56 protein-coding genes, 1 pseudogene and 1 riboswitch (1 of these 58 running past the window's edge) are annotated in these 54,263 nt (G+C 73.0%); of the genes and pseudogenes, 29 read left to right on the forward strand and 28 right to left on the reverse strand.

All coding sequences use genetic code 11. The features are described from left to right. Nucleotides 1–180 precede the first annotated feature (180 nt). The 3 genes from ACWEOZ_RS16340 to ACWEOZ_RS16350 are packed head-to-tail and all read right to left on the reverse strand — an operon-like array spanning nucleotide 181 to nucleotide 2,860. Nucleotides 181–960 carry an ABC transporter ATP-binding protein gene (locus tag ACWEOZ_RS16340; protein ID WP_451911497.1) on the reverse strand — a complete coding sequence of 260 codons (780 nt, stop codon included), beginning with the start codon at nucleotides 958–960 and terminating at the stop codon, nucleotides 181–183. Further along, the gene (locus ACWEOZ_RS16345) at nucleotides 947–1,975 is read right to left on the reverse strand and encodes a taurine ABC transporter substrate-binding protein (protein ID WP_451911498.1); all 1,029 of its coding nucleotides are present in this window, start codon (nucleotides 1,973–1,975) and stop codon (nucleotides 947–949) included. The genes ACWEOZ_RS16340 and ACWEOZ_RS16345 overlap by 14 nt, the downstream gene beginning before the upstream one ends. 9 nt (nucleotides 1,976–1,984) lie before the next feature. Next, a complete protein-coding gene (locus ACWEOZ_RS16350; protein WP_451911499.1) occupies nucleotides 1,985–2,860 on the reverse strand; it encodes an ABC transporter permease in 876 nt (291 codons plus the stop codon). 137 nt (nucleotides 2,861–2,997) lie between these two features. Between ACWEOZ_RS16350 and ACWEOZ_RS16355 the strand changes: the two are divergent. Next, nucleotides 2,998–4,449, forward strand: a pseudogene (locus ACWEOZ_RS16355) (MFS transporter). Between the two features lie 113 nt (nucleotides 4,450–4,562). On the opposite strand, the gene ACWEOZ_RS16360 reads toward ACWEOZ_RS16355, so the two are convergent. Further along, entirely contained in the window at nucleotides 4,563–5,645 is a 1,083-nt protein-coding gene (locus ACWEOZ_RS16360) for an aldo/keto reductase (RefSeq protein WP_451911500.1), read from the reverse strand. Nucleotides 5,646–5,749: 104 nt separating this feature from the next. On the opposite strand from ACWEOZ_RS16360, the gene ACWEOZ_RS16365 reads away from it, so the two are divergent. Continuing rightward, complete coding sequence (locus tag ACWEOZ_RS16365) at nucleotides 5,750–6,160, forward strand: MerR family transcriptional regulator (RefSeq protein WP_451911501.1); 411 nt, start codon at nucleotides 5,750–5,752, stop codon at nucleotides 6,158–6,160. Continuing rightward, nucleotides 6,151–7,260 carry a DUF4241 domain-containing protein gene (locus ACWEOZ_RS16370; RefSeq protein ID WP_451911502.1) on the forward strand — a complete coding sequence of 370 codons (1,110 nt, stop codon included), beginning with the start codon at nucleotides 6,151–6,153 and terminating at the stop codon, nucleotides 7,258–7,260. The genes ACWEOZ_RS16365 and ACWEOZ_RS16370 overlap by 10 nt, the downstream gene beginning before the upstream one ends. 580 nt (nucleotides 7,261–7,840) lie before the next feature. Here ACWEOZ_RS16370 and ACWEOZ_RS16375 read toward each other — a convergent pair. The 3 genes from ACWEOZ_RS16375 to ACWEOZ_RS16385 form a co-directional block, all read right to left on the reverse strand. After that, entirely contained in the window at nucleotides 7,841–8,248 is a 408-nt protein-coding gene (locus ACWEOZ_RS16375; RefSeq protein WP_451911503.1) for a hypothetical protein, read from the reverse strand. 337 nt (nucleotides 8,249–8,585) lie between these two features. Further along, nucleotides 8,586–9,212, reverse strand: a complete 627-nt coding sequence (locus ACWEOZ_RS16380) for a redoxin domain-containing protein (RefSeq protein WP_451911504.1) — start codon at nucleotides 9,210–9,212, stop codon at nucleotides 8,586–8,588. Between the two features lie 55 nt (nucleotides 9,213–9,267). Beyond that, nucleotides 9,268–10,200, reverse strand: a complete 933-nt coding sequence (locus ACWEOZ_RS16385) for an NADP-dependent oxidoreductase (RefSeq protein WP_451911505.1) — start codon at nucleotides 10,198–10,200, stop codon at nucleotides 9,268–9,270. A gap of 81 nt (nucleotides 10,201–10,281) precedes the next feature. On the opposite strand from ACWEOZ_RS16385, the gene ACWEOZ_RS16390 reads away from it, so the two are divergent. Then, nucleotides 10,282–10,683 carry a winged helix-turn-helix transcriptional regulator gene (locus ACWEOZ_RS16390; RefSeq protein ID WP_451911506.1) on the forward strand — a complete coding sequence of 134 codons (402 nt, stop codon included), beginning with the start codon at nucleotides 10,282–10,284 and terminating at the stop codon, nucleotides 10,681–10,683. 50 nt (nucleotides 10,684–10,733) lie between these two features. Continuing rightward, a complete protein-coding gene (locus ACWEOZ_RS16395; RefSeq protein ID WP_451911507.1) occupies nucleotides 10,734–11,189 on the forward strand; it encodes a GNAT family N-acetyltransferase in 456 nt (151 codons plus the stop codon). Between the two features lie 8 nt (nucleotides 11,190–11,197). Here the strand turns inward: ACWEOZ_RS16395 and ACWEOZ_RS16400 are convergent, their stop codons facing one another. Next, nucleotides 11,198–12,178, reverse strand: coding sequence for a DMT family transporter (locus ACWEOZ_RS16400; protein WP_451911508.1), 981 nt, complete (start codon nucleotides 12,176–12,178; stop codon nucleotides 11,198–11,200). Nucleotides 12,179–12,248: 70 nt separating this feature from the next. Further along, nucleotides 12,249–12,365: riboswitch (SAM riboswitch) on the forward strand. A gap of 36 nt (nucleotides 12,366–12,401) precedes the next feature. Here ACWEOZ_RS16400 and ACWEOZ_RS16405 point away from each other — a divergent pair. The 3 genes from ACWEOZ_RS16405 (at nucleotide 12,402) to ACWEOZ_RS16415 (ending at nucleotide 16,929) form a co-directional block, all read left to right on the forward strand. Next, the gene (locus ACWEOZ_RS16405; RefSeq protein WP_451911509.1) at nucleotides 12,402–13,682 is read left to right on the forward strand and encodes an aminotransferase class V-fold PLP-dependent enzyme; all 1,281 of its coding nucleotides are present in this window, start codon (nucleotides 12,402–12,404) and stop codon (nucleotides 13,680–13,682) included. Nucleotides 13,683–13,911: 229 nt separating this feature from the next. After that, nucleotides 13,912–14,715, forward strand: coding sequence for an alpha/beta fold hydrolase (locus ACWEOZ_RS16410; RefSeq protein WP_451911510.1), 804 nt, complete (start codon nucleotides 13,912–13,914; stop codon nucleotides 14,713–14,715). An 87-nt stretch (nucleotides 14,716–14,802) separates the two neighbouring features. After that, nucleotides 14,803–16,929, forward strand: coding sequence for a catalase (locus ACWEOZ_RS16415; protein WP_451911511.1), 2,127 nt, complete (start codon nucleotides 14,803–14,805; stop codon nucleotides 16,927–16,929). A gap of 33 nt (nucleotides 16,930–16,962) precedes the next feature. Here ACWEOZ_RS16415 and ACWEOZ_RS16420 read toward each other — a convergent pair whose 3' ends face one another. Together ACWEOZ_RS16420 and ACWEOZ_RS16425 are read right to left on the reverse strand one after the other, a co-directional pair. Continuing rightward, nucleotides 16,963–17,766, reverse strand: a complete 804-nt coding sequence (locus tag ACWEOZ_RS16420) for an MBL fold metallo-hydrolase (RefSeq protein ID WP_451911512.1) — start codon at nucleotides 17,764–17,766, stop codon at nucleotides 16,963–16,965. A 40-nt stretch (nucleotides 17,767–17,806) separates the two neighbouring features. Then, the gene (locus ACWEOZ_RS16425) at nucleotides 17,807–19,753 is read right to left on the reverse strand and encodes a putative bifunctional diguanylate cyclase/phosphodiesterase (protein WP_451911513.1); all 1,947 of its coding nucleotides are present in this window, start codon (nucleotides 19,751–19,753) and stop codon (nucleotides 17,807–17,809) included. Between the two features lie 138 nt (nucleotides 19,754–19,891). On the opposite strand from ACWEOZ_RS16425, the gene ACWEOZ_RS16430 reads away from it, so the two are divergent. Beyond that, nucleotides 19,892–21,052, forward strand: coding sequence for a branched-chain amino acid ABC transporter substrate-binding protein (locus ACWEOZ_RS16430; protein WP_451911514.1), 1,161 nt, complete (start codon nucleotides 19,892–19,894; stop codon nucleotides 21,050–21,052). Nucleotides 21,053–21,070: 18 nt separating this feature from the next. On the opposite strand, the gene ACWEOZ_RS16435 is transcribed toward ACWEOZ_RS16430, so the two are convergent. Next, nucleotides 21,071–22,693, reverse strand: a complete 1,623-nt coding sequence (locus ACWEOZ_RS16435) for an ArnT family glycosyltransferase (protein ID WP_451911515.1) — start codon at nucleotides 22,691–22,693, stop codon at nucleotides 21,071–21,073. 77 nt (nucleotides 22,694–22,770) lie between these two features. On the opposite strand from ACWEOZ_RS16435, the gene ACWEOZ_RS16440 reads away from it, so the two are divergent. From ACWEOZ_RS16440 to ACWEOZ_RS16455, 4 genes are all read left to right on the forward strand, one after another. Continuing rightward, nucleotides 22,771–23,997 carry a sensor histidine kinase gene (locus ACWEOZ_RS16440; protein ID WP_451911516.1) on the forward strand — a complete coding sequence of 409 codons (1,227 nt, stop codon included), beginning with the start codon at nucleotides 22,771–22,773 and terminating at the stop codon, nucleotides 23,995–23,997. Continuing rightward, complete coding sequence (locus ACWEOZ_RS16445; protein ID WP_451911517.1) at nucleotides 23,994–24,644, forward strand: response regulator; 651 nt, start codon at nucleotides 23,994–23,996, stop codon at nucleotides 24,642–24,644. Before ACWEOZ_RS16440 ends, ACWEOZ_RS16445 begins: the two co-directional genes overlap by 4 nt. A 95-nt stretch (nucleotides 24,645–24,739) precedes the next feature. Continuing rightward, nucleotides 24,740–25,243: a hypothetical protein gene (locus ACWEOZ_RS16450; RefSeq protein WP_451911518.1), complete on the forward strand. Its 504-nt coding sequence runs from the start codon at nucleotides 24,740–24,742 to the stop codon at nucleotides 25,241–25,243. A 27-nt stretch (nucleotides 25,244–25,270) separates the two neighbouring features. Further along, nucleotides 25,271–25,540, forward strand: a complete 270-nt coding sequence (locus ACWEOZ_RS16455; protein ID WP_451911519.1) for a DUF2277 domain-containing protein — start codon at nucleotides 25,271–25,273, stop codon at nucleotides 25,538–25,540. Here ACWEOZ_RS16455 and ACWEOZ_RS16460 read toward each other — a convergent pair. Then, entirely contained in the window at nucleotides 25,521–26,276 is a 756-nt protein-coding gene (locus ACWEOZ_RS16460; RefSeq protein ID WP_451911520.1) for a hypothetical protein, read from the reverse strand. The two genes, ACWEOZ_RS16455 and ACWEOZ_RS16460, sit on opposite strands and share 20 nt — an antisense overlap. A 72-nt stretch (nucleotides 26,277–26,348) precedes the next feature. Here ACWEOZ_RS16460 and ACWEOZ_RS16465 point away from each other — a divergent pair, with 72 nt between their 5' ends. Then, nucleotides 26,349–26,708, forward strand: a complete 360-nt coding sequence (locus ACWEOZ_RS16465; RefSeq protein WP_451911521.1) for an ArsR/SmtB family transcription factor — start codon at nucleotides 26,349–26,351, stop codon at nucleotides 26,706–26,708. Next, entirely contained in the window at nucleotides 26,705–27,337 is a 633-nt protein-coding gene (locus ACWEOZ_RS16470) for an SRPBCC family protein (protein ID WP_451911522.1), read from the forward strand. Before ACWEOZ_RS16465 ends, ACWEOZ_RS16470 begins: the two co-directional genes overlap by 4 nt. Nucleotides 27,338–27,345: 8 nt before the next feature. Here ACWEOZ_RS16470 and ACWEOZ_RS16475 read toward each other — a convergent pair whose 3' ends face one another. From ACWEOZ_RS16475 to ACWEOZ_RS16485, 3 genes are all read right to left on the reverse strand, one after another. Beyond that, a complete protein-coding gene (locus ACWEOZ_RS16475) occupies nucleotides 27,346–27,921 on the reverse strand; it encodes a sigma-70 family RNA polymerase sigma factor (RefSeq protein ID WP_451911523.1) in 576 nt (191 codons plus the stop codon). After that, nucleotides 27,918–28,634 carry a YcnI family copper-binding membrane protein gene (locus tag ACWEOZ_RS16480; RefSeq protein WP_451911524.1) on the reverse strand — a complete coding sequence of 239 codons (717 nt, stop codon included), beginning with the start codon at nucleotides 28,632–28,634 and terminating at the stop codon, nucleotides 27,918–27,920. The genes ACWEOZ_RS16475 and ACWEOZ_RS16480 overlap by 4 nt, the downstream gene beginning before the upstream one ends. Before the next feature lie 179 nt (nucleotides 28,635–28,813). After that, nucleotides 28,814–29,431 (reverse strand): TetR/AcrR family transcriptional regulator, encoded by a 618-nt coding sequence (locus tag ACWEOZ_RS16485; RefSeq protein ID WP_451911525.1) that lies wholly within the window; start codon nucleotides 29,429–29,431, stop codon nucleotides 28,814–28,816. A gap of 145 nt (nucleotides 29,432–29,576) precedes the next feature. Between ACWEOZ_RS16485 and ACWEOZ_RS16490 the strand changes: the two genes are divergently transcribed. Continuing rightward, a complete protein-coding gene (locus tag ACWEOZ_RS16490) occupies nucleotides 29,577–29,891 on the forward strand; it encodes a putative quinol monooxygenase (protein WP_451911526.1) in 315 nt (104 codons plus the stop codon). A 37-nt stretch (nucleotides 29,892–29,928) separates the two neighbouring features. On the opposite strand, the gene ACWEOZ_RS16495 is transcribed toward ACWEOZ_RS16490, so the two are convergent. Continuing rightward, complete coding sequence (locus ACWEOZ_RS16495) at nucleotides 29,929–31,287, reverse strand: HAMP domain-containing sensor histidine kinase (protein ID WP_451911527.1); 1,359 nt, start codon at nucleotides 31,285–31,287, stop codon at nucleotides 29,929–29,931. Nucleotides 31,288–31,289: 2 nt separating this feature from the next. Next, the gene (locus ACWEOZ_RS16500; protein ID WP_212989447.1) at nucleotides 31,290–31,958 is read right to left on the reverse strand and encodes a response regulator transcription factor; all 669 of its coding nucleotides are present in this window, start codon (nucleotides 31,956–31,958) and stop codon (nucleotides 31,290–31,292) included. Between the two features lie 102 nt (nucleotides 31,959–32,060). On the opposite strand from ACWEOZ_RS16500, the gene ACWEOZ_RS16505 reads away from it, so the two are divergent. From ACWEOZ_RS16505 to ACWEOZ_RS16515, 3 genes are read left to right on the forward strand one after another with little or no spacing between them, the layout of a single operon-like run. After that, nucleotides 32,061–33,203 carry a LolA family protein gene (locus ACWEOZ_RS16505; RefSeq protein ID WP_451911528.1) on the forward strand — a complete coding sequence of 381 codons (1,143 nt, stop codon included), beginning with the start codon at nucleotides 32,061–32,063 and terminating at the stop codon, nucleotides 33,201–33,203. Then, complete coding sequence (locus ACWEOZ_RS16510) at nucleotides 33,200–34,132, forward strand: ATP-binding cassette domain-containing protein (RefSeq protein WP_451911529.1); 933 nt, start codon at nucleotides 33,200–33,202, stop codon at nucleotides 34,130–34,132. Before ACWEOZ_RS16505 ends, ACWEOZ_RS16510 begins: the two co-directional genes overlap by 4 nt. Next, complete coding sequence (locus ACWEOZ_RS16515) at nucleotides 34,119–34,988, forward strand: ABC transporter permease (protein WP_451911530.1); 870 nt, start codon at nucleotides 34,119–34,121, stop codon at nucleotides 34,986–34,988. Before ACWEOZ_RS16510 ends, ACWEOZ_RS16515 begins: the two co-directional genes overlap by 14 nt. Before the next feature lies 1 nt (nucleotide 34,989). Here ACWEOZ_RS16515 and ACWEOZ_RS16520 read toward each other — a convergent pair whose 3' ends face one another. Continuing rightward, on the reverse strand, nucleotides 34,990–35,700 hold the full coding sequence (locus ACWEOZ_RS16520; protein WP_451911531.1) for a PASTA domain-containing protein: 711 nt from the start codon (nucleotides 35,698–35,700) through the stop codon (nucleotides 34,990–34,992). A 127-nt stretch (nucleotides 35,701–35,827) separates the two neighbouring features. Beyond that, nucleotides 35,828–36,331 carry a winged helix-turn-helix transcriptional regulator gene (locus ACWEOZ_RS16525; protein ID WP_451911532.1) on the reverse strand — a complete coding sequence of 168 codons (504 nt, stop codon included), beginning with the start codon at nucleotides 36,329–36,331 and terminating at the stop codon, nucleotides 35,828–35,830. Between the two features lie 126 nt (nucleotides 36,332–36,457). On the opposite strand from ACWEOZ_RS16525, the gene ACWEOZ_RS16530 reads away from it, so the two are divergent. After that, nucleotides 36,458–37,057, forward strand: coding sequence for a dihydrofolate reductase family protein (locus ACWEOZ_RS16530; RefSeq protein WP_451911533.1), 600 nt, complete (start codon nucleotides 36,458–36,460; stop codon nucleotides 37,055–37,057). Here ACWEOZ_RS16530 and ACWEOZ_RS16535 read toward each other — a convergent pair. Beyond that, nucleotides 37,033–38,445, reverse strand: a complete 1,413-nt coding sequence (locus tag ACWEOZ_RS16535) for an alpha/beta fold hydrolase (RefSeq protein ID WP_451911534.1) — start codon at nucleotides 38,443–38,445, stop codon at nucleotides 37,033–37,035. The genes ACWEOZ_RS16530 and ACWEOZ_RS16535 overlap by 25 nt on opposite strands. A 131-nt stretch (nucleotides 38,446–38,576) precedes the next feature. On the opposite strand from ACWEOZ_RS16535, the gene ACWEOZ_RS16540 reads away from it, so the two are divergent. Both ACWEOZ_RS16540 and ACWEOZ_RS16545 read left to right on the forward strand, forming a co-directional pair. After that, entirely contained in the window at nucleotides 38,577–39,755 is a 1,179-nt protein-coding gene (locus ACWEOZ_RS16540) for a sensor histidine kinase (RefSeq protein ID WP_451911535.1), read from the forward strand. A gap of 118 nt (nucleotides 39,756–39,873) precedes the next feature. After that, nucleotides 39,874–40,551, forward strand: a complete 678-nt coding sequence (locus tag ACWEOZ_RS16545; protein WP_451911536.1) for a response regulator transcription factor — start codon at nucleotides 39,874–39,876, stop codon at nucleotides 40,549–40,551. On the opposite strand, the gene ACWEOZ_RS16550 is transcribed toward ACWEOZ_RS16545, so the two are convergent. Further along, nucleotides 40,548–41,270 (reverse strand): Stf0 family sulfotransferase, encoded by a 723-nt coding sequence (locus ACWEOZ_RS16550; protein WP_451911537.1) that lies wholly within the window; start codon nucleotides 41,268–41,270, stop codon nucleotides 40,548–40,550. The two genes, ACWEOZ_RS16545 and ACWEOZ_RS16550, sit on opposite strands and share 4 nt — an antisense overlap. A 123-nt stretch (nucleotides 41,271–41,393) precedes the next feature. On the opposite strand from ACWEOZ_RS16550, the gene trpB reads away from it, so the two are divergent. Genes trpB through ACWEOZ_RS16565 form a run of 3 tightly spaced genes read left to right on the forward strand, consistent with a single transcriptional unit; the run spans nucleotide 41,394 to nucleotide 44,051 of the window. Further along, the gene (gene trpB, locus ACWEOZ_RS16555; protein ID WP_451911646.1) at nucleotides 41,394–42,554 is read left to right on the forward strand and encodes a tryptophan synthase subunit beta; all 1,161 of its coding nucleotides are present in this window, start codon (nucleotides 41,394–41,396) and stop codon (nucleotides 42,552–42,554) included. After that, nucleotides 42,551–43,354 (forward strand): tryptophan synthase subunit alpha, encoded by an 804-nt coding sequence (gene trpA, locus ACWEOZ_RS16560; RefSeq protein WP_451911538.1) that lies wholly within the window; start codon nucleotides 42,551–42,553, stop codon nucleotides 43,352–43,354. Before trpB ends, trpA begins: the two co-directional genes overlap by 4 nt. Nucleotides 43,355–43,382: 28 nt before the next feature. Then, nucleotides 43,383–44,051 (forward strand): GntR family transcriptional regulator, encoded by a 669-nt coding sequence (locus ACWEOZ_RS16565; protein ID WP_451911647.1) that lies wholly within the window; start codon nucleotides 43,383–43,385, stop codon nucleotides 44,049–44,051. Between the two features lie 5 nt (nucleotides 44,052–44,056). Here ACWEOZ_RS16565 and ACWEOZ_RS16570 read toward each other — a convergent pair whose 3' ends face one another. Further along, a complete protein-coding gene (locus ACWEOZ_RS16570) occupies nucleotides 44,057–45,301 on the reverse strand; it encodes a tyrosine-protein phosphatase (protein ID WP_451911539.1) in 1,245 nt (414 codons plus the stop codon). 192 nt (nucleotides 45,302–45,493) lie between these two features. Between ACWEOZ_RS16570 and ACWEOZ_RS16575 the strand changes: the two genes are divergently transcribed. Further along, entirely contained in the window at nucleotides 45,494–45,886 is a 393-nt protein-coding gene (locus ACWEOZ_RS16575; RefSeq protein WP_451911540.1) for an SCO5389 family protein, read from the forward strand. 41 nt (nucleotides 45,887–45,927) lie between these two features. On the opposite strand, the gene ACWEOZ_RS16580 is transcribed toward ACWEOZ_RS16575, so the two are convergent. The 4 genes from ACWEOZ_RS16580 to ACWEOZ_RS16595 are packed head-to-tail and all read right to left on the reverse strand — an operon-like array spanning nucleotide 45,928 to nucleotide 50,255. After that, on the reverse strand, nucleotides 45,928–47,115 hold the full coding sequence (locus tag ACWEOZ_RS16580) for a YibE/F family protein (protein WP_451911541.1): 1,188 nt from the start codon (nucleotides 47,113–47,115) through the stop codon (nucleotides 45,928–45,930). Beyond that, nucleotides 47,112–48,293: a tetratricopeptide repeat protein gene (locus ACWEOZ_RS16585; protein WP_451911542.1), complete on the reverse strand. Its 1,182-nt coding sequence runs from the start codon at nucleotides 48,291–48,293 to the stop codon at nucleotides 47,112–47,114. The genes ACWEOZ_RS16580 and ACWEOZ_RS16585 overlap by 4 nt, the downstream gene beginning before the upstream one ends. Beyond that, nucleotides 48,290–49,474, reverse strand: coding sequence for an AAA family ATPase (locus ACWEOZ_RS16590; RefSeq protein ID WP_451911543.1), 1,185 nt, complete (start codon nucleotides 49,472–49,474; stop codon nucleotides 48,290–48,292). Before ACWEOZ_RS16590 ends, ACWEOZ_RS16585 begins: the two co-directional genes overlap by 4 nt. 37 nt (nucleotides 49,475–49,511) lie before the next feature. Further along, nucleotides 49,512–50,255 (reverse strand): TetR/AcrR family transcriptional regulator C-terminal domain-containing protein, encoded by a 744-nt coding sequence (locus tag ACWEOZ_RS16595; protein WP_451911544.1) that lies wholly within the window; start codon nucleotides 50,253–50,255, stop codon nucleotides 49,512–49,514. A gap of 75 nt (nucleotides 50,256–50,330) precedes the next feature. Here ACWEOZ_RS16595 and ACWEOZ_RS16600 point away from each other — a divergent pair, with 75 nt between their 5' ends. Together ACWEOZ_RS16600 and ACWEOZ_RS16605 are read left to right on the forward strand one after the other, a co-directional pair. Further along, nucleotides 50,331–51,278 carry an ATP-binding cassette domain-containing protein gene (locus tag ACWEOZ_RS16600; RefSeq protein WP_451911545.1) on the forward strand — a complete coding sequence of 316 codons (948 nt, stop codon included), beginning with the start codon at nucleotides 50,331–50,333 and terminating at the stop codon, nucleotides 51,276–51,278. Next, a complete protein-coding gene (locus tag ACWEOZ_RS16605) occupies nucleotides 51,275–52,054 on the forward strand; it encodes an ABC transporter permease (RefSeq protein ID WP_451911546.1) in 780 nt (259 codons plus the stop codon). Before ACWEOZ_RS16600 ends, ACWEOZ_RS16605 begins: the two co-directional genes overlap by 4 nt. A 53-nt stretch (nucleotides 52,055–52,107) precedes the next feature. Here ACWEOZ_RS16605 and ACWEOZ_RS16610 read toward each other — a convergent pair whose 3' ends face one another. Both ACWEOZ_RS16610 and ACWEOZ_RS16615 read right to left on the reverse strand, forming a co-directional pair. Further along, the gene (locus ACWEOZ_RS16610) at nucleotides 52,108–52,884 is read right to left on the reverse strand and encodes an SDR family NAD(P)-dependent oxidoreductase (RefSeq protein ID WP_451911547.1); all 777 of its coding nucleotides are present in this window, start codon (nucleotides 52,882–52,884) and stop codon (nucleotides 52,108–52,110) included. A gap of 44 nt (nucleotides 52,885–52,928) precedes the next feature. Beyond that, the gene (locus ACWEOZ_RS16615; protein WP_451911648.1) at nucleotides 52,929–54,008 is read right to left on the reverse strand and encodes an epoxide hydrolase family protein; all 1,080 of its coding nucleotides are present in this window, start codon (nucleotides 54,006–54,008) and stop codon (nucleotides 52,929–52,931) included. A gap of 62 nt (nucleotides 54,009–54,070) precedes the next feature. Between ACWEOZ_RS16615 and ACWEOZ_RS16620 the strand changes: the two genes are divergently transcribed. Further along, nucleotides 54,071–54,263: the start of a MarR family winged helix-turn-helix transcriptional regulator gene (locus tag ACWEOZ_RS16620; RefSeq protein ID WP_451911548.1), read on the forward strand. It continues 221 nt past the right edge of the window; the window shows 193 of its 414 coding nt (coding positions 1–193); the start codon lies at nucleotides 54,071–54,073; its stop codon lies off the right edge, out of view.

The raw sequence follows: 54,263 nt of genomic DNA on the forward strand, positions 1-54,263 counted from the left end.
GGTCATGCTGCGTTCTCCTCTCGCATGCCCTTCTGGCCCTCGCGCGCCGTGCCGTCGTTCGGTGCGGCTGAGTGCCGCTCGGTGCAGGCGGTCATGCTGCGTTCTCCTCTCGCATGCCCTTCTGGCCCTCGCGCGCCGTGCCGTCGTTCGGTGCGGCTGAGTGCCGCTCGGTGCAGGCGGTCATGCGGACACTCCTTCTCCTACGGTGGCCGCCGCGCGGACGGCGTGACCGATCTCCGAGCGCAGGGCGGCGTACGCGGGCAGCCCGCGCAGCTCGTCCGGCGCGATGCCGGTGCGGGGCAGGTCGATCGGCAGGTCCAGGGCGACCCGGCCCGGCCGCGCGCTGAGCACCACGACCCGGCTGCCCAGGAACACGGCCTCGTCGACGCTGTGGGTGACGAAGACACACGTACGGCCGGTGTCGGCACTGACCCGGCGCAGGTCCTCCTGCAGCCGCTCGCGGGTCAGCGCGTCCAGCGCCGCGAACGGCTCGTCGAGCAGCAGCAACGGGTTCGGCACGGCCAGCGCCCGGGCGATGGCGACGCGCTGCTGCTGGCCGCCGGAGATCTGCCAGGTCCGCCGGTGAGCCACGTCGTGCAGCCCGACGCCGGCCAGCAGTTCGGCCACCCGTTCGCCGCGGTCGGCGATGCCGGCGTAGCGCAGGGCGAGCTCGACGTTGCCGCCCACGGTCTTCCAGGGGAACAGCCGCGGTTGCTGGAAGACCAGGCCCGCACCACGGCCCGGCACGGGCGCCGCCCCGCCGGTGCGGACCGACCCGAGGGTCGGCTGCTCGAAGCCGGCGATGAGCCGCAGCAGCGTGCTCTTGCCGCAGCCGGACGCGCCGACCAGCACCAGGAACTCCCCGGCGGGCACGGTCAGGCTGACCGGCCCGACCGCTGTGACGTCGCCGTAGGAGTGCTCGACGCCGTCGAGCTCGACCGCGGCCTCAGCTGAGGACATCGGGCAGTCCCTTGACGTAGACGGACTTCCGCACGGTGGCCAGGTCCGGCACGGCGTCGATCTTCTGCTGGCTCTTGAGGAACTCCGAGGCGCTGACCAGGTTGTCGGCGAGCTTGCCGGGCTGGGCCTCGGTGCCCAGCCACTCCGGCGAGGCGAGGTCCGCCGGCTTGAGGAACACGCCCTGGCTGAGCTGCTTCTGCGCGTCGGCCGGGCTGAGGTTCAGCTCCTGGCCGACCGCCTTGGCCGCCGCGGCCGGGTCGTTCGCGATGACGTCGAGGGCCTGCGCCTCGACCTTGCGCCAGGCGTCGACCGCCTCCGGGTGGGCCTGGATGAACGCGGTGCCGACCACGCCCAGGTCCAGGGTGGGCTTGCCGGCGGTGGCCAGCTCCTTGCTGCTGATCAGGACCTTGCCGTTCTTCTTCAGCTCGTCCAGCGACGGCAGCCAGGAGTACGCGGCGTCCAGGTCCCCGCGGGTCCAGGCGGCCAGGATGTCCTGCGGCTCGAGGTCCACGATGGTCACCTCGGACTCCTTGACCCCGGCCTTGTTCAGCGCGGCGAGCAGGCTGTAGTGCGCGGTGGAGGCGAACGGCGTGGCCACCTTCTTGCCGCGCAGCCCGGCCACGTCGGTGACCCCGCTGCCGTTGCGCGCGACCAGCGCCTCGTTGTCACCGGCCACGTCCAGCACGAACGCGACCTGGTACGGGATGTTCAGCGGCGCGGACAGCCCGCGGGCCACCGGGCTCGACCCGATCGCCGCGATGTCGATGCTGCGGCCCAGGAACGCGGTGTTGATGCTGGCGCCGGAGTCGAACTTGGTCCAGGTGATCTTGTAGTCCGGCAGCGCCTTCTCCAGCAGCCCCTGGTTCTTCACGATCAGGTCCCCGCTCGGGAACGCCTGGTACGCGAGCCGGATGGTCTTGTCCGCCGCCCCGGGACCACCGCCGGCGGCGCCGTCGCCGCAGGCGGCCGTCGCGAGCAGCGAAACGGCGGCGAGAACGGAAAGGAGTTTCTTCACGGGGGTTCCTTAACTACGGCCGCGCCACGGGATCAGCCGGTCCTCGGCTGTCCGCAGCAGGGCGTCGATGAGCAGGCCGGAGAGGCCGATGGCGAACAGGCCGAGCACGACCACGTCGGTCTGGGAGTAGCGCTGGGCGTCGCGGATCAGCCCGCCGATCCCGGGGACGCCGTTGATGGTCTCGGCCGCGACGACCGAGGAGTATGCGACGCCGACGGCGAGCCGCGCGCCGGTGAAGATCTCGGGCAACGCGTTCGGCAGCACCACGTCGCGGGTGGTCTGCCAGTGTCCGGCCCCCAGCGCCCGGGCCGCCTCGACCAGCCCGGCCGGCGCCGAGTGGACGGCCGCGGCGGTGGCCACGGCGACCGGCGGCAGCGCGGCGATGGACAGCAGCCACAGCTTGGGCGTCTCGTCGATGCCGAACCAGATGATGAACAGGCTGAAGTAGGCCAGCGGCGGCAGCGCGCGCACGAACGTGACGACGGGCTCGGCGACGACCCGCAACCAGCCGACCGTACCCAGCAGGATGCCGAGCACCAGGCCGCCGCCGATGCCGATGACCGAGCCGATGAGGATGCGCCGCAGGCTGACCCCGAGATGCTCGATGAGCAGGTGCCCGCTGTAGCCACGGATGCCGTCGTGGGTCGACGACGTGACGATCAGTTGGTGCCAGACGGCCGCCGGGGCCGGGATGAAGGTGGGGTTGCGCACCAGCCGGGCCGCGACCTCCCAGAGCAGGTAGAGCACGACGAGCGAGACGAGCCGCAACACCAGGCGACGCCGGCGCCCGCCACGCACGGCCGGGGCGGGACGGACAGCGGTGGGCGCCCCCAGGCCCGGATCGGCACCGGCGGGAGCCGGCGGAACGGACACGGAGGTACTCACGGACGACTCCAGCGGGACGGCGGATACGGCCCGCTATTCCTATAGCCTTACTAGGGTTTTGGGCAAGCCCCCGTCCCGCCTGCTGGAAGTGACCTGCGTCCTGACCGCTCGGCGCGGCACTCCCCTACGGTCGGGGCGTGCCGAACCGCCGTACCGTCTCGCTGGCGATCTGCCTGTGCGCCGCCTTCACCACCCTGCTCGACCAGTCCAGCCTCAACACGGCGATCCCGTCGCTGCGCACGGCCCTGGACGCCGGGCCCGCCACCCTGCAGTGGATCGTCGCGGGCTACTCGCTGACGTTCGGGCTGGCCCTCGTGCCGGCGGGCCGGCTCGGCGACGCGCACGGCCGCACATGGCTGTTCGTCGGCGGGCTGAGCCTGTTCACCGCGGCGAGCGTGATCGGCGGCACGGCGGAATCGGCGTGAGTGGTCGCGCTGGCCCGGCTGCTGCAAGGTGTCGGCGCGGGCACGGTCAACCCGCAGATCTTCGGCATCATCCAGGAGCTGTTCACCGGCCGCGCACGGACCCGCGCCCTCGCGGCGTACGCGACAGTGGGCGGGATCTCCGGAGTGATCGGGCCCCTGGTCGGCGGCACGGTCATCGGGGCGCTCGGCGAGCAGCACGGCTGGCGCTGGGTGATGCTGCTCAACGTGCCGTTCGGGCTGATCACCGTACCGCTGGCCCTGAAGTGGCTGCCCGCGACGGCCCGGCGGCCCGGCACCCGCCCGGCCCTGGACCTGGCCGGGCTGGCCCTTTTGGCCACGGCGACGCTCGCCGTGCTGCTGCCCTTCGTCCTGCCGGACGGCCGCCCGCCGCGGTTCTGGTGGCCGGTGGTCGCGGCAGCGGCGCTGGTCACCCTGATCGCCTGGGAGCGACGGTACGCCCGCAGCGGCCGCACCCCGATCCTGCTCCCGGCCCTGCTGGGCTCCCGCGGTTTCAGCCTCGGCGCCCTGACCGCGATGTTCCAGTTCGGCGCGACCATGTCGGCCTCGCTGTCCCTGACCCTGTTCCTGCAGGACGGGCTCGGCTGGTCACCGCTGCACGCGGCTTCGACGATCCTGCCCAGCTCCCTCGGCTTCGCGATCGCGTCGTCGCAGAGCTGGCGCCTGGTCAGCCGGTACGGCCGGATCAGCGTGGTGTGGGCCCTGACCGGATCCTTCGTGACCCTGGCGGTGACGGCGGCGGTGATCGGGTGGGTGCCGGCGGGACAGATCGGCATCGCTCTGACGGTGACCCAGCTGGCGATGGGCGTCTCCGGCGGCCTGATCATCTCACCGAACCAGGCGCTGACACTGGCGCACGCGCCGGCCGCGGCGGCGGGGCTGGCAGGGGGATTCCTGCAGGTGTCGCAGCGCATCTCGGCGACGATCGCGACGGCGGCGGTGGCCGGGGTGGTGCTGGCGGGCATCACGGCGGGGGTGGCGCGGGAGGCGGTGGCGCACGGGCTGCTCATCTGCGTGCTCATGCTGGCGCTGGCGACTGCCTGCGCGGCCCTGGATGTGCGGCGGCCTCGGGCCGCCGCGGAGCCCGGAGGGCGGGAGGCACCACATACGCCACCGATCGCCTCTGGTGCCGGTCCGGCCGGGTGAGGTCTGGACCAATGCCCGGTACGCCGTACCAGCACGTCCTCGTCCAGTGCGAGACAGCCAACGTGTTCCTGGTGCTCGGTGCTGAACCTCGACGAGCACGCCGTCACCGGGCATCATCTGCTCGACCTCAACCAGGTGTACGGCCTCGCCTGAGCACGGATGACCGGTGGCCGCTCCGGAAACCGGGCGAACAGCGAATGCGGCGTCATGACCGGTTCCGCATGGCTCTCGGCGTCGAGAGTGGTCAGGTGCTCGGCGGACAGGTCGATGTCGAGGGCATCGAGGTTCGCATCGAGTTGTTCCACGGTCGTGGCACCGACGAGGGTGCCGACCACTCCTGGTCGGCCGGTGACCCAGTTGAGCGCCACCTGCGCGGGCGTGCGGCCGATCTCCTCAGCTATCCCTTTCAGCGCCTCCAGGATGCGCCAGTGGCGGTCGGTCAGCGTGACGGCGACGGGCCACCGGTGGTCCGGGCTGAGCCGTCCGGCCGCGGCGGCGGGGGTGGCGTCCCGGTGGTACTTGCCGGTGAGGAAGCCGTTGGCGAGCGGTGACCAGGGCACGACTGCCATGCCGAGGTTGAGCGCCGCGGGCAGGTGCTCGAATTCGATGCTCCGTTCGGCCAGGGAGTACTCCAGCTGCAGCGCCGCGACCGGCTCCCAGCCGCGATGGTGGGCCAGCGTCTGGGCCTTGGTGGCCCACCAGGCCGGGACGTTGCTCAGCCCGACCGCGCGGATCTTGCCGCTGCGGACCAGCGAGTCGAAGGTGGCCATCACCTCGTCCACGTCGGAGAGCTGGTCCCACAGGTGCAGCCAGTACAGGTCGAGGTAGTCGGTGTTCAGGCGGCGCAGGGACGCCTCGACCGCGGTGAGGATGTGCTTGCGGCCGTTGCCGCGGGCGTTGGGGTCGCCGGGGTGGGTCGGGCCGCCGAACTTCGTGGCGATGACCAGCCGATCCCGGTCGGTGGTCTCCCGGATCAGCCGGCCCAGGAGTTCCTCGCCGGCTCCGCCCCCGTAGACGTCGGCCGTGTCGATGAAGTTGCCACCCCGGTCGAGGTAGCGCCGGAAGATGGCCCGCGATGCCTCCTCGCCGGCGTGCCATCCGCCGCTGCCGAAGGTCATCGTGCCCAGGCCCAGAGGGGAGATCCGTAGTCCGCCGGATCCCAGCAGGAAGTAGTGATCAAGACCGTTGGTGGCCATGGGCGTCCGCCTCTCGAAGTCGACCCGGCCCACCCAACATGCTCGAGTGCACTCCCGGTCAAGGCGGTTGACGTGGAGCGCGCTTCAGGTGCCATGCTCGGCGGGTGCCGTCCCACACCCCGAAGCAGGCCGCCGCGATCAGCGGGTTCAGCCTGCACACGCTGCGCTATTACGAACGCGTCGGCCTGCTGCCGAGAATCAGGCGGACCGCGACCGGCCGGCGCGTCTTCAGCGAGACCGACCTCAAATGGCTGAGCCTGCTGCGGTGCCTGCGCGACACCGGGATGCCGATCGCCGAGATGCAGCAGTTCGTCCACCTCATGAACGGTGGCGCCGCGACGACGGCCGAACGGGCGGAGGTCCTGTCGGCCCACGAGCAGCGCGTGGCGGATCAGATCAGCCGGCTGCAGGGTCACCTCGTCCAGATCCGCAGCAAGATCGAGACCTATAGGGACGGCAGACCGTGGTCGCCGCCCGTCGCCGACGACGCCAGGCCGTCGATCTCATGGCGGTGACGCTCACGGCGGTGTACTGCGACGGCTGGGACGACGCGGTGGTCAACCCGCTGACCCGGGACATCGCCGAGGCTCGGCACGCTGCCGGTGAGCCGTACTCGGTGGTTCTGCTGGTCGGCGGGCGGCCGCACGCCGTGCTCGACGTCGCGCTCGGCGAGGGGCATGTCGGGCTGACCCGCTTCGACGGTTTCGGCGGGCGGGCGTCCCGCCACCAATGGCGGGAAACCCGGACCGGCGAGCTCTTCCTGCGCGAGGCACGCCAATGGCGGGGTACGACGACCACGACGGTCACCTTCGAGCTCAACGGCCGCCGTACCGACCTCGTCGAGCAGGAGAATTCCCGCCGGCAGGACCACACGCCGAACTCGCCGGCGCCGCGTACGCCGATTCCCGCTTTCGGCCAGTGGCAGCCGCTGCTGGAGTTCGCCGGTGACGGCCGGCCCGACATTGCCGACGCGTCGTCGCATTCGCTGCCGGTTCGTGCCGGCGTACGCCCGTGGCAGCCGCCTCGGCCGCTGCGGCCGTACCGGATCGAAGAGCTCTTCACCGAGGGCGCCGAGCGGCCGGTCCGGGACCGGACGATGCGGATCTCCCCGCACGCCGCCGGGCCGCTGCGGCTGCCCTCCGGGCGGCTGGTGGCCGCCGACCCGTCATCGCTGGACTACGGCGAGGAACCGTTCACCGTCACGGTCCCGCCGGGCGAGTATCCGGTGACGATCAGCCTGGCCACCTTCATCGACGATCCCGGCCACCGCCGGGTGGCCGCCGCCCGCCTGCAGATCATGGACTCGCCCACCGCCACCTGGGAACTGGCCCTGCGGGACGGCCAGGACCACCGTGATCTGGGCGACGGCGAGTTCTACGGCTTCGGGGTCGACGCAGGGCTGGGCTGCTTCGTCGACGAGGACAACCGCGAACGGCTGTCCGAGGAATGGGAGCGCTTCGACCTCGACCGCTTCACCACCCTGCCCGGCGGCGACATGGTGGCCTGGTCGAGCGGCTGGGGCGACGGCGCCTACCCGACCTGGATCGGCCGCGACGCATCCGGCACGGTGACCTGCTTCGTCGCCGACATGCTCCTCTTCGGCACGGGACCGTAGCGCGTGCCGCCGTATCGAGCTGCTCGGTGTCGACCTACCTGGCGAAGGCCGAGCCCGACACCGTCGAGGAAGCCCGCGCGCGGCTTGCCGAGTTCATCGAAGACGCCGGCGGCGAAGGGGCCCCTGCGCAAGCGACGAGCGGTTCTCGCCTTGGTAACCGCTCTTCACCGGGCAGGAGTCACCGCGCCGACGCTGGCGACCGCCGTCCCCCGATCCCGGTTCGTTTCCGTGGACGGAACCGTCACCGGTGAGCAGCTCGCAACCGCCTTCACGACTGCCTATCCCGGCTTCCACAGGCGACTCGGGCGTTGGTTCATCGAGGCGCCCGTGCACGACGGTGGCAAGACGTGCGTGCTGTCGAAAATGTGGGGCCCAACACCGAACCGGTTCTCCATCGGCTCCTGGCCCTCGCGCCCACCGACGGTTACAGCTACGAAGCGGCTTCCGACAACTGAGAGCCGCGCTCAGCCGCTTCAGAAAAGGAAAGGGTTCGAGCTGATCGTCGATCCCGGCGGATGTTCCGGGGCTGACCGACAGGTATATTCCGGCTGGGCCCGGGCACCGGACGACTGAGCATCACTCAACGAGCGTGCAACGAGTAGGTCTCGTGAGCGGCGATCATCGTGCGGGCCGCACGGATGCCCCATTGGCCATCGGTTCCCACACTCTGCCCGGTGTACCGGGTGCCGTTGCGCATCTGAGTGTTGAATACGGTCTCCGAGTAGCCCCCGAACAGCTTCTTACGTCCCTCGATCAGCGAGAAACTTGCGACATCGGCGAATTGGGTCACGTCAACGCCGCCGTCCTGCAACAAGATGATGATCCGGTCCGGAGTGACCACCAGGGTGCCGAACGGGAAATGGCAACGAGTGAAAGTGAGTATCTCCTCGTCACCCAGCTCGCGTTCCAACTGGATGACCCGGTCTTCCATGATGGTGGAGCGTTCCTTCGGCGGCATCTCCTCAAGAATGTGTGCAACGTTCGACATGCCAGTCAGCCTCTCGACGTGTTCACTGTGTGACGTATCGTTCCGTGTCAAGGTGAGCGCGTCATCGACCGGTGGTAGCCAAGGGCTGAGCCGGGTGTCCTTTCCGGACGCGATTCAGCGGTCGCCGGTGTCACACTCGACGCCGATCCGTGGATGATCGGCGTTCTCGTGACACGATCAGCCGGAGGCGGCAGCGAACCGGAGGACCACGATCGGATCACGACGATCAGCCCGGCCGTTTGCGAAGCAGTGCTCGAGTCGCGGGCATGCGTGATGTGGCATCCGGTCAGCGGATTTGCGCAAGAGCCTGGCCTGCTCCCTGCGCAGCGCGCGCCGGTCAGCCGCGCGGCGCCACCGGGATCGAGGCGATCTGCTGGCGCAGTGTCGCGATGATCGGCGCCGCTGGGGTGCGGGCCGCCGTGAACGGGTGCACGTCCGCGTAGCGCACCGTGCCCGTGCGGTCGGCGACCACGACGCTCGGGTACGGCAGGACCGACCGCCGCGTGCCCAGCAACTCGGTGGCTTCCGGCGCCTGGTAGCCGAGGCCGAACGCGTCGATCAGCGTGTGCCGGGGGTCGGCCGCCACCAGGTAGCTCAGGTCGTTGCGGTGCTTGACGGGGGCCAGCAGCTCGGCCCGTTGCGGGCTCACCGCCACCAGGTGCGCCCCCAGGTCCGTGCAGGCCGGGGCCAGGGTGCGCTGGTATGCCACCAGGGTTTCCTCGCAGGCCGCCGAGCCCGCGTACCGGATGAAGACCAGGACCAGCGGCCCGGTGTCGAGCAGCCGGCGCAGGTGGATCGGGCCCAGGTCGACCTCGATCAGGGGCAGGTCCGGGACCCGGCCGCCGGGGGCGATCATCCGGCTCCAGACCGCGTCCTTCTCGAACTGGCGCCGGACTGCCGCCTCCTCGGCCCGGCGGCGGGCGGCGTCCGGGCCGCCGGCGCTCAGGTGTACGGATCTCGTCATGGCGCCACCATATCCATCCAATAGGTAGGCATTGTGAAGCCTTGATGAACGCTTGTCAGGGCACGAGCACCAACCGTCCGCGCAGGCCACCGGCGGCCAGCCGCTCGTGGGCCCGGACCACACCGGTCAGTGGGATCGTGTCCGCCACGCGCAGCGTCAGCAGACCGGCGTCGACCAGCGCCGCGAGTTCCGTCAGGCGGCCGCCGTCGGCCCACACCTCCTGCACGACGACGCGGGTGGCGCGCAGCGGTGGCGGGGCGAACGGCGCGACGAGGGCCACGAACACGCCGCCTCCGCGCAGCGCCTCGTGGGCTGTGACACCGGCCACGGCGGCGTCGACGACGGCGTCCACGCCGCCGGGGACCATCTCGCGGACTGCCGCGCCCAGCCGGTCCGTGCGGGTCACGAACTCGTCGGCGCCGCGTTCCCGTACCGTTTTCTCGTCGGTCTCGGCCGCCACCGCGACCGTGCGGATGCCGCGGATGGCGGCGAGTTGCAGCAGCAGGCCGCCCACACCGCCCGCGGCCCCGGTGACCAGCAGGGTCTGACCCGCTCGCAGGCCCGTCAGGGCCAGCGCGCGGTCGGCGGTGAGGCCGATCAGCGGGAGGGTCGCCGCCTCCGGCAGGCTCACCGAGCGGGGCGCAGGGGCGGTCGCGAGCTCGTCCAGCACCACCCACTCGGCCTGCGCGCCGCCGGCCGACAGGACGTCACGCAGGCCGATGACGGTGTCGCCCGGGGCGCGGCGGCGTACCCCCGGACCGACCTCGTCGATCACGCCCGCGACGTCCCAGCCCAGCTCGACCTCGTCGGCCGGCGGCAGCAGGCCCGCCTGCGTCATCGCACCGCCGCGGGTGGACAGGTCGATGCGGTTCACGGCCGCCGCGGCGACACGGATCCGGACCTGGCCCGGGCCGGGGCGCGGGTCCGGCAGGTCGGCGACTTCCAGGACTTCGGGGCCGCCGAAGCGGCGCACGATCACGGCTCTCATGGTGGCGACGCTAGGGGCGATATCGTCGGGCGGTAAGGACGCACCCGGGAGTGCGTACCGTACCGGGAGGAGCCCGCCGCGATGGTCACGAGGTCCGCCGCCGAGCGCCGGGACGAGGCGCAGCGCGCCTACAACGCCAACCTCGCCGAGTGCCCCGGCCACGACCTGCTGGGCACGCTGAGCGACAAATGGCTGACCTTGGTGGTGGCCGCGCTGGCCGACGGGCCGCTGCGGTACGCCGAACTGTCCCGCGAGGTCGCCGGGGCCAGCCAGAAGATGCTCACCCAGACGCTGCGCAAGCTGGAACGCGACGGCCTGGTGGCCCGCACTGTCGTCGCCGCGGTGCCGGTGCAGGTGTCGTACGAACTGACCGCTCTCGGCCACGAGCTGCTGCCGTTGCAGCGGGCCATCAAGAGCTGGGCCGAGACCCACATCGCCGAGGTGCACCGCGCCCGCGCCGCCTACGACGAAGGCCCGGCCTGACCCGCCGCTCACGCTCTGGCATCCTGGGCGGGCAACCGGAGGAGGAGTTCATGGGGGATCGTCAGCGGGACGACTACGTGCTGACCACCGACGCCGCGCGTGTCGATGTCGAGCGGGTGCACCGGTGGCTGTGCGACGAGTCCTACTGGGCGGCCGGGCGGGACTTCGACGTGGTGGCGCGGTCGATCGAGGGCTCGCTGCCGTACTCGGTCCTGCACGGCGGTGAGCAGGTGGCCTTCGCCCGGGTCGTCACCGACGGGGCGACCTTCGCGTGGATCTGCGATGTCTTCGTCGCCACCGGGCACCGGGGCCGGGGACTCGGCGGGTGGCTGGTCGACAGCGTCGTCGAGGACCTCACCGACCGGGGTGTCCTCCGCTTCCTGCTCGCCACCAAGGACGCCCACGAGGTCTACCGGCGGGCCGGCTTCGCCGGGCTGGAGGGCGCCGACCGCTTCATGGAGCTCGACCGGCGCCCCACCCGCGCCGCCATCCTCGGGCAGGCCTGAGGCACCGGTCAGGGGGCGGCCGCCGCCGGGCCGGGACTCGCCGCCACCGGGTCGTCCGGCGGCCGGGCACCGCGGCGGCGGGACAGCGCCCCCTGGGAGATCGCCACGCCGGTCAGCACGATCAGCGCGCCCAGCGGCTGGTTCCAGACCAGGTGCTCGCCCAGGATCAGCACGCCGACCACCGTCGCCACCACCGGCATCAGATAGGTCACCGACGCCGACGTGCTCGCGCCCGCCACCCGGATCACCCGCATGTTGAGCACGAACGCCAGCCCGGTGCCGAGGGCGCCCAGCGCCAGCACGCAGAGCACCACCTGCAGGGACAGCTGCGCCGGGGCCGGCGGCGCGCCGGCCAGCAGTGGTGCCAGCACGGCGAGCTGGGCCAGGGCCATCAGCAGCTGGCCGCCGGCGATCGACACCCCGGAGCCGGCCCGGCCGGCGATGAACTTCTTCTGGTACGGGATCGCGACGGCGTAACACATCGCCGCCCCGAAGCACATGAGCTGCCCGGTGAGCTGCGAGCCGCCGAGGTCCCGCCAGACGCCCAGCACCACCAGCACGCCCAGGAAGCCGGTCGCGATGCCGGCCACCCGGCGCGGAGTCAGTGCCTCGGTGCGGAAGACCAGCACCGCCAGCGGCAACGCGACCAGCGGGGTGGCCGCGTTCCAGATGCCGGCGAGCACCGAGGAGACGCGCTGTTCGCCGTACCCGAAGAGGGTGAAGGGCAGCGAGACGCCCAGCGCGGCGACGACCGCGAGATGGCCCCACAAACGGGCGTCGCGAGGCAGCCGGTCGCGGGTCACCGCGAGCACGATCAGCAGGACCGCCGTGCCCGCGGTGACCCGGGCGAAGGTGAGCCACAGCGGGTGCAGCTCACGGACGCCGACCTTGATGAAAAGGAAGCTGGTGCCCCAGATCGCGGCGAGCGCCAGAAAGCTCGGCAGCCAGTCGCGGGGGCGGGCGGTGTCAGGGGCGGTAGGGCTACGCACCCCTGACACTCTGCCGCATGGGTACGACACTTCCTCCAGGGGCCACCGGCACTCTGCTAAGGTGCCTTCAGGTCATGAGTGCCAGCGCGAAGCCCCGGCTTGCTGGCCGGCAACCCTTGTGTTCGCGATGGGGTGCTCCGGGTGAGGACCGGGCCGGCGTCGACACCGACGTGGGCAAGCGCGGGCCCCGGGGCGGGGTCCCCGACCTCCCGGAGGCAGCTCCATGTCCCTCGTCCTGCAGCACACCGACCTCGACGTCGTCGGCACGGACCTGACTGTCGACCTGCCCGATGGCACGACGGTCCCGTTCGCCCACCTGGACTACGCCGCGACCGCCCCGTGCGTGCGCGCCGCCGCGGACGCCGTGCAGAGCCTGCTCCCCTGGTACGGCAGCGTGCACCGCGGCACCGGCATCCGCTCCCAGACCTCGACCCTGGAATACGAACGCGCCCGCGACCTCGTGGCCGAGTTCATCGGCGCCCGGACCGGCGACGCGGTGATCTTCACCCGCAACACCACCGACGCGCTGAACCTGCTCGCCCGCGCCCTGCCGCCTGAGGCCACCACGATCGTCTTCGACGGTGAGCACCACGCGAACCTGCTGCCGTGGCGCCGCCCGCTGCGACTGCCCACCCCGGCAAGCCCGGACGAGGCCGTCGCGGCCGTCGAGCGAGCGCTGCGCGGCCTGAGCGGACCCGGGCTGGACAAACCCAGGCTGGGCGGGCCGGTCCTGGTCGCGGTCACCGGGGCGAGCAACGTGACCGGCGAGATCTGGCCGGTGCGGCGGCTGGCCGACGTGGCCCACCGGTACGGCGCCCGGATCGTCGTGGACGCCGCGCAGCTCGCACCGCACTCCCCCGTCGACCTCGCCACCCTGGGCGCGGACTATCTCGCCCTGTCCGGGCACAAGCTCTACGCCCCGTTCGGCGCCGGGGTCCTGGCCGGGCGGGCCGACTGGCTCGACGCCGCCGAGCCGTACCTCAGCGGCGGCGGCGCCAGCACCGCGGTCGGGACCGCCGCCGGGGACGTGACGTGGGCCCACGGTGCCGCCCGGCACGAGGCGGGCACCCCCAACCTGCTCGGCGCGGTGTCGCTGGCCGCGGTCTGTGCGGCGCTGCTGCGCACCGACCGCACCGCACTGCACGAGCGCGAGCAGGAGCTGCTGGGCCGGCTCCGGGACGGACTGGCCGGGGTCCCGGGCGTACGGCCGGTGAGCGTGTTCGGCGTTCGGCAGCCCCGGGTCGGCATCGTGTCGCTCGCCCTGCCCGGCCACGACCCCGCGGTGATCGCCGACCGGCTGGCCCGCGAGTACGGCATCGGGGTCCGGGCCGGGCTGTTCTGCGCCCATCCGCTGACCCGGCGGCTGACCGGGGACACGGGCACGGGTGGCTGCGGCAGCGCGACGCCGGGACTGCTGCGGGCCAGCTTCGGCCTGGGCACCAGCGACAGCGACGTCGACCGCCTGGCCGTCGCGCTGGGCAAGCTGACAGCCCACCCCAGCTGACCTCCCGGCATTGCCGGACCGCCCGAGCCGCGCGCCCACCCCGCCGCACGATGCCCGCGCCCACGATGGCCGCACCGCACAGTGGCCGCTCCGCACAATGGCCGCGCTCTACGACCGCCGCGCGGCCGATGTCGGCTGAGCAGCCGCGGCGCCTCCGCCGATCGGGGCATCCGAGATTCGCCCGGATGCCCGGGGGTATGTACGGAAGGTGATACGACGCATTGCACGGATGACCCCCGGCCAGCGCCGGCTGACCCGGGCCGCACCGCGGACCGCCCAGGGATTCGTCAGCCATTGGACCGCGGTGGCCGGCCTGCGGCTGCACGTACGCTCCCGGGCCGCCGCCGCCACCGGCCGGCCGTGGGTGCTGCTGCACGGGCTGGCCGTCTCCCACCGCTACCTGATGCCGACAGCCGCCGCCCTGACCGGCGGGCCGGTGCACGTGCCCGATCTGCCGGGCTTCGGCCTGTCCGGCAAGCCCCGGCAGGTCTTCGACGTCGAGCAGCACACCGCGGTCATCGCCGCCTGGATGGACACCGAGGGCATCACCGGCGCGCAGGTGCTCGCCAACTCGTTCGGCTGTCAGATCGCCGTCGAACTGGCCGTGCGGCGGCCCGATCTGGTCTCCGCGCTCGTCCTGGTCGGCCCGACGGTGGATCCGGCCGCGCCCACCGCCACCGGTCAGGCGCGCCGCTGGCTGGCCGACCTGGTGTGGGAGGACGCGCGGCAGGCCCGGATCATCGCGGCCGACGTCCGGGACGCGCGGCCCCGCCGGATCCTGACCACTCTGCGGCTGTCCGTGCGTCATCGCATCGACCACCGGCTGCCGCTGGTCCAGGCGCCGGTGTTGTTCCTGCGCGGCCAGCACGACCCGATCGCGCCGCCGCGCTGGCTGCGGCAGGCTGCCCGGCTGACGCCGTACGCCGTGACCGATGTGGTGCCGGCGGCCGGGCACAACGCCATCACGACCGCCGGGTCCGTGGTGGCCCGCCGGGCGGTGGCCTTCGCGGCGCACAGCGCGGTCGGGAAATAGACCAATAGCGCGTTTCGGACGATCATGAGGGGGCAAGCGGGAAAGGGGCCGGATTCCCGGTGCCCGGTCTCGAGACGAGGACAGTAGATGGCAGTGAAGCGCCCCCGCAGGTCAGAGCCCACCGTGCCGAGCCCGGCCGCCATGGAACCGGCGGCGACCACTCCGTTGACCGGGGCACTGGCGCCGGAACAGGGGCTCCAGACCGGGGAGTTCCTCACCACAGCGCAGGGTCTGCGGCTCAGTGACACCGACCATTCGCTGAAGGCGGGACCTCGCGGGCCCTCGCTGCTGGAGGACTTCCACCTGCGGGAGAAGATCACCCACTTCGACCACGAGCGGATCCCCGAGCGGGTCGTGCACGCGCGCGGGGCCGCCGCGCACGGCGTCTTCCGGGCGTACGGCAGCGCGGCGTCGGTCACCAAGGCCGGCTTCCTGGCCGAGGCCGGCAAGGAGACGCCGGTCTTCGTCCGCTTCTCGACCGTGCTCGGATCGCGCGGGTCCGCCGACACCGTGCGCGACACCCGAGGTTTTGCCGTGAAGTTCTACACCGATCAGGGCAACGTCGACCTGGTCGGCAACAACATCCCGGTGTTCTTCATCCAGGACGGCATCAAGTTCCCGGACATCATCCACGCCGGCAAGCCGCACCCGGACCGGGAGATCCCGCAGGCCCAGTCGGCCCACGACACGTTCTGGGACTTCGTCTCGCTGCACACCGAGGCCACCCACCACGTGTTCTGGAACATGTCCGACCGGGGCATCCCGCGCTCGTACCGCACCATGGAGGGCTTCGGGGTGCACACCTTCCGCCTGGTCGACGCGGAGGGCGGCACCCACCTGGTGAAGTTCCACTGGAAGCCGGTGGCCGGGGTGCACTCGCTGGTCTGGGAGGAGGCGCAGCTCGCGGCCGGGGTCGACCCCGACTTCCACCGCCGGGACATGGCCGACGCCATCGACGCCGGCGCCTTCCTCGAGTACGAGCTCGGCATCCAGGTGATGCCGGACAGCGCCGAGGAGACCTTCGAGGGGATCGACCTGCTCGACCCCACCAAGATCGTGCCGGAGGAGCTGGCCCCGGTGCAGCCGATCGGCCTGCTCACGCTGAACCGCAACCCGGACAACTACCACGCCGAGGTCGAGCAGGTCGCCTTCCACACCGGCCACCTGGTGCCCGGCATCGAGGTCACCAACGACCCGCTGATGCAGGCACGGCTGTTCTCGTACCTGGACACCCAGCTCACCCGGCTCGGCGGGCCGAACTTCCCGCAGCTGCCGATCAACCGGCCGCACGCGCCGGTGAACGACAACCTGCGCGACGGGATGCACCAGACCGCCGTGCACCGCGGCATCGCGCCGTACCTGCCCAACAGCCTGGCCGGGGCCGAGGGCCCGGCCCCGGCGAGCGAGCCGGAGGGCGGCTTCGTGCACGTGCCGCGGCTGGTCGAGGGGGCGAAGGTACGGGCCAACCCGGTCTCCTTCGACGACCACTTCAGCCAGCCGGCGATGTTCTACGCCAGCCTGAGCGAGGTCGAGCGGATCCACCTGACCGAGGCCTTCACCTTCGAGCTCGGCAAGTGCTACGAGCAGGCGATCCGCGAGCGCATGCTCGGCGTGCTGGCGAAGGTGGACACCGGCCTGAGCGCCCAGGTCGCCGCGGGCCTCGGCCTGCCCGCCCCGGCCGGCACGCCGGTCGCCGCGGTCCGGGTCTCCGCCGCCCTGTCGCAGGTCACCGGGGTGCCGGGCCCGATCGCCGGCCGCGTCGTCGGCGTGGTCGCCGGTCCGAAGGCCGACCTCGCCGGGATCGGCAAGCTGCGGGACGCGCTGACCGCGCAGGGCGCCTTCGTCCGGGTCATCGCGTCGCACGGCGGCGAGCTGGTCAAGGGCCTGCGGAAGGAGATCATCGAACGCACGCTGCTGACCACGCGGTCGATCGAGTACGACGCGATCCTGGTCGCGGGCGGCGCCGGCGACCTCGCGGACGTGAAGCTGACCGTGCTGCTGCAGGAGGCGTTCCGCCACGCCAAGGCCCTCGGCGCCTGGGGTGACGGCGTTCAGGCGCTGCGGACCGCGGGCATCGACGTGGAGGCACCGGGCATCCTGCTGGCCGACGGCATGACGGCCGCGTACCGCAAGCAGCTTGTCACCGCGCTCGGCCTGCACCGCGTCTGGGAGCGCACCGCGCAGGTCATGGCCGCGGCCGCACCGACCGCGTAGCCGGCGGGGTTGCCGCTGCGCCGGGCCACCGGCTCAGCGCAGCGGCAGCTCCAGGCTGTTCCCCCGGGTGATCGGCCGGATCCCGGTCAGGCCGTGCTCCCCGGCCCGCCGCAGGAACGCGCTCAGCGGCAGCTTCTGCACCACGTAGTCGTCGTTGTGGATCGGGATGGTGAGCCGCGGCCGGATCACCTCGGTCGTCGCCACCCCCTGCTTGTCGTCCATGGTGAGCAGCATGCCCAGGATCTTGGTGCCGCCGAGGTGGATGATCATGGCGTCGATGTCGCCGCAGCGCCGCGGCACCTCCTCCAGGAACGGCCGGTACAACGTGTCGCCGGTGATGTAGAGGCGCAGCCGGCACCGGCCGTCCTCCTCCAGCTCCACCACCGAGCCCATGACGTCCGGCAGCAGCCGGTCCATCAGGCCGGGACCGTGCCGGCCGGGGACCGAGGTCACCCGCAGCCGCTGCCGTCCCCGCGAGAGCTCGTGGCTCTCCCACGTCGGCAGGCCCATGACGTCCTCGAATTTGCGGCGCCGCAGCTTGCGCTGGGCCTCCCGGGTGGTGACGATCGGCGTCGTCTTCCCCACCTCGGCCGTGGCCACCCGGTCCCAGTGGTCGCCGTGGAAATGCGACAACAGCACCGCGTCCAGCGGCGGCAGCTCCGCGACCGAGCAGGCCGGGTCGAGCAGGCGCCGGGTCCACATGCCGTAGCCCAGGTGCACCCGGCTGCCCGCCGACACGAAGTTGGGGTCGGTCAGCAGGGTGAAGTCCCCGAGCCGCAACACGGTCGTCGCGTTGCCGATGAAGGTCATGCTCGCGCGCAGGCCGTCCTGATCCATGGGGCGCGCATACCCCGGCGGCGGCCGTCCACACCCCGGATCAGGCGGTCAGTGCGGCACCGACCGCGTGGCGCACGACGTGCTCGGCGTCGCGGCAGGCCTGCGGGAGCCGGTCGGCGGGCACCGGGTGGCTCAGCGCGTAGCCCTGGGCGTACTCGCAGGCCATCTCGCGCAGCCGCAGCAGCGCGGCCACGTCCTCCACGCCCTCGGCCACCAGGGACAGACCGAGGTTGTGCCCGAGGTCGATCGCGCTGCGCACCATGACGGCGTCGGGCGTGCCCGGGGTCAGGTCCCGGACGAACGTACGGTCGATCTTGAGCTCGTCGGCCGGCACCCGGCGCAGCTGGGCCAGCGAGCTGAAGCCGGTGCCGAAATCGTCGACCGACACGGTGACGCCGTGCTCGCGGACCTCGTGCAGCGCGCGGACCGCCCGGTCCGGGTCGGCCATGATGCTGGTCTCGGTCAGTTCCAGGCACAGCTGCTGGGGCGGCAGGCCGGCGTCGGCCACCGTGCTCAGCACCCGGGCGACAAAACCGGCGTCGATCAGGCAGCCGGGCGACACGTTCACCGCCACCCGGTACGTGTGGCCCTCGGCCAGCCAGCGCGCGGCCTGCCGGACCGCCAGCCCCAGCAGGTGGTCGGTCAGCCGGATCTCCAGGCCCCGGCTCTCCGCGACGGTCAGGAACGTGGCCGGCAACAGCAGTCCCCGTTCCGGGTGCTGCCAGCGGACCAGCGCCTCGACCGAGGTCACGACGCCGTCGCTGAGGCGTACCTGGGGCTGGTAGTAGAGCCGCAGCTGACCGGCCGGATCGCCGCTGTCGAGCAGGGCCCGCAGGTCGGCGAAGAGCTGCATCCGGTCCGGGATCTCGGCGTCCTCGGCGGCGTCGTAGACGGCGACCCCGCCGCCGTTGCCCTTCGCCCGGTACATCGCCGCGTCGGCGTGCCGGAACAGCTCGTCGCCGGCGCCGTGCAGGGGGCCGAGCGCGATGCCGAGGCTGCCGCTGATCGCCGCCGGGCCCTCGGCCAGGACGAAGTCGCGGCGCAGCGCCCCGACCAGCCGCTCGGCCAGCTCGGTGGCCTCGGCGGCCCCGGCGACGCGGGGCAGCAGCACGGCGAACTCGTCGCCGCCCAGCCGGGCCACCACACCGTCGGCGCCGACCCCGGCGGCCAGCCGCCGGCCGGATTCGAGCAGCACCAGGTCACCGGCGTGGTGGCCGAGGGTGTCGTTGACGGCCTTGAACCCGTTCAGGTCGATGACCATGAGGGCGACCTGATGGACGCTGCCCGCCGTCACGCCGGCCAGGGCGGTCTGCATCCGCTGGCCGAACAGGGTGCGGTTGGGCAGACCGGTGAGCGGGTCGTGCAGGGCCAGGTGCCGGCTCGCCGCGGCCTGTTCGACCAGCCGCCGCTGGTAGCTCAGCACCAGCCGCAGGATCATGCCGACCAGGGTCAGTCCCACCGCGAAACCGACCGAGGTGCCGACCAGCAGCCGTACCTGGGTCCGGCGCAACGCGGACACCTGCAATTGGGCGGCGTCGTGGTACGCCCGCGACACCTCGTCCACGTCGTCCTGCAGCGTGTAGAAGGCCGGTGTCACCTCGAGGCGGTCCAGCTGGACGTGCGCGGGGTCGCTGTCGGCGATCAGCGCGATCAGCTGCTCGGCGAGAGCCTGGTACGCCAGCTGCTCCTCCCGCAACCGCAGCGCGTCCGCCCGGGCCTGGCCGGTGTTCCCGGCGATGATCTGCGCCAGCGTGTCGTTCGCCGTCAGCACGACCTGGTCGAAGCGCTGCTGGACGGCCACGGACGGCTCGACCTGGTAGTGCCGCAGGTTCACCTCCTGCATGGCGATCGCGATGCGCGCCTCGAAGAACAGCGAGTCGACGACCAGCGCGTGGCTCTGCTGCTCCGTGGCCCGGGTGGTGTGCACCGTGCCCTGGATGACGTAGCCGGCCAGCGCCAGCAGCACCCCCGCCAGGGCAGCCGTCATCGCGACACTGCGTCCCCGGATGCGGCTGATCACGGCGCTCTATTCGGCAGCGACGGGCGGTGGTGAAGGCGAATGGGCTCAGGTGACCGGCCCGGGGACCGATGAGACCCATGAGCCGAAGGACGGGGTGTGGTCCCATTGCGCAGCCGCAGAGTGCTGTCCAGCGTCGCCGTGGCTGTCGTACTGGCCGCCGCGGCCGGCTGCGGCGGGCCCGCGGCCGAGACCGCGGGCACGCCCGCGCCGTCGTCGGGAACGATCCGGGTGGGCACCCTCGTGCCGCTCACCGGGCGCAGCAGCCCGTCCGGCGAGGCCATGGTCAACGGGGCCCGGCTGGCGATCAGTGAGGCCAACGCGGCCGGTGGGATCCTGGGCCGGCAGGTCGAGCTGGCCGTCGAGGACGACGCCTGCGACCCCGGCACCGCCGTGACCGCCGCCCGGACGCTGGTCGGCCAGGACATCGTCGCCTCGGTCGGCGGCTACTGCAGCAGCGCGACCGTACCCACCCTGAAGATCTTCCGGGCGGCCGGTGTGCCGATGGTCGTGGCCCAGTCCAATTCCACCGACCTGCTGGCGCCGAAGTACGACAGCGTCTTCCTGATCTGCGGCACCGTCACCGCCGAGGCCGACTTCGCGGTCGACTGGATGAAGCGCCTCGGCGGTCGCCGGCTCGCGGTCGTGCACGACGGCACCAGCTTCCCGGTCACGCTGGCCGAGTCCACGGCCACGGCGGCCAAGCGCACCGGCGATCTGACGGTGACCGGCCAGTTCGAGCTGAGCCAGGGCGCACCGGACTACTCCCGGATCGCCGGCTCGGTGCGGGCCGGCCGGGCCGACATCGTCTACTACACCGGCTACTACGCCGAGGCCAGTCAGCTCATCAAGGACCTGCGCGGCCACGGCTTCACCGGCAAGATCGTCGTCGGCGACGGCGCGACCGACGGCCCGCTGCTCGACAACCTCACCCCCGCCCAGTCCCGCGGCGTGTACGGCACCGCTCTGATCTTCCCGGAGTTCCTGCCGGAGCTGGCCGACTGGTCGAAGCGCTACCAGGCGGCCTTCGGCACACCGCCGGGACCGTCGACGGTCGAGGCGTACGACGCGGTGAACGTCGCGCTCGATGCTGTGAAGCGGGCGGGCAGCACCGACCGCGAGGCGGTCCGCAAGGCGATCGCGGCCACCGACCTGACGGCGATGAGCGGCCCGCTGAGCTTCAACCCGGACGGCACCCGCACCACGCCGAAGTTCCTGCTGCTGCGGGCCGAGAACGGCAAGTTCGGCCTGCAACCGGCCGCCGGCTGACCCGCGGGGCGGGCGAGGTCAGGGACGGCGGTAGATGCTGATCGAGTGGCCCACCGAGTCGATCGGTGTGCCGCTGCCGGCGATCAGGGCCCGGGTGCGGCCGGTGGCCCCCGCGATCGTCGAGTCCGAGACCACCAGCAGACCGCGCACCTCGGCCGGCGGCACCCCGCGCGGGTCCTTCGCGGCGATGCCGTACGCGGCCGGCACCCCCGCACCCTTGTACAGCAGCCAGACCGGCTCGCCGGGATAGCGCTCGCGCAGCCGGTCGGCGACCCGGCCCAGGTCCTGACCCCAGTCGACGTTCGAGTCGTGCAGCCGCAGGTGGGTCTTCGCCGGCCCGCCGAACGCCTCGTTCGAGTACGGCAGGTAGTACGGGAAGGTGCGTACGGAGCTGACCGCGACGAACGCCACCAGCGCCGCTGCGGTGATCCGGGCCCAGCGCCACCTCAGTGTCAGCACCGCCGCCGCGGCCACGGCCAAAAAGACCGGCAGGAAGATGGCGTACCGGCTGCCGTAGTTGCGGGCGCCCGTCATGGCCACGACGAACAGCACCGTCGGCGTCACGAGCACGTACATGGCCGCGACCCGCAGCCGGGCCACGGTCAGCATGGTGAGCGCGCCGGCCGGCCACAGCACCAGCATGCCCAGCGGCGTCTTCACCAGCATCGCCGCCGGCAGGTAGTACCAGCGCGAGCCCCGGTACGCCTCGCCGAACAGGAAGCCGTTGAACGTGTGCTGCTCGAAGCCGAACTGGATCCGCATGCCGTCGCGGTACGGCTCCGGCAGGGGCATCAGGTTCACCACCGTCCGCTTCAGCCCGTGCAGTTCGGGCAGGCCGATCGGCGTCAGGAAATGCAGCGTCGGGTCGACGACGAGATAGCTGGCCCACACCACGGCGAGGGCGACCACCCCGACCCCGGCCGCGGCGGCCACCCCGCGCAGCCCTTTGACCGCCAGGAACGCCAGGACCATCAGCACCGGCACCGCGGGCAGCGCGCTCATCCGGGTCGCCAGGGCAGCGCCGAGCGCCAGCCCGGCCAGCGGCAGATACAGCCACGGGCGGTTCCGGGCCCGCCAGAGCAGCCACGTGGCGGTCAGCAGAAAACCGGCCGCCGGCACGTCGAGGGTGGCCAGCGACCCGTGGGCGATCAGATCGGGCGAGAAGGCGTACAGGGCCAGCGCGAGCAGCCCGCCCACCGGTCCTGTCAGGTCCCGGGCGAAGGCGAACACCACCAGACCGAACAGCAGCGTCAGGATGATCATCGGGAGCCGGGCGGCGAACATCAGCTCGTACGGGTCGTTGCCGGCCTCGTAGAGCACGTACCGGCCCAGCTCGGACTGGTCGCCCCGGTAGCGCGGATCGAGGTGCGGGTCGGCGAACGCGAGCCCGGCGGCCATGATGAGCTTGCCGAGCGGCGGATGCTCGGGGTTGTAGCGCAGGCTGTGCTGCTGGACGTAGGTGACGGCCGCGCCGACGTAGACCGGTTCGTCGATGGTCGGCGTCTGCTGGACCGAGGTGACCACCATGGCGGCCGCCATCTGACCCAGCATGACCACGATGAGCAGAGCGACCAGCCACCGCCGGTGACGCCCGGGCGACGCAACGGCAGCGGGCTCCGACTCATCGACGTCCACGGTCATCCGCAGAACCTATCCGGGCCCGGGGTCCGGATCCCGCCGGGGCAGCGGCCGGTGCCGTGGCGCACTAGGGTCCCGGCATGTCCTCCGTGGCCCCCCGGACCTCGCCCGCGGCGGTGGCCGAGCGGTCCCCCGCGACCCGGGTGATCCGGCCGCTGGTGCTCGCCACGACGTACCGGCGAGGCGCGTTCCTGCTGCTCGGCGGCGTTCTGCTGCTGCCGTACGGGCTGGTCGGGGTGGGCCTGGCCCGGCTCGCGGCCGACGACGGCACGCCGGCCGCCCTCGTTGTGGTGCTCGGCGCCGCGACCGCCGTCATCGGGCTCACCCCGCCGTTCCTGCACGGCGCGCGGGTGCTGGAGATCGCCGCCGCCCGCTGGCTGCTCGGCGTCGAGCTGCCGGACCCGCCCGCGCCGCCCGCCCCGGAGGCACGCGTGCGCGCGGCGCTGTGGTTCGCCGTGCATCTCGGCGTGGGCGCGATCGTCGGGCTGGCGCTGTTCGTCGCCGTGCCGGTCGCCGCGGAGCTGATCATGACGCATTCCGGCTGGCCGGCCGCCGGCCTGGGACTGCTGGGGGTGGCCCTGCTGCTCGCCACCGGCTACGCGACCGCCGGGCTGGGCGCCCTGGCCGCCGTGATGGCGCCGGTGCTGCTGGGCCCGTCGGCCGATGAACGGGTCGCGGCGGTACGGGCCGAGGCGCGCCGGCTGGCCGAGCGCAACCGGCTGGCCCGCGACCTGCACGACTCGGTCGGCCACGCGCTGACGGTGAGCGTGCTGCAGGCGGCCGCGGCCGGTGAGCTGCTGGACCGCGATCCGGCCTTCGCACGCCGGGCCCTGACCGCGATCGAGGAGACGGGCCGCGCAGCCATGGAGGACCTGGACCAGGTGCTCGGCCTGCTCCGCGACGAGCGGCACCGGCCCGGCCGCTCCCCCGCCGACCCCATCCCGCCCCGGCAGGGTCAGGCGGCGGTGATCCGGCAACCGGACCTGCGCGACCTCCCCCGGCTCGCCGCGGGCGTCGGCGCGCAGGTGATGACCACCGGCGCGCTCGACGACGTGCCCGCGGAACTGTCCCGGGAGGCGTACCGGGTCGTGCAGGAGTCGCTGACCAACGCGCTGCGGCACGCCGCACCGGCGCCGGTGACGCTGCGGGTCAGCACCCGCGGTCCGGACCTGGTCGTCGAGGTGCGCAATCCGCTGCCCGGCCGCGGCCTGGCCGGGATGCGGGAACGGGTGTCGCTGCTGGGCGGCGAGCTGGTCGCCGGTCCGGACGGCGACGACTGGCGGGTACGCGCGGAGTGGCCCCGGTGAGCACCCCCGCCGAGCCGATCCGGGTGGCCGTGGTCGACGACGAGGAGCTCGTCCGGATCGGGCTGACCGCGATCATCTCGACCGCCCCGGACCTGACCGTGGTCGGCGCGGCCGCCGACGGGGCCGCCGTTCCGCCGCTGCTGGCCCGTACGCGCCCCGACGTGGTGCTCATGGACGTGCGGATGCCGGCGATCGACGGACTCCAGGCCACCCGGCACGCGCTCGCCACCGCCGCCCACCCACCGCGCATCCTCATCATCACGACCTTCGAGCACGACGAGTACGTGTACGCCGCCCTGCGCGCCGGGGCGAGCGGCTTCCTGCTCAAGCGGGCCCGTCCGGCCGAGGTGCTGGCGGCGATCCGGGTGGTGGCGGCCGGCGAGTCGCTGCTGTTCCCGGCGGCGATCCGGCGTCTCGCGGCCGCGTACGGCAGCCGTCGGCCCCCGGCCGAGCTCACCGGCCGCGAGGCCGAGGTGTTGCGGCTGATGGCCCGGGGCCTGTCCAACGCCGAGATCGCCGAGCGGCTGGTGCTGGGCGTGCAGACGGTCAAGACCCATGTCGGCAACGTGCTGGCCAAGCTCGGCGCCCGCGACCGTACCCAGGCGGTGATCGCCGCGTACGAGTCGGGTTTTGTGAGTCCCTCCTGAGAGGGAGCCGGTTCCCTCCCGGGCGGGAGTCGCGGCGGGCCACGACGGACCAGGCTGATCCATGTCGGAAGTACCCGAGACCTGGAGGAAGCATGATGAAGCGCGCAGTTCTCGCCCTGACCGCCGCGGCCGCCGTCCTGATCACGTCCGGTGGCGCCGCGTCGGCCACCCGCCCGGCGCCGACCGAGCCCAGCCTGGTCGGCTCGGCGACGTTGTGGCGGGCCGCCGGTGACGACATCCGGTTCACCTTCGACGCCCACGGCCTCGGTCCGGACGCCCGGGGGACGTTCCGGGTCAGCCACTACCTCGGCACCGAGGGGGCCTGGTTCAGCGGACGGATCGACTGTCTGGCGGTCGGCGGCCCGGTGGCGGTCGCGACGGGGATCATCACCGCCAGCAGCCTCAAGGGGTTCATCGGCGTGCGCCGCGGCTTCACGGTGTACGACCACGGCCGGCACGACCGGGTCGGATACAGCTGGGTGATCGATCCGGGCAGCACCGAGTCGGTGCCGCTGTGCGTGAGCGGCGCGCCCTACGAGACGGTGGAGACCGGCGACTTCCGGACCGTGGAATGGTTCCCTCCGGGCGTCCTGCCCTGACGGGCCGGCAGTGATTACGCTGCTGCCATGTGCCGAAACATTCGCCAGCTGCACAACTTCGAGCCGCCCGCGACCTCTGACGAGGTCCGGGCGGCCGCACTGCAGTACGTGCGCAAGGTCGCCGGGGCGACGAATCCGTCGCAGCGCAACCAGGCCGCGTTCGACCGGGCGGTCGCCGCGGTCGCGGCGGCGACCGAGGAGCTGCTCGCCGAGCTCGTCACCGCCGCGCCACCCAAGGACCGCGAGACCGAGGCGGCCAAGGCCCGCGAGCGCGCCGCTAAGCGGTACGCGTCCTGACCGAGGCCCCGGTGAGGGTGAGATACCAGGCCGAGTCGGTGAAGCCGGGTCCGGTCTCCTCGCCGATGTAGAGGTCGAGGTGCTTGCGGCCGCCGAGGCCGGGCGTGAACTCATCGGTCACGGTCCAGCCGGCCTGGCGCAGAGCGGTGCAGACCTCTCCGGGCGCCGCGGCTCCATCGTCGGTGTGCCCGCAGCCGGCGACGCGGAAGGTCGTGCCCCGGGGCAGCACCCCGGGGTCGGCCGCGGCGGACACGAACGGGCGCAGCGGGGCGCCGTCGGTGTCCCGGGCAGCGGTGTCCAGCCAGTAGCCGATGTCGTACGACCAGTTCAGGTACGTGCCGGCCGTCGTACGCCCGGTGCCCTCGTCCTTGACCGCCGCGACGAAGTCGGCGGGATACTCACCAAGGTCATCGTGGCCGTGCGCGCAGTCGAGCCCGCGGCAGCCGGTGACCGTCTCGGGCTCACCGTCGTGCAGGCTCTGCACGGCGGTGTAGTAGACGGTGAGCTCCCACCCGCTGCTGACGACGGTGGCCGGGGACGGGGACGAAGCCGGGACCGGGGACGATGCCGCAGCCGGCGCGGCGGGCGAGGCGCTCACCGAAGGGCCGGGGACGGACCAGGCCCCGAACGACGGCCGGGGCAGCACCGTGGAGGGCTCCCGCGTGGCCGGGTCGCCGCAGCCCGCCAGCAGGCTCAGCACCAGCACGACCGAGCAGACACGCACGTGAAGCAGCATCGCAGCAGTCCACCGGGCCGGGCGCTTGATTAAGAGTTGACTTATATAAGCCGCGCCTGGCACAGTGACCGGGTGCATGCCTTCGACGTGCTCGGCGACCCGGTCCGCCGCCGCATCCTGGAGCTGCTCGCCGACGGCGAGCAGCCCTCCGGCGCGGTCACCGAGGTCATCCGGGCCGAGTTCGGCATCTCCCAGCCGGCCGTCTCCCAGCACCTGCGGGTGCTGCGCGACAACGGCTTCGCCACGGTACGCCCGGACGGCACCCGGCGGCTCTACGCGGTCGACGACACGGCGCTGCGCGAGGCCGACGAGTGGCTGAGCCGGTTCCGCCGGTTCTGGACCCCCCACCTGGACGCGCTGGCCACCGAGGTGGCCCGCGGCAAGCGACAGCGGCGGCTCGCCGCCCGCGACGACGATCGGAGCGACGGATGAAGGACGCGAAACAACAGATCAGCGCGGTACGGCGCCAGGCCGGTGGCCGCACCCTGGAGGCCGGCGAAGCCCGCGTGTCGACCATCAGCCAGGTCTACGACACCGGCCAGGACGACCTGTGGGACGCGGTGACCGACCCGGAACGGATCACCCGCTGGTTCCTGCCGGTCAGCGGCGAGCTCCGCGAAGGCGGCAAGTACCAGTTCGAGGGCAACGCCGGCGGCACGATCTCCCGCTGCGACAAGCCGCACGGCTTCGCCGCCACGTGGGAGTACAACGGCGACGTCAGCTGGATCGAGGTCCGCCTGGTCCCGGAGGGCGACGGACGCACCCGCTTCGAGCTGGAGCACGTCGCGCATGTCGCCGACGAGTTCTGGGAGCAGTTCGGCCCCGGCGCCGTGGGGATGGGCTGGGACGCGGGCCTGCTCGGGCTGGCCATGCACCTGGCGGATCCGGCGGCCCCCCGCGACCAGGCCGCCATCGAGGCGTGGATGGTCTCCGACGAGGGCAAGCTCTTCTACCGGCTGAGCAGCGACAGCTGGGCCGAGGCCGCTGTCGCCGGCGGCACCGACCCGGCCGTCGCCCGCGAACGCGCCGACCGGTGCTACGCGGCCTACACGGGCGGCTGACCGGGCCGTCAGCCCGCCGCGTCCGAACCCCGGCCGCGGCGCGGGTCACCGCTGGCGGCCAGCGCCGCCACCAGATCCTCGCGGGCCCGGGCCACCCGGGAGCGGATCGTCCCCACCGGACAGTCGCAGACCTCGGCCGCCTCCGCGTACGAGAGCCCGAGCAGCTGGGTGGCCACGAAGGCCTCCCGCCGCTCGGCGCTCAGCGCCCCCAGCAGGTCGCGCAGGGCCAGATCGTCCTCGAAGCGCGGCCGGTCGGCGCCGAGCGCCGCGTCGGCCGCGCCCTGCCAGTCCTCGACCCGGGCGATCCGCGGCCGGACCACCGCGGCCCGCACGTGGTCGACGGCGACCCGGCGCGCGATGGTGTAGAGCCAGGTGCGGGCGCTGGACCGGCCGGCGAAACCGGGCAGGCTGCGCAGCGCCCGCAGGTACGTCTCCTGGGTCAGGTCGTCGAGCTCCTCGGGCCCGGCGAGGTGCTGCAGGAAGCGCCGCAGCTGCCGCTGGGTGGCCCGGACGAACGCCGCCGCCGCATCCCGATCACCCCGGCCCGCGGCGAGCGCCCATCCGGTCACCTGCTCGTCGGTCACTTCCCCGCGGTGCTCTGACCCGAGCGGCGGTACGCGAGCAGCCCGAGCACCAGCGCGGCCAGCCCCAGCACGATGCCGATGATGCCGGCCCAGGTCCCGTTGCCGTCCGCGGCCTCGCCCGCCGCCGAGACGGTCGGAGCGGTGCTGGTGGTGGCCGCAGCCGGCGCGTCGGCCGCCGCGGCCGCGGTGAGCTTGAGGACGGGCGCGGGCTTCTCCGGCTCGGTGCCGTCGGTGGTCGGCTCGTCGATCCAGCGCACGACGTTGCCGTCCGAGTACGTCTGCAGCGCCTTGAACACCACCTGCGGCACCTGCGGCAGCGGGCCGAGCGAGACGTCGAACTCCTGGAACTGGCCCGGCTTGATCGCCGCGTCCCCGGTGGCGGTCCAGGTGATCTTCGTGACCGCCTCGTTGATCTGGGTGCCGTGCGCCTCGATCGGCTTGGCCAGCTTCGACTTCACCGGCGCCATGGTCCAGCCGGCCACCGGCTTGAGCGACACCGACGCGAACGGCGTGTCGGCCGGCAGGTTGACCTCGACCTTGGTGGTGCTCGCGGTGTCGCTCTCGTTCGGCACCCGGAAGGTGACCTTGGCGTAACCACCCTGCACGGCGGTGTTCGCGTTGACCGTGACGTGCGCGGACGCGGGCACAGCGAGGGCGAGGGTGAGCGCGGTGACCATCCCGGCCACCGCGGCCGAGCGCTTCAACAGCGACATCAGAAACCTTCCGTCGGACCCGGCCGGGGCGCCGGGCACGGTCATTGGTCGGTGACCGTCCCGGGAAAGTTCCCGGCGTTTCGCGAGCCTCCGGCTGATGGTGCGGTGACCACGAACATTCACCGGGTCAGCGACTCACCGAGACGCGTCCGCCAGTAGTAAGTGCCGAGGGCTCAGGTTCACCGCGTCGATGTCGGACCGATGCCGGCCAGGAGGGCGTTCACGCCGGCGAGGAACTGCTCGCGGTCGTCGTGTTCCTCCAGGCCGTCCGCCATCCGCCGGGCGAACGGGAATGCCTTGCCGTCGAGCCCTTCCCATTGCGCCGCCACTGCCCGTAGGAAGGGCGCGCGTTCGAGGTCCGGCGGCAGGAGCCGGGCCGCCGCGGCGGACTGCCCGGCGGAACCCAGGACGAAGGTCACGAACGCGGACGCCGCATGAAACTGCTGGTGCTCTTGTACACCGAGGGCGTCCAGGCGGCTGCCGATGGCCTCGAACAGCCGGACGACCGCGAACTGCCACGGCTGGCGCACGAGTTGGGTGCCGACCCAGGGGTGCGCGGCGATCGCGTCGAACACGTTGAGGGCGAGTCCGCGAATGGCCGCGCGAGGCTCATCGGGGAGCCGGTCCTCGTCGAGGGCGTCGGTGATGACCTCGACCGTCGTCGCGTCGAGCAGCGCTTCCTTGTTCGCGACGTAGTGGTACATCGCGCCGAATCCGGTGCCCAGGCGGCCGGCGAGGAGGCGGAAGGTCAGCGCGTCCTCCCCGCCCGCGTCGAGGATCTCGATCGCCGCCTGCACGAGGCGCTCCCTGGACAGCGCGTCGGTTCGGCGTGGTCTCCCGTTGGGCACGGCACTCATCTTGACATAGTTGGAACGGCGATCCAAACTTGGCTTTGGAACGCTGATCCAATCGCGTGAACAGCTACTTCAAGGAGGACTACTCATGGTCGAGACCACCAAGCCGGGCGTGCTGCTCAAGATGCGCGCACGAACCGGGGAAGGCGACGAACTCGCGAAGTTCATCACCGATCTGCACTACGTCGAGGACGCCGACGGCCCCGTGGACTGGTTGGTCGCCCGCGACGACCAAGAGCCCGAAGTCCTTTGGATCACCGAGTTCTACCGCGACCAGTCCTCGTTCGACCGCCACTACGCCGCATCGAACGAGGAGATCGAGAAGCGCCACGACCGCGTCATCGAACTGCTCGCCGAGCCGCCGACGCGGGTCCTGGTGCACCCGGTCGCGTCCAGCAGCTGAGATCGCCGACAGGCGACCAGCCCGGCGCGCACTGACCTCAGACGCCCGGCAGGCGGACGTCCACGCGCAGGCCCGGCGGCGGGGACGCGCCCTGCAGCACCACCGTGCCGCGGTGCCGGCGGACCAGTTCCCGGACGATGGCCAGGCCCAGACCCGAGCCGCCCGCGTCGCGGGCCCGCGCGTCGTCGAGCCGGGTGAAGCGGTCGAAGACCCGCTCCCGGTCGGCCGCCGGGATGCCCGGGCCGTCGTCCGAGAACGAGATCAACTGGTACGCGCCGTCGGCCGTCACCGTGAGCCGTACCGACGACGCGGCGTGCCGGACGGCGTTGTCCAGCAGGTTCGCCACCACCCGGCCGAGCGCGTCGCGGTCGCCGCGGGTGCGCAGCGGCACCGCCGGGCGTTCGTACTCCACCGCCGGGTAGCGGGCCGCGACCTCGCCCAGCAGCTGGCCCAGCTCGACGGTCTCCATCCGCCGCTCCTCGACCCGGGTGCTGCCGTCGTCGGCCCGGGCCAGCAGCAGCAGGTCGTCGACCAGCCGGCTGAGTCTGTCCACATCGGTCAGCAGGTCGTCGGCCAGGGCCGGCCAGTCGGTGGTGTCCGGCAGCCGCTGCGCGACCTCCAGCTCGGTGCGCATGTTGGTCAGCGGGCTGCGCAGCTCGTGGGCGGCGTCCGCGACGAAGGCCCGCTGCCGTCCCCGGGCCGCGTCCAGGCGGTGCAGCATGCCGTTGAGGGTGACCGCCAGCCGGTGGATCTCGTCGTGCGAGTCGGGCACCGGGAGCCGGTCGGAGCGGGCGCCGCCGGTGATCTCCTCGGCGCCGGCCCGCAACGCCTCGACCGGGCGCAGCGTCGCGCCGACGACCCGCCAGGCCACCAGCGCGAGCAGCGCCACCAGCGCCGGGAACGTGAGCAGCAGCGTGGTGCGCAGCAGGTGCAGGCCCTGGGTGAGGTCCGCGGTGGGCCGCGCGACCAGCACCCGGACCCGGTCGTCGGCGGGCCCGGCCAGCACCATGACCACCCGGACCCGGCCCTCGAAGCCGATCCGGTCACCCCGGATGAACGTGCCCTCCCGGTCGCCCAGCGCGTCCATCTCGTCCGGGTACAGGATCGGCACCAGCCGGTCGGCGCCGGTGGACACGGAACGGACCCGGTCCTGGGCGTCGACGATCTGCACCCGTACGCCCGGAGCAGCCGGCAGCGGATCGCTCAGCGTGTCCTCGTCGACCAGCTCGGCCACCGCCGTGGCGGTGTCGAGCGCCTCCTCGTTGGCGGTGCGCAGCAGCGCGTAGTTCATCGTCGCGACCAGCACCACACCGCCGCCGGCCAGGCCGACGAAGAGCACCACCACCGACACCAGCAGCAGCCGCGCCCGCAGGCTCAGCCGGCGCAGCCAGGCCATGCTCAGGACCCGTCGACGGCGGCCAGCCGGTAGCCCGCGCCGCGGACCGTCTCCAGCCGCTCCCGGCCGATCTTGCGGCGCAGGTAACCGACGTAGACCTCGACCGCGTTGGCGGCGGTGTCCAGCGCGGCGTCCCAGACGTGGTCGAGCAGCTCGGTCTTGGAGACCACCTCGCCGGGGCGGCGCAGCAGGTATTCCAGCAGGGCGAACTCGCGGGCGGTCAGCACCACCTCGGCCCCGGCCACGGTGACCTTGCGCTGCGCCGGGTCCAGCTCCAGGTCGCCGTGGCGCAGCACCGCCGGGCGTTCCGGGGTGCCCCGCCGCAGCAGCGCCCGCAACCGGGCCAGCAGCACCACGTACGAGAAGGGCTTGGTCAGGTAGTCGTCGGCACCGCAGTCCAGCCCGTCGGCCTGGTCGTACTCGCCGTCCTTGGCCGAGAGCATCAGCACCGGCAGCCACTTCTGCTCGGCGCGCAGCTGCCGCACCACCCGGTAGCCGGACAGCCGCGGCAGCATGACGTCGAGGATCATCGCGTCATAGTCACCGTGGCGGGCCAGCTCCAGCCCGTCCTGACCGTCCCCGGTCACGTCCACCGCGAACCCCTCGGCCTGCAGACCACGCTGCAGGGCAGCCGCGAGCCGCGCCTCGTCCTCCACCACCAGCAACCGCACCCCACTACCTTGGCATGGGTGGGCCAACCCCTAGGGGATGTTCTCAGCGGCGTCACAGCCGGTACGGCGCAGGATGGCTCCAGACAACGGGAGGTGCTCATCGTGAGTGTGTTCAGGTCAAGGCCCGCGCTGCGCTGGCTGGTTCCGGCAGCAGCAGCGGTCGTCGTCATCGGAGGCGGCGCCGCAGCGGGCACGATCGTCGCCAGCGCTGACCCCTCGCTGCCGGAGCGCAGCGCGGCTCAGCTGCTGGTCGACGTGCAGAACGCGAAGGTTGACGGCTTCTCCGGCACGGTCGTGCAGACGGCCGACCTGGGTCTGCCGTCGCTGCCCGGCGTCACCAGCGGAGCCGGCAGCTCGGAGATCATGAAGCTGGTCGCAGGCAGCAACACCGCGCGGGTCTGGTACGCCGGCGAGGACAAGGCGCGCCTCGCCCTCATGGGCACGCTCGGCGAGACCGACGTGATCCGCAACGGTTCCGACGTGTGGATGTGGCGCAGCGCCGACAGCTCGGCGACGCACCTCAAGCTGCCGGCGGACAAGGCCGGCAAGTCGGGCAAGCCCCGGGCGCTGCCGACGGATCTGCCGTCGACACCGCAGGAGGCCGCCGACGCCGCGCTCGCCGCGATCGACCCGACCACGGCGGTCACCACGACCGGCGCGGCCAAGGTCGCCGGCCGGGACGCGTACGAGCTGGTCCTCACCCCGCGCGACACCGCCTCGCTGGTGGGCCAGGTGCGCCTGGCCATCGACGCGGAGAAGCACATCCCGCTGGGCGTGGACGTGTACGCCAAAAGCGCCAACGACCCGGCCGTACGGGTGGCGTTCCAGCAGGTCAGCTTCGAGGTGCCGGACGCCGAGCAGTTCACCTTCAACCCGCCGCCGGGCACCAAGGTGACCGAGCCCAGCGAGGCCGACATCGCCAAGGAGCGCGAGAAGGCGATCACGCCGGAGGTGGAGAAGGCGCACAAGGAGGCCACCGAGGGCACCAAGGTCGTCGGCAAGGGCTGGACGTCCGTGCTGGTGGCCAAGCTGCCGAAGGGTGACGACGCCAAGGCCAAGGACGGCGCGGCGGGCGCGGCCGGGCAACTGGACGCGATCATCGGGACGCTGCCCAAGACCAGCGGCACCTGGGGCAGCGGGCACCTGCTCACCAGCGCCCTGTTCAGCGCGCTGATCACCGACGACGGCCGGATCCTGGTCGGCGCGGTGGCCCCGGAGAAGCTGTATGAGGCAGCCGGAAAGTGACTGACCTCGCGGTCGCCACACAGGGGCTGACCAAGCGGTTCGGCAGCCAGGTCGCGGTGGACACCGTCGACCTGGCTGTCCCCCGCGGTTCGGTCTACGGCTTCCTCGGCCCGAACGGCTCGGGCAAGACCACCACGATCCGGATGCTGCTGGGACTGATCGGTCCCACCGCCGGGCAGCACGAGCTGCTCGGCGCGGCGATGCCGGAGCACGCCGCCGACGTGCTCCCCCGCGTCGGCGCGCTGGTCGAGGGCCCCGGCTTCCACCCGTACCTGTCCGGGCGGGACAACCTGCGCCGGGTGGACGCGGCCGATCGCAGCGCCGAGGCCCGGACGTCGGACGCCCGGATCGCCGCGGCCCTGGACCGGGTGGGCCTGGGCGCGGCGGCCGGCAAGCGTTACCGCACCTACTCGCTCGGCATGAAGCAGCGGCTGGCCATCGCGGCCGCCCTGCTGGTGCCGCGGGAGCTGCTCATCCTCGACGAACCGACGAACGGCCTGGACCCGCAGGGCACCCGCGAGGTCCGCACGCTGGTCGGGGCGCTCGCCGCGGAGGGCGCGACGGTGCTGCTCAGCACTCATCTGCTCGCCGAGGTGGAGCAGGTCTGCACCCACGTCGGGGTCATGCACCGCGGCAAGCTGGTCGCCCAGGAACCGCTGGCGCAGCTGCGCTCGGACGCGGCGCCACGGGCCCGGGTGCTGACCGACCAGCCGGCCCAGGCCGCCCGGGTGCTGCGCACACTGGGCCTGACCGAGGTCGCCGAGACGGCGGCCGAGGCCACCGGCCAGCTCGGCGCGATCGCGCCGGAGAAGGTGGTGGCCGCGCTGGTGCACGACGGGGTGGCGGTACGCGGCTTCGCGGCCGAGTCGCCCAGCCTCGAGGACGTGTTCGTCTCCCTGACCGGAAGAGGCTTCGATGTCAGCGGTTGAGGTGTCCGGGGTCCCCGCGACCCCGGTACGCCGGGTCTCGGCCCGGTTCCTGCTCTCCGAGCTGCGCCTGATCGCGGTGCGCCGGCGTAACCAGGTCGGCCTGGCCGCGCTGGCCGCCGTACCGGTCGTGCTGGCCGTGGCCATGAAGGTCGCCGCGCCGGACACCTCGGACCGCCCCGGCGGCGGCCCGGACTTCTTCGCCCAGATCACCGGCAACGGCTTCTTCGTGGCGCTGGCCGCGCTCGGCGTCGAGCTGGGCCTGTTCCTGCCGATCGCCATCGCGATGCTGGCCGGGGACGCGGTGGCCGGCGAGGCCAACCAGGGCACGCTGCGTTACCTGCTGACCGTGCCGGTGGGCCGGACCCGCCTGCTGGCCGTCAAGTACGCCGGCATCGTCGCCGGCGCGTTCCTGGCGCCGCTGGTGGTGGCGATCTCGGGTCTGGTGATCGGGCTGATCCTGTTCGGCGGCGGGGACGTCACGCTGCTGTCGGGCACCCAGGTCGGCTTCGGCGAGGCGCTGGTGCGACTGCTCGGCGTCTGCCTGTTCCTCGGGGTGTGTCTGTCGGCTCTGGGCGCCATGGGACTGTTCCTGTCCACGCTCACCGAGCAGCCGATGGGCGCCACCATCGCACTGACCATGCTGACCGTGGCCAGCTTCGTGCTCCAGCAGATCCCGCAGCTGGACTGGCTGCATCCGTACCTGCTGACCCGGCACTGGCAGGACTTCGGCGAGCTGCTGCGCGACCCGGTGTCCTTCGACGCGCTGACGCCCGGGCTGCTGTCGGCCGGGGCCTACATCCTGGTGTTCCTGTCGGCCGCGTGGGCCCGCTTCGCCGGCCGCGACATCACCAGCTGATTCACGCGGACCGGCGGGCGGCCCCGGCACTGTCCACGACGACGGCCCGGCCGTACCGGTCGGTGAGCGCGGCGGCGACGTCGGCCGGGACGTCACCCTCGACACAGACAGCGCCCGCCACCGGATCCACCCGAAGTGTGTAGCCGGCCGCCCGCAGCAGGTCGGCACTCACCCCGGCCCGGACGCTCTCCAGCTCGGCGAAGGTGGTCGGGCAGGCGACGACGCGGTGCCGGCGGCCGGCCAGGGCCGGGCGGATGGCCGAGACCGCGGCGACCGGATCCACACCGGCGGCGACCGCGACGACCACGGTCCCGTCCGGGTCGGCGCCGAGCCCGACGAAGCGGCGGCGGTCGGCGGCGATCCGGCCGTCGAGGTCGGCGGCCGGGCGGCCCGCGACCGAGACCTGGATCGTGCTGCCCCGCCGCACCGCCGACCCGGCGGCGGGATGGACCGCCACCACCGTGCCGGGCGCCTGCCGGGCCCGGGGGCGGTAGCTCAGGATCGGTACCACGCCGGCGTCACCGGCCAGTTTGCCGACCCGGGCGACATCACGGCCGACCAGATCGGGAACGGTCGCCGTCGCGGCCGCGGTGTCGACCCGGTCACCTCCTCGGCGGGGCCGGCGCGTCGCGGTGGCGAGCAGGATCACCGGACCGAGCAGGATCACGGCGTTCAGCAGGGCGGACATCGGGCGGGCGCGGCGGACGGACATGGTGGGCCTCCGGATCGCACGAGGGCAGTCCGCGCTTGGACGTGTCGGCGCGGGAGCCCGGTTCCCGCCCGGGCCGCGGACGGCACATCCAGCGGTTACGCGGCCCCTGCCCGGGCCAGGCCGATGGCTATGCGGCTTCGTCGCGGGCCAGCTCGGCGTGGTAGGCGGCGGTGAGCCGGGACAGCACCGACTCGGTGCCGGCCGGGCGGGGCACGCCCAGGTGCAGCTCGCGCAGCTCGGCCATGAAGTCGTCCCAGAGTGCCGGGCCGCCGCGTTCCAGCAGCTCGGCCCGGATGGCGAGCTCGCGGGTGACCGGCAGGTGCCGGCGGCCCCAGGCGCCGAGGTGGGCGAGCACCGGCACGAGCTGGATGGCCGGCTCGGTCAGGCTGAGCAGGATGCGCTGCTTGTGGCGGGGATCGGGCGCCGAGGTCAGCATGCCGAGCGCGGTCAGCCGTTGGAGGCGGTCGGCCAGGATGTTGGACGCGATGCCCTCCTCGCTCTCGGTCAGCAGAGCCCGGAAGTGCCGGCGGTTGCCGAACATCATGTCCCGGATGATCAGCAGCGACCACTTGTCGCCGAGGACCTCGAGGGACAGGTTGATCGGGCACCCGGACCGGTGTTCCTCGGTCATCGTCGGCTCCTCGCCAGTGCTGAGACCCCGTGCAGTCGGACATCGCCGTACCGGTTGCACTCTACAACCGGTATCCGGTACGGTCCAAACCGATTGCAGACAACAACCGGTTTGGAGAGGACGACCATGGCTTACGTGACCTCCGACCCCGCCGTCTCCGCGGACGGCTTCGTGGCCGGGCCCCGGCAGAGCCGGCAGGACCCCCTCGGCGAGGGCGGCGAGCAGCTGCACCGCTGGATGTTCGACACCCCGGACGAGAACACCGCCGAGCTGGAGGCGATCACGGCCGCCGACGCGTTCATCATGGGGCGCAACATGTTCGCCCCCGGGCGCGGCGACTGGGATCCGGAGTGGCGCGGCTGGTGGGGTGAGGACCCGCCGTACCACAAGCCGGTCTTCGTCCTGACCCATCACCCGCGCGCCGACCTGGTGATGCAGGGCGGCACCACGTTCTCCTTCGTCACCGGCGGCATCCAGGAGGCTTTCGCCCGGGCTCGCGAGGCCTCCGGCGACGGACGGATCTCGGTGGCCGGTGGCGCCTCGACGATCAACCAGGCCCTCGCCGCCGGCCTCCTCGACGAGCTGCGCCTGCACATCGCTCCGGTGATGCTGGGTGGGGGCGAGCGGCTCTTCGACGGGATCCCGCCGGTGCGCCTGGAGCAGCTCTCCGGCCGGTCGGCGTCGCTGGTCACCCACCTCACCTACCGGGTGCTGCCTCCGGCCTGAGCCAGCACCTCGTCCATCACCTCGGCGAAGCGGCGCGGCTGCTCCAGGAACGCCCGGTGGCCACCGGAGGGCACCACGGTCAGCCGCTTGCCGGGCGCCCGCAGTGCCTCGTACCAGGGGGTGAAGAGTTCGGCGAGGCCCCGCATCTCGTGGGCGCCCTGTACGAAATAGACGGGCACCTCCAGCCGGGGCACGTCGCGGCGCAGATCCACGCTCTGCATACGGGGGTAGAGCGCGTTCCAGGTGTCCAGCACGGCGTTGACGGTGTGCGCCTTCTGCAACACGGTGTACTCCGAGGCGTCGACGCCGTCGAAGGGATCATCCGCCCCGGGGGCGTTGCCCGAGTGGTCGTAGTCGTAGACCTGGCTCGCGTAGAGCATGATCGGCTCGTACGAGTAGACGTCCCGGTACGGCGGCGGGCCGAGTGCGGTCAGCGTACGGACGAGGCCGTCGCGGCCCGCGGCTCGCGCCCAGGCCAGGATGTCGGCGTAGAAGATCTTGTCGCTGGCGGGCAGATCGACGGCCTGCCCGGCGCCGATGTACGCCCGGTACAGCTCGGGCCGCCGCTGCACCGCCAGCACGCCCAGGATCGAGCCGCCGGAGTGCCCGAGCAGGAAGATCTTCTCCTGGTGGAACCGGCGGCGCAGCGCCTCGGTGACGGCGATGACGTCCGCGACCGCACTGTCCAGCGTCACCGTCGCGGCCGGATCCAGCGCGGGGTACGACGAGCCTCCGCCGCGCCGGTCCAGCGTCACCACCACGAACCGCTTCTCCAGCTCGGCCAGGTGACGCCGGGCCGCGCCCAGCTCGGAGCCACCCGGCGCGCCGGGCACGAAGAGCAACACGGGTGCTGACCGGTCGACCCCCCGGATCAGCACGCCGAGCCGGTGACCGCCCGCGTCGATCCGGGTCAGCTCGGCGATGCTCCGCTCCCCCGCGATCCCCGGCGTCCGGGCCGGTACGGCCACCGCCACCGTCACGACCACCAGCACCGCGCTCAGCACTCCCGTCGCTACACGCCGCAGAAAAGGCCTGCTGCCGCGCCGCGCGTACACGGCACCGAGCACCATCGGCAGCACCGTCATCAACGCGTGCAGCCCTCGTCCGGTGACCAGCGCGATGAAGCCGAACGCGCTGGCGTGCGGCGCGTCGACCGACGGCCCGTCCACGCGCAGCCGCAGCAACTCCACCATGGCAACGAAGGCCGCCGGCGCGATCAGCAGCGACCACCGTGACCGGCCCAGCCGGCCGACCGCCACCCCCACGACGATGCTGAGCCCCACCGACCACAGCGCCTGCACGCCCGTCAACGGGCCGCGCGGCATCCACCACCCGGCGACGATCCCCCAGCCCGCCGCCGCACCGATCCACCCCGCTCGTCTGACCATGGCGTGAGCCTGACCGGGGCCGGCTGTCCGGCGCATCGGCCCTCGGATCCGGTACGCACCCATACTTCGGTAGGGGTCGCGGGTGACTTCGGACAGTGCCCCCGCACGGCGCCGGATCGTAGGCTCGGCCCATGGCCGGCCTGGTGTTCTCGTTGCTCGTGCCCGACCCGGCGGGCGGTCGCCGGTCGGTGGTCCGCGACCGGCTGGCCGACGCCGTCGCGGTGACCGTGGCGCTGGCGTACGGGTCGCTGATGGTGCCGCTCGGGGACGCCACCCGCGAGGGTGCGCCGCTGCCGTGGCTCGCCGACGTCGCGCTCGGCGTGCTGTGCTGCGCCACGTTGCTGCTGCGCCGGCGCCGGCCGGTCGGCCTGACCATCGCCCTGCTGCTCGTGAGCACGGTGTCGGTGATGGCGACCGGCGCTGTCATCGTCGCGCTGTTCACCGTGGCGATCCACCGGCGGGGCCCGGTGGCGCTGGCGCTGGGCGTCGCGTACGTCGCGGTGGTGCCGGTGTACTTCGTGCTGCACGACAGCCCGGAGTTCCCGGTGTGGGTGGACCTGCTGGTCCGCGGGGTCACCACGGCGGGGGCGCTGGGGTGGGGGATGTTCGTGCGGGCGTACCGGCGGCTGACCGGGTCGCTGCGGGAGCACGCCGCCCGCCTCGAGGCCGAGCAGCACCTGCGGGAGGACCAGGCCCGGCTGACCGAGCGGGCCCGCATCGCGCGGGAGATGCACGACGTGCTGGCCCACCGGATGTCGCTGGTCAGCCTGCACGCCGGGGCCCTGGAGGTACGCACCGACGCACGGCCGGAGGAGGTGGCGATCGCGGCGGGCGCGATCCGGGCCAGCGCCCACGAAGCCCTGGAGGAGCTGCGCGGGGTCATCGGGGTGCTGCGCGAGGGCGCGACGGGCCGCCCGGAGCCGCCGCAACCGGGGCTGGCCGACCTGCCCGCGCTCCTCGACAGCGCGCGGGCGATGGGCACGCCGGTGCACTACACCTGCGCGGTGCCGCAGATGCCGGTGGTGCTCGGGCGCACGGCCTACCGCATCGTGCAGGAGGGGCTCACGAACGCGCGCAAGCACGCGCCCGGGGCGGTCGTCCGGGTGCGGCTCGACGGCGAACCCGGTGCCGAGCTGCTGATCCGGATCGCCAACCCGGATCCGACGCCGGCTGCCCGGCCCGGCGTGCCGGGAGCGGGGATGGGCCTGATCGGCGTCGGCGAACGGGTGGCGCTGGCCGGCGGCCACGTCCGGTACGGCCCGCAGGGCGACGAATTCGTCCTGGAAGCGCGACTGCCATGGCCGGCCTGAACCGCATCGGCGCCCACTGCCCAGCTGGGTCGGCCGGGTCAGCTGGGTCGCCGGAGTCGGTGAGGTCCGCCGGCGGCGGCCCGGCGGCGATCGGCGCTCGCGGCGCCGGGAGGCGATCGTGACGGCGGACGGCGCCCGGACGCGGCCGATCCGGCTGGCCATCGTGGATGATGATCCGCTGGTCCGGGCCGGTTTGCGCATCCTGCTCGGCGGATCGCCGGACATCGAGGTCGTCGCCGAGGCCGGTGACGGCGCCCAGGCCTCGGCCATGGCCGACGCGCACTGGCCCGACGTGGTGCTGATGGACATCCGGATGCCGGAGGTGGACGGGTTGATCGCCACCCGCCGGCTGCGTTCGCGGCCGGCGCCGCCGCATGTCATCGTGCTGACCACGTTCCATGCCGATGAGCATGTGCTGGACGCGTTGCGGGCCGGGGCCAGCGGTTTTCTGCTCAAGGACACTCCGCCGCGCGACATCATCGACGCGGTCCGGGCGGTGGCGGGCGGCTCGGCCAGCCTGTCGCCGGCGGTGATCCGGCAGCTGATCGATCACGTCGCCGACCCGGCCGCCGGGCCGCGGCGGGACCGGGCCCGGCAGCGGCTGGCCGCGCTGACCGGGCGGGAACGGGCCGTGGCGCTGGCGCTGGGCCGGGGCTGGTCGAACGCGGAGATCGGCACCGAGCTGGGGATGAGCCTGCCGACGGTGAAGGGCCACGTGTCGCGGCTGCTGGCCAAGCTCGACCTGAACAACCGGGTCCAGGTGGCGCTGCTGGTCCACGACGCGGAACTGCTCTAGCGGGCGGTCTCCGTCCGGTATCGCGCGGCCCATTCCTCGTTGAGCCGGTCGGCCTGGCGGCGGTGCCGCGGCTGGATGGGACCGCCCGCTTCCGGGTCGAGGTCCAGGAAGGAGAGCACGCCGCGGGTGGTGCCGGTGAGGTCGGCGGTGAGCTGCTCATAGGTGATCTCGTACGGCGTGACGCCGTACCGGGTGAACCAGGCCCGCCAGGCGGCGTTGTGCTCGGCCACGGTGTCCAGCAGCCTGGTGATGCCGGCCCCGTCGTAGTGCGGCTCGTCCGCGGTGGCGCCCGGGTCGCCGGCCCTCCAGGTGCGGGTCTGCTCCGCGCGCAGCCAGGACACCGCCTGGGCCAGCTCGTCCTCGCGCCGCAGGTACACGAAGCGGACCGGTCCGAACGTGGCTTCCAGCACCGCCAGGTCGCGGCCCTCGGCGGACGGCGCCAGCTCGGCCACCAGATGGTCGAGGGTGCCCCACATCAACTTGGCGCCGAAGACGCCGTTGGGCGTCGTTCCGGCCACGAGGGCGGCCCGCACGAAGGCCCGATAGTCGAACGCCGGGTCGGCCGGGCCGGGAATCCTCCACCGGTCCGCCCACAGCTGCCCGTCCGGCTGCCGGAAATACGACTCGGGGGTGCCGGCCAGCCCGGTCGACCCCAGCAGGCCGAGGAGCAGGGAACTGCCGGTACGCGGCGTCGCGCAGACGAAGTAGGACTCGGCCATCCCCCTAGCCAAGCCGTCGGTGACCCGCGCGACAACCGAAATAAAGTTCTAGAACTCTTCGTGAAGCTATGACACACTCGGCCGAGAGTTATAGAACTTTGGAGGCACACCGTGACCGTGGTCATGCGCGAACCCAGCACCGGCGGGCGCTTCGGCGAGTACGGCGGCAGATACGTCCCCGAGTCGCTGATCCCCGCCTGCCTCGCCCTGGAGCAGGCCTTCCGTGACGCCTGGGCCGACCCGGCGTTCCGGCAGGAGCTCGACGGCTACCGCCGCACCTACGCCGGGCGTCCCACCGCACTCACGGCCGCCCGCAACCTGTCCGCCGAGCTGGGCATCACCCTGCTGCTCAAGCGCGAGGACCTCGCCCACACCGGCTCCCACAAGATCAACAATGTGCTCGGGCAGGCGCTGCTGGCCCGGCGGATGGGCAAGACCCGGCTGATCGCCGAGACCGGGGCCGGCCAGCACGGCGTCGCCACGGCCACCGCGGCCGCGCTGTTCGGGCTGCGCGCCACGGTCTACATGGGTGAACGCGACATCGAGCGCCAGGCCCTCAACGTCTTCCGGATGCACCTGCTCGGTGCCGAGGTCGTCCCGGTGACCAGCGGCAGCCGCACCCTCAAGGACGCCACCAACGAGGCGATGCGCAGCTGGGTCTCGGCCGTCGAGGACACCCACTTCTGCCTCGGGTCGGTCGCCGGGCCGCACCCGTACCCGTGGATGGTCCGGGAATTCCAGCGGGTGATCGGCGAGGAGGCCCGCGGGCAGGTCGCGGCCGAGCTCAGCACCGGCCTCCCGGACGTGGTGGTGGCCTGCGTGGGCGGCGGCTCCAACGCGGCCGGCACCTTCGCGGGCTTCGTCGACACGACCGCCCGGCTGGTCGGCGTGGAGGCAGCCGGCGGGGCGGCGGTGTCCGGCGGTGAGCCGGGGGTGCTGCACGGCTCCCGGTCGCTGGTGCTGCAGGACCGGCACGGGCAGGTCGCCGAGGCGCACTCGATCGCCGCCGGCCTGGACTACCCCGGCGTCGGTCCGGAGCACGCGCAGCTCGGCGGGCTGGGCCGGGCCCGGTACGTGACGGTGACCGACGACGAGGTGCTGGTCGCGGTCCGCCGCCTCGCCGAACGCGAGGGCATCATCTGCGCGCTCGAATCGGCGCACGCGGTGGCCTGGGTGCTGCGCGCGGCCGGTACGGCGGAACTGCCGACCGGCTCGACGGTGCTGCTGACCCTCTCGGGCCGCGGCGACAAGGACATGGCTCAGCTGATGGAGGGACTGCGATGACGACCACGCTCAGCGCCGCGCTGACGGTCACCGGACGACCGCTGCTCGTGCCCTATGTGACCGGTGGCATCACCGCGGACTGGACCGAGCTGCTCCGGGCCTGCCAGGACGGCGGGGCGGACGCCATCGAGGTGGGGCTGCCGTTCTCCGACCCGATGCTCGACGGGCCGACCATCCAGGAGGCCTCCGACCGGGCCCTGGCCCGCGGCGCCACGGTGGAGTCGATCCTCGCGGACCTCGCCGCCACGCCGCTGCGGGTGCCGATCGTCGTCATGACGTACGCGAACATCGTCCTGCGGATCGGCCTGCCCGCGCTGGCCGCCGCCGGGGTCCGCGGGCTGATCGTGCCGGACCTGCCGCTGGAGGAGTCGGCGGCCACCGAGGCCGCCGCGGCGGCCACCGGGATCGACCTGGTGCTGCTGGCCGCCCCGTCGACCCCGGACGACCGGCTGCGGGAGATCTGCCGGCGCAGCCGGGGCTTCGTGTACGCGATCAGCGTCATGGGCACCACCGGCGAACGCGCCCAGCTGGCCGGCTCGGCGGCGACCCTGGCCGCCCGGCTGAAAGCGGTCACCGACCTGCCGGTCCTGATCGGCTTCGGCGTGTCCACCCCGGCGCAGGCGGCCGAGGCGGGACGCGCCGGGGACGGCGCTGTGATCGCGTCCGTGCTGATGCGTAGGGTTCTCGACGGAGCCACGGCGGCCCAGCTCGCCGCCGACGTCGCCGCCTACCGCACCGCACTCGACCTGGGGGTGTCTCCTGGAACGCCGCACGCCGAAATATCAGGTCATCGCGGCTGACCTGACCGCGAAGATCCGCGGTGGCGAGCTGCCGCCCGGCTCGGCGCTGCCGCCGCAGAAGGAGCTCAGCGCCGCGTACGGGGTCACGCTCGTGACGCTGCGGCAGGCGCTGCGGCAGCTGGAGGACGACGGCCTGCTCTCCCAGCAGCCGGGGCGGGGCACGTTCGTCGCGTCGCCGAAGGCCACCTACCGGCTGGACTCGCTGCGCGGACTGGCCGAGGATCTGCGGGCCCAGGGCCGTACGGTCAGCACCGAGATCCTCGGCCAGGGCATGCACCGCCCGCCGGCCTGGGTCGCGGCGCACCTGGGCCCGGGCCGGGTCCTGCGGCTCGAACGTCTGCGCCTGCTGGCCGGGCGGCCGGCGGTGCACCAGCTGTCCTGGGTGCGCCCGCCGGTCGGCACCGAGCTGCGCACCGCCGACCTCAGCGACACCTCCCTGTACGCGGCGATCGCCGAGCACGGCGTGGTCGTGCACCGCGCCTCGGAGGTGCTGCGCCCAGAGGTGCTCACGGCGCCCGTGGCCGAGCTGCTGCGCCGGCCCGAGGGCACGCCGGTGTTCGTCTCGGACCGGGTCACCTACGGCCTGGACGAGCAGCCGGTCGTGGTGGACCGGGCGACGATCCTGGGCTCGGTGATGGAGGTCCGCACCGAACGCGCGGCGACCGGCCTGTCGGTGCAGTGGACGTCGTCGTCCTGACGACGCTACCGGCCGGCTGACGGCCGGCGGGCCACCAGGTACGCCTGCGCCACCTGCTCGACCAGGCCGGGGTGCTCGGCGGGCTCGCGCACCGTCCGCAGCACCGGCTCCAGCCCGGCCCCGGCCAGCAGGGCGGCGACGGCTTCCGGACGGCGGCGGTAAAAGGTGATGTCCTTGTTCACCCGGATCTCGTCGCCGGTCTGGAACGTCACGATGACCGGCGCGCCGGGGGTCAGCACGCGGTGGAACTCCCGGAACACCGTCGGCAGCGCCTCGTCCGGCAGGTTGACGATCGAGTACCAGGCCACCAGCCCGGCCAGGGACGCGTCGGGCATCGGCAGATCCGTCATGGAACCGACCCGGAACGGGATCTCCGGATGGTCGCGGCGGGCGACGGCGACCATCCCCGGGGAGAGGTCGATGCCGCTGATGTCCAGGCCGAGGCCGTGCAGGAACGCGGTGGTGGCGCCCGGACCCGAGCCGACCTCGACGACCGGGCCCGGCGCGGCACTGACGAGCTCCGCGAAGCCGGCCAGCAGAGCGCGATCCCAGATCTTGGCGGCCAGCTCGCCGCGGAACTGCTCGGTGTACCAGTCGGCGACCGCGTCCCAGCCGGAACGGGTCTCGGTGAGGAAGGCGGGCTCGCGCAGGCGCTCGCGGACGGCGTCGAGGTGGCGCTGCTCGACGCCGATCTCGCGCAGATAGTTCTCGACGCCGCCGTACGCCTGCTCGGCGTGGGCCAGAGTGTTGATCATCGTGGCGGCCGGGCAGTCCGCGGAGCGCGCGTAGTCCTCGGCCACCACCTCCGGTCCGGCCCCGGCGACGGTCAGGGCCAGGGCGACCAGGGTGCCGGTCCGGTCCCGGCCGCCGTGGCAGTGCACGAGCACACCGCCCGGGGGCGCCTCGGCGATCGCCCGGAAGGCGGCGGCCACCCGCTCCTTGTTGTGGTCCAGCAATGGCCCGTAGGAGTCGGCCGGATACTCGTAGTCGGTCACGTCCATGAGCATCGACACGTGCGTGTAGATCGGGTCACCGGCGAACGGGCTGGGCTGCGCGGCGAGCTCCGCGGGCCGGCGCAGATCCACGATCCGTGACACCCCGGCGGCCCGGACCGTGGCGACGTCGTCCGGCGTCATCGCGGCGTGGTGGTCGGAGCGCAGCAGCGCCCCGTCACGGATCCGGCCGCCGTCGAGGGTGGGCAGTCCGCCCAGGTCGCGGGCATTGCGGCAGGCGGGCCAGTCGAGGATCACCGGGCGGGCTCCGTTTCGGGGGCGAGGCGGTCGAGAAGACCACCCAACAGGGCGGCCTCGCGCGCGGTCAACAGCGAGCTGCCGATCGGATGACACCGGCGCGGCGCTCTTTACAATGAAAACCGTTGCCAACAAGATGGACCTGGCTGCCGGCGCCCCGCCGGTACGCCGTCCGCTGTTGGAAGGATCCGCATGTCTCTTGCCGTCTCCCCCGATCTGCTCTCCGCCGCCGAGCGCGGCGAGGTCCCGGACGCGGAGTTCGTCGACTGTGTCCGCACGTCCCTGCCGTACGCGTGGGAGGTGGTCAGCAAGGTCATGACCGACCTGAACACCACCGGCGGCGAGTTCGCCGACCACGAGATCCCGCCGCCGTCCGAGCAGCAGCGCGGCGAGCTGCTGCGCGCCCTGGCCAGCGACGCCATCCGCGGCGGGCTGGAGCGGCACTTCGGTGCCAAGCTGGCCTTCCAGAACTGCCACCGGGTGGCGGCGTTCCGCCTCGGCGCGGTGGGCGGCGACCGCTACCGGGCGTTCGTCTCCCCGCGCGGCCAGCTGCTCAACCAGTCGCCGGAACTGCGCAACTGCTGAGCACCGGCCGGTCGAGGGCGGCGGGCTCCGGCCCGCCGTCCTCAGGCGCGCCGGGCGTGCCGCCCCGCGGAAATGGGCGTGGCCGGGCCGGGGTCCGCCACCAGGGCGGCGAGCGCGGTCGTGATCGGGACCGAGGCGACCAGGCCGATCGTGCCGACCGCGCTGCGCAGGATCTCCTGGGCCAGGTACTCGCTGGTCAGCAGGTCGGTGACGGGTTCGCTGGACGCGGTGATCAGCAACAGCAGGGGCAGCGAGGCCCCCGCGTAGGCCAGCACGATCGTGTTGACCGCCGACGCCACGTGCGCGCGACCGACCCGGATCGCCGCGCGGTACAGCTCCCAGCGGCTCGTCGCGCCGGGGCTCATCTCGGCCACCGTGACCGCCTGGGTGACCGTCACGTCGTCCAGCACGCCCAGGGCACCGATCACGATCCCGGCCAGCAGCAGCCCGCGCAGGTCCAGGCCGGCCCGGGTGACGGCCAGGGCCGCGCTGTCGTCGCTGCCCAGCCCGCTCAGCTGCATCAGCGAGGTGAACACCGCGCCCAGCACCCCGGTGAGCACCAGGCTGGCCAGCGTGCCGGCCACCGCGACCGAGGTGTGCACGTTGACGCCGTGGGTCAGATACAGCGCCGCGAACATGATCGCCGAGGCGCCCACCACGGCGATGAGCAGCGGTGGCGAGCCCTCGAGGATGGCCGGGATCACGAACAGCAGCAGCAGCGCGAAGCTCACCGCCAGGCCGGCCAGCGACGTCAGCCCCCGCCGCCGCCCGAACGCCAGGATCACCGCCACGGCCACCGCGACCAGCCAGATCATCGGGGCCGAGCGCTGCCGGTCCACCACCGAGTACGCCCGCCCGCCGGGAACCGCCTCGGGGAAGTAGAGCAGGACCACGCCGTCGCCGACGTGCAGGGCGCGCGTACCCGGGCCCTGGGGAAGATCCACGGCCTGGTCTGTCCCCGCGCCGCGGCCCTCGGTCACGCGGACCGTGGCGGAACCACAGCGCTGCTGCTGCGCACCTGCCGGGCAGGCCTGCTCGGCCACAGCGGTGACCGTGCCCAGGGCCCGCTCGCCACCGCCGGCAGCGGCTTCGGTGCGTACGTCGCCCGGCCACAGCAGGATCAGCGCGACCAGAGTGGCCAGCGCGGCCGGCACCAGCACCGCGGCGACGATCCGCCGGGTACGCCGGGACGCGGCCGGCGCAGTGCCGTGGCTGTGATCGTGGCTCATCGCGTCGACCCGGGACGCGGCGGCAGGGGCTGGTCGTCGTTCCACGTCTCGCGCAGCTCGCGTTTCGTCTCCTGCCACCAGCGGGCGAGCTCGCCGCCCCAGTCGCGGAAGTCACGGCCCAGGGCCTTCAGCGCGTGCCGGAAACCCGGGTCGTCCAGCCGAGCACCGAGCAGCTCGGCCAGGCCCAGGCCCCACAGCACCGGTACCGCCGCGACGGCGAGCACCACCGTCCACCAGCGGCCCGTCACGGCGTACCCGAGCAGAAGCGCGACCATGACGCCCAGCGTCACCATCGCGGCCCGGGTGGCCCGGCGCAGCAGTGAGGGCACCAGCCGCAGGCAGCGCCACGGCAACCGGCCCGCCGGGATCAGCACCCGCAGGGCGAAGCCGGCCACGACCACCGCGAACAGGGCGGCCAGGATGCGGCTGCCGAGGGCCGCCGGCGGCCACCCCGTCGCCGCCAGGGCGCCGGCCCCGACCAGCAGGATCGCGGCGGCGAACCAGCGGCGCAGCGCGCTGAGCAGGCTGCGGATCGGCCAGGTCATCGAGATGACGTCCGGGCGGGCCGGATTCTCCCGGGCCACGTCGTGCAGGGCGCGCATCGAACGGCCCACCCGCAACCGTTCGGCGTCGAGCATCGCGAGCAGCCAGCGGCCGTAGGCGTTGGCCGGATCGATCGCCAGCGCCGCCCGGGCCGCCTCCTCGGCCGCGTCCCGGCCGCCCGCGCCGCGTTCCACGTCGGCCACGGTCAGCAGCCCCTCGACCGACCGCGGATCCAGCGCCAGACCCTGCCGGGCACAGGCGCGGGCCTCGGCGAAGCGGCGGCCCGCGGCCAGCGAGCGGGCCAGCACCAGGTGCCCGGAGGGCTCGTCCGGGGCCAGCCGGACCGCCTCCCCCGCCGCGGCGATCGCGTCCCGGTCGCGGATCAGCGCGATCAGGGACTCGGCGCGTTCGGCGTGCGCGTCGGCCAGCCGCGGGTCGGCGGCCGCGGCCGCGTCGCAGGCCGCCAGCGCGGCCGCGTAGTCGCGCTGCTGGCGCAGCACATAACCGAGCAGAGTGAGCAGATCGGCGTCGGCGGGCGCGGCGGCCAGCGCCGTGCGGAGCCGGGCCTCGGCGTCCGCGTGCCGGCCGACCTGGGCGAGCTGCCGGGCCTGCCGGTACGCGTCGTCGCCGCTCACAGCAGCTTGCGCTTCCGGAGGTACGCGGCCAGGTCGTCGTACTCGCCGCCGGCGTTGCCGAACATGACCACGCTGCGGGCCGTGGCGAACCAGGCGTCGGTGGACGGGCGCACCTCCCGGACGGCGGCCGTCATGTCCGGCTGCGAGATCATCCGCACCTCGCCGGTGGCGATGGCGTCGCGCATCGCGAACTCCGCGGCGGTCTCGCACACGTGCGCGAGGTCAGCACCGGAGAAGTGCTCGGTGGTGGCCGCCAGCGCGCGCAGGTCGATGCCCGCGACCGGCCGCTCGCGCAGGTGGTACTCGAGGATGGCCGCCCGGGCGGTCGCGTCCGGCGGCAGCACCAGGACTGTGCGGTCGAGGCGGCCGGGCCGGCGCAGCGCGGCGTCGATGTCCCAGGGGGCGTTGGTCGCGGCGAGCACGAACACGCCCTCGTTGCCGCCGCCGACCCCGTCCAGCTCGGTGAGCAACTGGTTGACCAGGGTCCGCATCGCCGAGGAGCTGAGCTGGCTGCGCTTGTGGCCGAGCGCGTCGATCTCGTCGAGGAACAGCACGCAGGGCGCGTGCGAGCGGGCCGCCTCGAACAGGTCGTGCAGGTTGCGCTCCGAGCTGCCGACCCACATCTGCAGCACGTCGACGATCGACAGGGAGACGAACGCGGCGCCCATCTCCCCCGCGACGGCCCGGGCCAGGAACGTCTTGCCGCAACCGGGTGGCCCGTACAGCAGCAGGCCGCCGCGCAGGCTCTTGCCGAACAGCGTGCGCAGCCGCGGGTTGCGCAGCGGTCCGAGGAAGGCCAGCTCGAGGCGCTGCTTCACCTCCGCCATGCCGCCCACGTCGGCGAGGGTGACCGTGGCCCGCTCGACGTCGAACGCGCGATCGCCGGCACCGGCCGGCGGGAACCTCGGTGGGACGACGCCCTCGAACTCGCCCTCCAGGGCGTCCCAGTCGACGCCTGGAGAGGGCTCGGCTGCCGTCGCCTCACCCGGAAGAGCGTTCGCCATCACCCGCCGGGCCGCCTCGTTCGCGGGGTCCCGGGCCAGCACCTGGGCGGCGTGCCCGATCGCCTCGCCGGCCCTCCCCGCCCCGACCAGCAGCTCGGCCAGGTGCAGCCGGAGCGCGACGTCGTCGGGCCGGGCAGCGACGGCCGCCGTCAGGCTGTCGATCAGGGCGTCGCTCATGAGAGGCGATTATGCCCGGCTTCCCCGTGCGCCCTCGTCAGCGGTCGAGCAGACGCTCCAGCCCGTCCAGGATGCGCTCCAGCCCGAAGCGGAACGACCGCTCCGGGTCGCCCACCGCGTTGTACTCCAGCCCGGCGGCCTGCCCGACCCGGCCCGAGATCGGGTACGCCTCACCGGGCATCACCCGTTCCAGGACCGGTGCGTTGACCGCCCACCACTCGGCGTCGGAGATGCCGGACTGCTCGGTGGTGCGCCGGGTGTCGATGGAGGACCGCGCCGCCCCGGCCGTGAAGCTGCCCAGCATCGTGATCACCTGGTCCATCTCCAGGTCGGTGAAGCCGGCGCCCTCGATGGCGGCGAGCTGCCACTCGTAACGGCCCGAGACGTTCGGACCGATCCACGGCCGGCTGTTCTCCACCTGCAGCAGCCAGGGATGCCGGTGGAACTCGTCCCAGATCTGCTGCGCGACCCCGGTGATCCGCTGCCGGAGCGGGCCCTCGTGCGGGGGTAGCGGCTGCTCGCCGGCCACCTCGTCGATCATCAGACCGATCAGCTCGGAACGGCCGGGGACATAGGTGTAGATCGACATCAGCTTGAGCCCGAGCCGGTCGGCGACCTTGCGCATCGAGAACGCCGGCAGCCCCTCCTCGTCGGCCACCGCGATCGCCGCGCGCACCACCTCGTCCACGCTCACCCGCTGCCGGGGTCCGCGGGTGCCCTGCGGGGTCCCGAGCGTGCGCCGCCACAGCAGGCTGAGCGTGCGGTCGATGTCCTGATCCATGTGCGCAGATTACCCCGTGGGGTGTACGGTGTTGCCGGCAAGATTTCCGTAAGGCATACGGAGTTAGGAGCCACCGTGACCGACCACGCCCTCACGGCCGACGGACTACGCAAGAGATACGGCGATCTGCAGGCTCTGGACGGCTTCGACCTGAGCGTTCCGCCCGGCGTCATCCACGGGCTGCTCGGCCCGAACGGCGCCGGCAAGACCACCGCGGTGAAGGCCCTGGCGACCCTCATCCGTACCGACGGCGGCAGCGCGCGCGTCGCCGGCTTCGACGTCCGCACCCAGGCCCGCGAGGTCCGGCGGCGGATCGGCCTGGTCGGGCAGAACGCCGCCGTGGACGAGGTCCTCGGCGGCCGGCAGAACCTGGTGATGTTCGGCCGGCTCTTCGGTCTCACCACGGCCCGCGCCCGGGCCCGCGCCGACGAACTGCTCGAGACCTTCGGGCTCACCGACGCGGCGGACCGGGCGGTCTCGACCTACAGCGGCGGGATGCGCCGCCGGCTCGACCTGGCCGCCGGCTTCATCCTCACCCCGGCGGTGCTGTTCCTGGACGAGCCCACCACCGGCCTGGATCCCCGGGCCCGCAACGAGGTCTGGGAGAGCGTCCGGCAGATCGCCGCGCGCGGCACCACGGTCCTGCTCACCACGCAGTACCTCGACGAGGCCGACCAGCTGGCGGCCCGGATCTCCGTGATGAACCACGGCAAGGTGGTCGCCACCGGCACGCCGGACGAGCTCAAGCGCCAGGTCGGCGGCGACCGGGTGACCGTCACCGTGCCGCGGTCGGAGTCGCTGGAACCGGTGGCGCAGCGGCTGGCGGCCGTCCTCGGCGAGTCCGCCGTCACCGACGCGGAGACGCACCGGGTCACCTTCGAGGTCGGGGCCGGGGTGGTCGCGCTGGCCGACATCGTCCGTGCCCTCGATCAGCTGGGCATCGCCCCGGAGGACCTGGTGCTGCGCCGGCCGACCCTCGACGAGGTCTTCCTCACCCTGACCGACAAGGAGGTGGCGCGATGACGACGCTGCGAGCCGGCTGGGTCATCACCCAGCGCGACCTGGCCCACTGGGTACGCCAGCCGTGGGCGCCGCTCTTCGGCCTGCTCTTCTCGATCATGCTGCTGCTGGTCTTCGGCTTCCTCTTCGGCGGCGCGATCACGGTGCCCGGCGGCGGCGACTACATCAGCTTCCTGCTGCCCGGCATGCTCGCGCTGAGCATGATGTTCGGCGTCGAGAGCACGGCCACCGCGATGGCCAACGACGCCCGTAAAGGCATCACCGACCGGTTCCGCTCGATGCCGATCGGCAGTGCGTCGGTGGCTCTGGGCCGGGTCGGCGCCGACCTGGCCAACTCGGCGGTCGAGCTGCTCGTGCTGATCCTCGGCGGCCTGCTCATCGGCTGGCAGATCTCCGCCGGCGCGGCGTCCGCCGCGGCTGCCGTGCTGCTCCTGCTCCTGCTCCGGTTCGCCATGCTGTGGATCGGCATCTTCGTGGGCCTGAGCTTCCGCGGCGAGGGCGCCACGATGGCCGTGCAGGTGCTGGTCTGGCCGATCGGCTTCCTGTCCACCGCGATCGTGTCCGCCGAGACGATGCCGGGCTGGCTGGGCGCGATCGCCGCCTGGAACCCGTTGTCCGCGACCGCGTCGGCCGCGCGGGAGCTCTTCGGCAATCCGACCGGGATCACCGAGGGACCGCTGGCCGGCGGGGCGGTGTGGCTCGCGGTCGGCTGGCCGCTGCTGCTCACCGCGATCTTCCTGCCGCTGTCGGCGCGCGCCTACCGCCGGCTGCGCGACTGAGCCGGACCGGCCGGACCGTGGTGTGTCCCGCGGTCCGGCCGGGCCGGCCCCGGTCAGGGCAGGATCGCGTCGACGTAACCGCCGTCGACGCGCAGCGCGCCGCCGGTGGTCGCCGAGGCCTGCGCGGAGCTCAGGTAGACCACCATGTTGGCGATCTCCTCGGGCTCGATCAGGCGCTGCAGCAGCGACTGCGGCCGGTGCAAGCGCATGAACTCGCGCTGCGCCTCGTCCCAGGGCAGGTCTCGGTCCACGAGCTGATAGACGAACTCCTCGACGCCGGCGGTGTGGGTGGGCCCGGCGATCACGCTGTTCACCGTCACGCCGCTGCCGGCCGCCTCCTTGGCGAAGCCGCGGGAGACCGCCAGCAGCGCGGTCTTGGTCATGCCGTAGTGGATCATCTCGGCCGGCGTCACCACCGCGGAGTCGCTCGCGATGTACTGGATCCGGCCCCAGCCGCGCTCGCGCATACCCGGCAGGTACGCCCGGGTCAGCCGGACCGCCGCCAGCACGTTGACCTCGAAGTACTGCCGCCACTCGGCGTCGGTGATCTCCAACGCCGGCCGGGCGCCGAAGATGCCGAGGTTGTTGATGAGGATGTCGGCCTCCGGCACCGCCTCCAGCAGCGCGGCGACACCGTCGTCAGTGGTCAGATCGGCCGGGGCGGCGACGAAGTCACCGTCGCTCGGGAGCACGGCGAGCACCTTGTCCCGGTCCCGGCCGTTGATCGCCACCCGGGCGCCGGCGGCGGCCAGGCCGGTGGCGATCGCAAGGCCGATGCCCTGGGTCGAGCCGGTGACGAGAGCAGTCCTGCCGCTGAGATCGAGTCGCATGCCCCCACTCTTCCCCGTGCCGGCGCCGCGACGCGCGACCCGCACTACGGTGAGGGCGAGATCACCGGGCCACGGAAGAAGGCGCGGATGTCGGCGGCCAGCTCGACCGGCACCTCCAGCGCCGCGAAGTGCCCGCCGCGCGGCAGCTCCGTCCAGTGCCGGATGTCGAAGAGGCGCTCGGCCAGCGGGCGCACGCTCAGCACGATGTCGTGCGGCAGGACAGCCACACCCATCGGCACCTGGCAGGGCGGGCCGGAGCCGCTCTCCTTGGCCAGCCGGGCCGACGAGCCCGCCGTCCGGGTGAACCAGTAGATCGACACGTCGGTGAGCAGGACGTCGTCGCTGATGGTGGAGGCCGGGTCGACCCACTCGGTGAACTTCTCGGCGATCCAGGCGAGCTGGCCGACGGGCGAGTCGGTCAGCGCGTACGAGATGGTCTGCGGCCGGGTCGCCTGCAGCACCTGATAGCCGGGCCGGTTCGCGGCGAACGCCGCGGTCCGCTCGGCCCGGTCACGATCCGCACCGGTCAGGCCGGTCGCCGGGCCGGGCGTGGGCAGATAGTTGACGTGTACGCCGACGACCCGGTCCGGAACGGCGGCGCCGAGCGCGCGGGCGACGCCGGAGCCCCAGTCGCCCCCGTGCGCGCCGAACCGCGGATAGCCGAGCCGGGTCATCAGCTCGGCCAGGGCCCGGGCGATGCGGTGCAGGTCCCAGCCGCGTTCCCCGGTCGGCCCGGAGAAGCCGAAGCCGGGCAGCGAGGGCACGACCAGGTGGAAGTGCTCGGACAGCAGGCCGGTCAGGGCCCGGAACTCCAGCACCGAGCCCGGCCAGCCGTGCAGGAGCAGCAGCGGCAACGCGTCCGGGTCGGCCGAGCGGACGTGCAGGAAGTGGACGCGCTGGCCGTCGATCTCGGTGCGGAACTGCGGGGACTCGTTCAGCTCGGCCTCGTGCCGCCGCCAGTCGTATCCGTGGCGCCAGTGGTCGGCGAGTTCGCGTACGCGGGCCAGCGGGATGCCGTAGTCCCAGCCGGCATCCGGCAGCTCCTCGGGCCAGCGGGTGCGGTCGAGGCGGTCGGCCAGGTCGTCGAGGTCGGCCTGCGGGACGTCGATCCGGTACGGCACGATATCGTTCATACGAATAACGTTAGTCCGCCTAACGTTAGTCGAGCAAATGTTAGAGTCGGCACATGGAGCACCTTCCCAGCTGGCTGCTGACCCAGACCGCCGCCCACGCCGGGCGCCTGGTCACCGAGCGATTCGCCGAGGTCGGCGCCCGCGGCTACCACTACCGGCTGCTGGAGACCCTGCTCGACGGGCCGGCCAGCCAGGCCGAGCTGGGCCGGCGCACCCGCATCCACCTCAGCGACATGGTCGCTGTGC

The organism is Actinoplanes sp. NPDC004185 (genome assembly GCF_053603475.1).

Coding starts and splice junctions, on each gene's coding strand:
- ACWEOZ_RS16340 (WP_451911497.1), bottom strand. CDS start 960: ATGTCCTCAGCTGAGGCCGCGGTCGAGCTCGACGGCGTCGAGCACTCC.
- ACWEOZ_RS16360 (WP_451911500.1), bottom strand. CDS start 5,645: ATGGCCACCAACGGTCTTGATCACTACTTCCTGCTGGGATCCGGCGGA.
- ACWEOZ_RS16370 (WP_451911502.1), top strand. CDS start 6,151: ATGGCGGTGACGCTCACGGCGGTGTACTGCGACGGCTGGGACGACGCG.
- ACWEOZ_RS16375 (WP_451911503.1), bottom strand. CDS start 8,248: ATGTCGAACGTTGCACACATTCTTGAGGAGATGCCGCCGAAGGAACGC.
- ACWEOZ_RS16380 (WP_451911504.1), bottom strand. CDS start 9,212: ATGACGAGATCCGTACACCTGAGCGCCGGCGGCCCGGACGCCGCCCGC.
- ACWEOZ_RS16385 (WP_451911505.1), bottom strand. CDS start 10,200: ATGAGAGCCGTGATCGTGCGCCGCTTCGGCGGCCCCGAAGTCCTGGAA.
- ACWEOZ_RS16390 (WP_451911506.1), top strand. CDS start 10,282: ATGGTCACGAGGTCCGCCGCCGAGCGCCGGGACGAGGCGCAGCGCGCC.
- ACWEOZ_RS16395 (WP_451911507.1), top strand. CDS start 10,734: ATGGGGGATCGTCAGCGGGACGACTACGTGCTGACCACCGACGCCGCG.
- ACWEOZ_RS16405 (WP_451911509.1), top strand. CDS start 12,402: ATGTCCCTCGTCCTGCAGCACACCGACCTCGACGTCGTCGGCACGGAC.
- ACWEOZ_RS16410 (WP_451911510.1), top strand. CDS start 13,912: ATGACCCCCGGCCAGCGCCGGCTGACCCGGGCCGCACCGCGGACCGCC.
- ACWEOZ_RS16415 (WP_451911511.1), top strand. CDS start 14,803: ATGGCAGTGAAGCGCCCCCGCAGGTCAGAGCCCACCGTGCCGAGCCCG.
- ACWEOZ_RS16420 (WP_451911512.1), bottom strand. CDS start 17,766: ATGGATCAGGACGGCCTGCGCGCGAGCATGACCTTCATCGGCAACGCG.
- ACWEOZ_RS16425 (WP_451911513.1), bottom strand. CDS start 19,753: ATGACGGCTGCCCTGGCGGGGGTGCTGCTGGCGCTGGCCGGCTACGTC.
- ACWEOZ_RS16435 (WP_451911515.1), bottom strand. CDS start 22,693: ATGACCGTGGACGTCGATGAGTCGGAGCCCGCTGCCGTTGCGTCGCCC.
- ACWEOZ_RS16440 (WP_451911516.1), top strand. CDS start 22,771: ATGTCCTCCGTGGCCCCCCGGACCTCGCCCGCGGCGGTGGCCGAGCGG.
- ACWEOZ_RS16450 (WP_451911518.1), top strand. CDS start 24,740: ATGAAGCGCGCAGTTCTCGCCCTGACCGCCGCGGCCGCCGTCCTGATC.
- ACWEOZ_RS16455 (WP_451911519.1), top strand. CDS start 25,271: ATGTGCCGAAACATTCGCCAGCTGCACAACTTCGAGCCGCCCGCGACC.
- ACWEOZ_RS16460 (WP_451911520.1), bottom strand. CDS start 26,276: ATGCTGCTTCACGTGCGTGTCTGCTCGGTCGTGCTGGTGCTGAGCCTG.
- ACWEOZ_RS16470 (WP_451911522.1), top strand. CDS start 26,705: ATGAAGGACGCGAAACAACAGATCAGCGCGGTACGGCGCCAGGCCGGT.
- ACWEOZ_RS16480 (WP_451911524.1), bottom strand. CDS start 28,634: ATGTCGCTGTTGAAGCGCTCGGCCGCGGTGGCCGGGATGGTCACCGCG.
- ACWEOZ_RS16490 (WP_451911526.1), top strand. CDS start 29,577: ATGGTCGAGACCACCAAGCCGGGCGTGCTGCTCAAGATGCGCGCACGA.
- ACWEOZ_RS16495 (WP_451911527.1), bottom strand. CDS start 31,287: ATGGCCTGGCTGCGCCGGCTGAGCCTGCGGGCGCGGCTGCTGCTGGTG.
- ACWEOZ_RS16515 (WP_451911530.1), top strand. CDS start 34,119: ATGTCAGCGGTTGAGGTGTCCGGGGTCCCCGCGACCCCGGTACGCCGG.
- ACWEOZ_RS16520 (WP_451911531.1), bottom strand. CDS start 35,700: ATGTCCGTCCGCCGCGCCCGCCCGATGTCCGCCCTGCTGAACGCCGTG.
- ACWEOZ_RS16525 (WP_451911532.1), bottom strand. CDS start 36,331: ATGACCGAGGAACACCGGTCCGGGTGCCCGATCAACCTGTCCCTCGAG.
- ACWEOZ_RS16530 (WP_451911533.1), top strand. CDS start 36,458: ATGGCTTACGTGACCTCCGACCCCGCCGTCTCCGCGGACGGCTTCGTG.
- ACWEOZ_RS16535 (WP_451911534.1), bottom strand. CDS start 38,445: ATGGTCAGACGAGCGGGGTGGATCGGTGCGGCGGCGGGCTGGGGGATC.
- ACWEOZ_RS16540 (WP_451911535.1), top strand. CDS start 38,577: ATGGCCGGCCTGGTGTTCTCGTTGCTCGTGCCCGACCCGGCGGGCGGT.
- ACWEOZ_RS16550 (WP_451911537.1), bottom strand. CDS start 41,270: ATGGCCGAGTCCTACTTCGTCTGCGCGACGCCGCGTACCGGCAGTTCC.
- trpB (WP_451911646.1), top strand. CDS start 41,394: ATGCGCGAACCCAGCACCGGCGGGCGCTTCGGCGAGTACGGCGGCAGA.
- trpA (WP_451911538.1), top strand. CDS start 42,551: ATGACGACCACGCTCAGCGCCGCGCTGACGGTCACCGGACGACCGCTG.
- ACWEOZ_RS16575 (WP_451911540.1), top strand. CDS start 45,494: ATGTCTCTTGCCGTCTCCCCCGATCTGCTCTCCGCCGCCGAGCGCGGC.
- ACWEOZ_RS16580 (WP_451911541.1), bottom strand. CDS start 47,115: ATGAGCCACGATCACAGCCACGGCACTGCGCCGGCCGCGTCCCGGCGT.
- ACWEOZ_RS16590 (WP_451911543.1), bottom strand. CDS start 49,474: ATGAGCGACGCCCTGATCGACAGCCTGACGGCGGCCGTCGCTGCCCGG.
- ACWEOZ_RS16595 (WP_451911544.1), bottom strand. CDS start 50,255: ATGGATCAGGACATCGACCGCACGCTCAGCCTGCTGTGGCGGCGCACG.
- ACWEOZ_RS16605 (WP_451911546.1), top strand. CDS start 51,275: ATGACGACGCTGCGAGCCGGCTGGGTCATCACCCAGCGCGACCTGGCC.
- ACWEOZ_RS16610 (WP_451911547.1), bottom strand. CDS start 52,884: ATGCGACTCGATCTCAGCGGCAGGACTGCTCTCGTCACCGGCTCGACC.